General features: G+C 32.9%; 58 protein-coding genes, 2 tRNA genes and 1 riboswitch (2 of these 61 cut by a window edge). Of the genes, 13 read left to right on the top strand and 47 right to left on the bottom strand.

Translation table 11 applies throughout. The features are described 5' to 3' along the window. From CBP76_RS09175 to CBP76_RS09150, 6 genes are all read right to left on the bottom strand, one after another. A protein-coding gene (locus tag CBP76_RS09175) for a YfhO family protein (RefSeq protein WP_102196599.1) crosses the window boundary here: on the bottom strand, positions 1-235 show its start. It extends 2,321 nt beyond the left edge of the window; 235 of the gene's 2,556 nt are visible here — the first part of the coding sequence; its start codon is at positions 233-235; its stop codon lies beyond the left edge, outside the window. Positions 236-648: 413 nt separating this feature from the next. Next, positions 649-990 (bottom strand): hypothetical protein, encoded by a 342-nt coding sequence (locus CBP76_RS09170; RefSeq protein ID WP_102196598.1) that lies wholly within the window; start codon positions 988-990, stop codon positions 649-651. Positions 991-1,078: 88 nt separating this feature from the next. Continuing rightward, the gene (locus tag CBP76_RS09165; protein ID WP_102196597.1) at positions 1,079-2,431 is read right to left on the bottom strand and encodes an FAD-dependent oxidoreductase; all 1,353 of its coding nucleotides are present in this window, start codon (positions 2,429-2,431) and stop codon (positions 1,079-1,081) included. A 1,061-nt stretch (positions 2,432-3,492) separates the two neighbouring features. Continuing rightward, on the bottom strand, positions 3,493-4,710 hold the full coding sequence (locus CBP76_RS09160; RefSeq protein ID WP_102196596.1) for an NAD(P)H-dependent oxidoreductase: 1,218 nt from the start codon (positions 4,708-4,710) through the stop codon (positions 3,493-3,495). A 10-nt stretch (positions 4,711-4,720) separates the two neighbouring features. Further along, positions 4,721-5,329, bottom strand: a complete 609-nt coding sequence (locus CBP76_RS09155; RefSeq protein ID WP_102196620.1) for an NADPH-dependent FMN reductase — start codon at positions 5,327-5,329, stop codon at positions 4,721-4,723. Between the two features lie 100 nt (positions 5,330-5,429). Continuing rightward, positions 5,430-6,359, bottom strand: a complete 930-nt coding sequence (locus CBP76_RS09150; RefSeq protein WP_102196595.1) for an FAD:protein FMN transferase — start codon at positions 6,357-6,359, stop codon at positions 5,430-5,432. Between the two features lie 156 nt (positions 6,360-6,515). Between CBP76_RS09150 and CBP76_RS09145 the strand changes: the two genes are divergently transcribed. Further along, on the top strand, positions 6,516-8,336 hold the full coding sequence (locus CBP76_RS09145; RefSeq protein ID WP_102196594.1) for an FAD-binding protein: 1,821 nt from the start codon (positions 6,516-6,518) through the stop codon (positions 8,334-8,336). A 214-nt stretch (positions 8,337-8,550) separates the two neighbouring features. On the opposite strand, the gene CBP76_RS09140 is transcribed toward CBP76_RS09145, so the two are convergent. Further along, complete coding sequence (locus tag CBP76_RS09140) at positions 8,551-10,413, bottom strand: BspA family leucine-rich repeat surface protein (protein ID WP_166667246.1); 1,863 nt, start codon at positions 10,411-10,413, stop codon at positions 8,551-8,553. A 248-nt stretch (positions 10,414-10,661) separates the two neighbouring features. Beyond that, complete coding sequence (locus CBP76_RS09135) at positions 10,662-12,428, bottom strand: BspA family leucine-rich repeat surface protein (RefSeq protein WP_166667245.1); 1,767 nt, start codon at positions 12,426-12,428, stop codon at positions 10,662-10,664. Between the two features lie 809 nt (positions 12,429-13,237). Between CBP76_RS09135 and CBP76_RS09130 the strand changes: the two genes are divergently transcribed. Continuing rightward, a complete protein-coding gene (locus CBP76_RS09130) occupies positions 13,238-13,927 on the top strand; it encodes an Ltp family lipoprotein (protein WP_245865708.1) in 690 nt (229 codons plus the stop codon). Positions 13,928-14,048: 121 nt separating this feature from the next. Here the strand turns inward: CBP76_RS09130 and CBP76_RS09125 are convergent. From CBP76_RS09125 to CBP76_RS09110, 4 genes are all read right to left on the bottom strand, one after another. Beyond that, positions 14,049-14,121 (bottom strand) — tRNA-Thr (locus CBP76_RS09125). 81 nt (positions 14,122-14,202) lie between these two features. Beyond that, positions 14,203-14,275, bottom strand: a tRNA-Asn gene (locus CBP76_RS09120). 64 nt (positions 14,276-14,339) lie between these two features. Continuing rightward, positions 14,340-15,629, bottom strand: coding sequence for a serine--tRNA ligase (gene serS / locus CBP76_RS09115; protein ID WP_102196591.1), 1,290 nt, complete (start codon positions 15,627-15,629; stop codon positions 14,340-14,342). A 277-nt stretch (positions 15,630-15,906) separates the two neighbouring features. Next, positions 15,907-17,355, bottom strand: coding sequence for an amino acid permease (locus CBP76_RS09110; RefSeq protein WP_102196590.1), 1,449 nt, complete (start codon positions 17,353-17,355; stop codon positions 15,907-15,909). A 151-nt stretch (positions 17,356-17,506) separates the two neighbouring features. After that, a riboswitch (Lysine riboswitch) is annotated at positions 17,507-17,682 on the bottom strand. 93 nt (positions 17,683-17,775) lie between these two features. Between CBP76_RS09110 and CBP76_RS09105 the strand changes: the two genes are divergently transcribed. The 4 genes from CBP76_RS09105 to CBP76_RS09095 all read left to right on the top strand — a co-directional run bounded on the left by CBP76_RS09105 (position 17,776) and on the right by CBP76_RS09095 (position 20,410). Then, the gene (locus tag CBP76_RS09105) at positions 17,776-18,915 is read left to right on the top strand and encodes a helix-turn-helix domain-containing protein (protein WP_245865704.1); all 1,140 of its coding nucleotides are present in this window, start codon (positions 17,776-17,778) and stop codon (positions 18,913-18,915) included. After that, complete coding sequence (locus tag CBP76_RS13365; RefSeq protein ID WP_245865700.1) at positions 18,912-19,289, top strand: hypothetical protein; 378 nt, start codon at positions 18,912-18,914, stop codon at positions 19,287-19,289. The genes CBP76_RS09105 and CBP76_RS13365 overlap by 4 nt, the downstream gene beginning before the upstream one ends. 137 nt (positions 19,290-19,426) lie before the next feature. Further along, complete coding sequence (locus CBP76_RS09100) at positions 19,427-19,696, top strand: hypothetical protein (protein ID WP_102196589.1); 270 nt, start codon at positions 19,427-19,429, stop codon at positions 19,694-19,696. Positions 19,697-19,762: 66 nt separating this feature from the next. After that, on the top strand, positions 19,763-20,410 hold the full coding sequence (locus CBP76_RS09095; RefSeq protein WP_102196588.1) for a TetR/AcrR family transcriptional regulator: 648 nt from the start codon (positions 19,763-19,765) through the stop codon (positions 20,408-20,410). 32 nt (positions 20,411-20,442) lie between these two features. On the opposite strand, the gene CBP76_RS09090 is transcribed toward CBP76_RS09095, so the two are convergent. The 7 genes from CBP76_RS09090 to CBP76_RS09060 form a co-directional block, all read right to left on the bottom strand. Then, positions 20,443-21,558, bottom strand: coding sequence for a WxLIP family cell surface protein (locus CBP76_RS09090; protein WP_102196587.1), 1,116 nt, complete (start codon positions 21,556-21,558; stop codon positions 20,443-20,445). Positions 21,559-21,562: 4 nt separating this feature from the next. Beyond that, a complete protein-coding gene (locus CBP76_RS09085) occupies positions 21,563-22,024 on the bottom strand; it encodes a WxL protein host-binding domain-containing protein (protein ID WP_102196586.1) in 462 nt (153 codons plus the stop codon). Then, positions 22,021-22,551, bottom strand: a complete 531-nt coding sequence (locus CBP76_RS09080) for a WxL protein peptidoglycan domain-containing protein (protein WP_102196585.1) — start codon at positions 22,549-22,551, stop codon at positions 22,021-22,023. Before CBP76_RS09080 ends, CBP76_RS09085 begins: the two co-directional genes overlap by 4 nt. Before the next feature lie 88 nt (positions 22,552-22,639). Then, positions 22,640-23,722 carry a DUF3324 domain-containing protein gene (locus tag CBP76_RS09075; RefSeq protein ID WP_166667244.1) on the bottom strand — a complete coding sequence of 361 codons (1,083 nt, stop codon included), beginning with the start codon at positions 23,720-23,722 and terminating at the stop codon, positions 22,640-22,642. A gap of 127 nt (positions 23,723-23,849) precedes the next feature. Next, the gene (locus CBP76_RS09070) at positions 23,850-24,662 is read right to left on the bottom strand and encodes a WxL domain-containing protein (RefSeq protein WP_166667243.1); all 813 of its coding nucleotides are present in this window, start codon (positions 24,660-24,662) and stop codon (positions 23,850-23,852) included. Between the two features lie 126 nt (positions 24,663-24,788). Further along, on the bottom strand, positions 24,789-25,265 hold the full coding sequence (locus tag CBP76_RS09065; RefSeq protein ID WP_102196582.1) for an LPXTG cell wall anchor domain-containing protein: 477 nt from the start codon (positions 25,263-25,265) through the stop codon (positions 24,789-24,791). Positions 25,266-25,353: 88 nt separating this feature from the next. Further along, positions 25,354-25,890 (bottom strand): GNAT family N-acetyltransferase, encoded by a 537-nt coding sequence (locus CBP76_RS09060; protein WP_102196581.1) that lies wholly within the window; start codon positions 25,888-25,890, stop codon positions 25,354-25,356. A 102-nt stretch (positions 25,891-25,992) separates the two neighbouring features. Here CBP76_RS09060 and tpx point away from each other — a divergent pair, with 102 nt between their 5' ends. Continuing rightward, positions 25,993-26,490, top strand: coding sequence for a thiol peroxidase (tpx, locus tag CBP76_RS09055; RefSeq protein WP_102196580.1), 498 nt, complete (start codon positions 25,993-25,995; stop codon positions 26,488-26,490). Positions 26,491-26,536: 46 nt separating this feature from the next. On the opposite strand, the gene CBP76_RS09050 is transcribed toward tpx, so the two are convergent. Further along, a complete protein-coding gene (locus tag CBP76_RS09050) occupies positions 26,537-27,298 on the bottom strand; it encodes a flavodoxin family protein (RefSeq protein WP_102196579.1) in 762 nt (253 codons plus the stop codon). 115 nt (positions 27,299-27,413) lie between these two features. Here CBP76_RS09050 and CBP76_RS09045 point away from each other — a divergent pair, with 115 nt between their 5' ends. Together CBP76_RS09045 and CBP76_RS09040 are read left to right on the top strand one after the other, a co-directional pair. Then, on the top strand, positions 27,414-28,055 hold the full coding sequence (locus tag CBP76_RS09045) for an SDR family oxidoreductase (protein WP_102196578.1): 642 nt from the start codon (positions 27,414-27,416) through the stop codon (positions 28,053-28,055). A gap of 177 nt (positions 28,056-28,232) precedes the next feature. Further along, positions 28,233-29,573 (top strand): NCS2 family permease, encoded by a 1,341-nt coding sequence (locus CBP76_RS09040; RefSeq protein WP_102196577.1) that lies wholly within the window; start codon positions 28,233-28,235, stop codon positions 29,571-29,573. 95 nt (positions 29,574-29,668) lie between these two features. On the opposite strand, the gene CBP76_RS09035 is transcribed toward CBP76_RS09040, so the two are convergent. Beyond that, positions 29,669-31,588 (bottom strand): heavy metal translocating P-type ATPase, encoded by a 1,920-nt coding sequence (locus tag CBP76_RS09035; RefSeq protein ID WP_102196576.1) that lies wholly within the window; start codon positions 31,586-31,588, stop codon positions 29,669-29,671. Between the two features lie 123 nt (positions 31,589-31,711). Here CBP76_RS09035 and CBP76_RS09030 point away from each other — a divergent pair, with 123 nt between their 5' ends. Further along, positions 31,712-32,071 carry an ArsR/SmtB family transcription factor gene (locus CBP76_RS09030; protein WP_102196575.1) on the top strand — a complete coding sequence of 120 codons (360 nt, stop codon included), beginning with the start codon at positions 31,712-31,714 and terminating at the stop codon, positions 32,069-32,071. A gap of 45 nt (positions 32,072-32,116) precedes the next feature. Here the strand turns inward: CBP76_RS09030 and CBP76_RS09025 are convergent, their stop codons facing one another. The 22 genes from CBP76_RS09025 to CBP76_RS08920 all read right to left on the bottom strand — a co-directional run bounded on the left by CBP76_RS09025 (position 32,117) and on the right by CBP76_RS08920 (position 53,367). Then, entirely contained in the window at positions 32,117-32,872 is a 756-nt protein-coding gene (locus CBP76_RS09025; protein ID WP_102196574.1) for a helix-turn-helix transcriptional regulator, read from the bottom strand. Positions 32,873-32,974: 102 nt separating this feature from the next. Beyond that, positions 32,975-35,392 (bottom strand): fibro-slime domain-containing protein, encoded by a 2,418-nt coding sequence (locus CBP76_RS13490; protein WP_117589406.1) that lies wholly within the window; start codon positions 35,390-35,392, stop codon positions 32,975-32,977. A gap of 211 nt (positions 35,393-35,603) precedes the next feature. Further along, on the bottom strand, positions 35,604-36,692 hold the full coding sequence (locus CBP76_RS09015; protein ID WP_102196573.1) for an LCP family protein: 1,089 nt from the start codon (positions 36,690-36,692) through the stop codon (positions 35,604-35,606). Between the two features lie 20 nt (positions 36,693-36,712). Then, positions 36,713-38,128 carry an oligosaccharide flippase family protein gene (locus CBP76_RS09010; RefSeq protein WP_102196572.1) on the bottom strand — a complete coding sequence of 472 codons (1,416 nt, stop codon included), beginning with the start codon at positions 38,126-38,128 and terminating at the stop codon, positions 36,713-36,715. Beyond that, positions 38,125-39,222: an acyltransferase gene (locus CBP76_RS09005; protein ID WP_102196571.1), complete on the bottom strand. Its 1,098-nt coding sequence runs from the start codon at positions 39,220-39,222 to the stop codon at positions 38,125-38,127. The genes CBP76_RS09010 and CBP76_RS09005 overlap by 4 nt, the downstream gene beginning before the upstream one ends. Positions 39,223-39,275: 53 nt before the next feature. Further along, entirely contained in the window at positions 39,276-40,163 is an 888-nt protein-coding gene (locus CBP76_RS09000; protein ID WP_102196570.1) for a glycosyltransferase family 2 protein, read from the bottom strand. A gap of 22 nt (positions 40,164-40,185) precedes the next feature. Next, complete coding sequence (locus CBP76_RS08995) at positions 40,186-41,004, bottom strand: GT-D fold domain-containing glycosyltransferase (protein ID WP_166667242.1); 819 nt, start codon at positions 41,002-41,004, stop codon at positions 40,186-40,188. Positions 41,005-41,092: 88 nt separating this feature from the next. After that, a complete protein-coding gene (locus tag CBP76_RS08990) occupies positions 41,093-42,040 on the bottom strand; it encodes a GT-D fold domain-containing glycosyltransferase (RefSeq protein WP_166667241.1) in 948 nt (315 codons plus the stop codon). Between the two features lie 55 nt (positions 42,041-42,095). Then, positions 42,096-43,217: a UDP-galactopyranose mutase gene (glf, locus tag CBP76_RS08985; RefSeq protein ID WP_102196567.1), complete on the bottom strand. Its 1,122-nt coding sequence runs from the start codon at positions 43,215-43,217 to the stop codon at positions 42,096-42,098. A 2-nt stretch (positions 43,218-43,219) separates the two neighbouring features. Beyond that, the gene (locus CBP76_RS08980) at positions 43,220-44,536 is read right to left on the bottom strand and encodes an O-antigen polymerase (RefSeq protein WP_166667240.1); all 1,317 of its coding nucleotides are present in this window, start codon (positions 44,534-44,536) and stop codon (positions 43,220-43,222) included. Between the two features lie 45 nt (positions 44,537-44,581). Then, positions 44,582-45,559 carry a glycosyltransferase family 2 protein gene (locus CBP76_RS08975; RefSeq protein WP_102196565.1) on the bottom strand — a complete coding sequence of 326 codons (978 nt, stop codon included), beginning with the start codon at positions 45,557-45,559 and terminating at the stop codon, positions 44,582-44,584. A 32-nt stretch (positions 45,560-45,591) separates the two neighbouring features. Then, entirely contained in the window at positions 45,592-46,365 is a 774-nt protein-coding gene (locus CBP76_RS08970) for a DUF4422 domain-containing protein (RefSeq protein WP_102196564.1), read from the bottom strand. A gap of 23 nt (positions 46,366-46,388) precedes the next feature. Continuing rightward, entirely contained in the window at positions 46,389-47,060 is a 672-nt protein-coding gene (locus CBP76_RS08965; protein WP_102196563.1) for a sugar transferase, read from the bottom strand. A 30-nt stretch (positions 47,061-47,090) separates the two neighbouring features. Continuing rightward, positions 47,091-47,876: a tyrosine-protein phosphatase gene (locus CBP76_RS08960; RefSeq protein WP_102196562.1), complete on the bottom strand. Its 786-nt coding sequence runs from the start codon at positions 47,874-47,876 to the stop codon at positions 47,091-47,093. Further along, positions 47,873-48,616, bottom strand: coding sequence for a CpsD/CapB family tyrosine-protein kinase (locus tag CBP76_RS08955; RefSeq protein WP_102196561.1), 744 nt, complete (start codon positions 48,614-48,616; stop codon positions 47,873-47,875). Before CBP76_RS08955 ends, CBP76_RS08960 begins: the two co-directional genes overlap by 4 nt. An 8-nt stretch (positions 48,617-48,624) precedes the next feature. After that, positions 48,625-49,380 carry a YveK family protein gene (locus tag CBP76_RS08950; RefSeq protein WP_425430303.1) on the bottom strand — a complete coding sequence of 252 codons (756 nt, stop codon included), beginning with the start codon at positions 49,378-49,380 and terminating at the stop codon, positions 48,625-48,627. 218 nt (positions 49,381-49,598) lie between these two features. Next, positions 49,599-49,865, bottom strand: a complete 267-nt coding sequence (locus CBP76_RS08945) for a hypothetical protein (protein ID WP_102196559.1) — start codon at positions 49,863-49,865, stop codon at positions 49,599-49,601. A gap of 163 nt (positions 49,866-50,028) precedes the next feature. Further along, positions 50,029-50,538, bottom strand: coding sequence for a PadR family transcriptional regulator (locus tag CBP76_RS08940; RefSeq protein ID WP_102196558.1), 510 nt, complete (start codon positions 50,536-50,538; stop codon positions 50,029-50,031). Between the two features lie 51 nt (positions 50,539-50,589). Continuing rightward, positions 50,590-51,126 carry a phenolic acid decarboxylase gene (locus tag CBP76_RS08935; protein ID WP_102196557.1) on the bottom strand — a complete coding sequence of 179 codons (537 nt, stop codon included), beginning with the start codon at positions 51,124-51,126 and terminating at the stop codon, positions 50,590-50,592. A 114-nt stretch (positions 51,127-51,240) separates the two neighbouring features. Then, on the bottom strand, positions 51,241-52,059 hold the full coding sequence (locus CBP76_RS08930; protein WP_102196556.1) for an SPFH domain-containing protein: 819 nt from the start codon (positions 52,057-52,059) through the stop codon (positions 51,241-51,243). A gap of 10 nt (positions 52,060-52,069) precedes the next feature. After that, positions 52,070-52,402, bottom strand: coding sequence for a toxin-antitoxin system HicB family antitoxin (locus tag CBP76_RS08925; RefSeq protein ID WP_102196555.1), 333 nt, complete (start codon positions 52,400-52,402; stop codon positions 52,070-52,072). A 146-nt stretch (positions 52,403-52,548) separates the two neighbouring features. Beyond that, positions 52,549-53,367, bottom strand: coding sequence for a glycosyltransferase family 8 protein (locus CBP76_RS08920; RefSeq protein WP_102196554.1), 819 nt, complete (start codon positions 53,365-53,367; stop codon positions 52,549-52,551). Between the two features lie 73 nt (positions 53,368-53,440). Between CBP76_RS08920 and CBP76_RS08915 the strand changes: the two genes are divergently transcribed. After that, positions 53,441-53,851 carry a peptide deformylase gene (locus CBP76_RS08915; protein ID WP_102196553.1) on the top strand — a complete coding sequence of 137 codons (411 nt, stop codon included), beginning with the start codon at positions 53,441-53,443 and terminating at the stop codon, positions 53,849-53,851. A 36-nt stretch (positions 53,852-53,887) separates the two neighbouring features. Here the strand turns inward: CBP76_RS08915 and CBP76_RS08910 are convergent, their stop codons facing one another. Further along, a complete protein-coding gene (locus CBP76_RS08910; protein WP_102196552.1) occupies positions 53,888-55,546 on the bottom strand; it encodes an Nramp family divalent metal transporter in 1,659 nt (552 codons plus the stop codon). A 36-nt stretch (positions 55,547-55,582) separates the two neighbouring features. Further along, positions 55,583-56,023, bottom strand: a complete 441-nt coding sequence (locus CBP76_RS08905; RefSeq protein WP_102196551.1) for a universal stress protein — start codon at positions 56,021-56,023, stop codon at positions 55,583-55,585. Positions 56,024-56,395: 372 nt separating this feature from the next. Here CBP76_RS08905 and CBP76_RS13200 point away from each other — a divergent pair, with 372 nt between their 5' ends. Further along, the gene (locus tag CBP76_RS13200; RefSeq protein WP_166667239.1) at positions 56,396-56,557 is read left to right on the top strand and encodes a hypothetical protein; all 162 of its coding nucleotides are present in this window, start codon (positions 56,396-56,398) and stop codon (positions 56,555-56,557) included. Between the two features lie 20 nt (positions 56,558-56,577). Further along, complete coding sequence (locus CBP76_RS08900) at positions 56,578-57,258, top strand: metal-dependent transcriptional regulator (protein ID WP_102196550.1); 681 nt, start codon at positions 56,578-56,580, stop codon at positions 57,256-57,258. A gap of 28 nt (positions 57,259-57,286) precedes the next feature. Here the strand turns inward: CBP76_RS08900 and CBP76_RS08895 are convergent, their stop codons facing one another. Together CBP76_RS08895 and CBP76_RS08890 are read right to left on the bottom strand one after the other, a co-directional pair. Next, positions 57,287-57,538 carry a hypothetical protein gene (locus CBP76_RS08895; RefSeq protein WP_102196549.1) on the bottom strand — a complete coding sequence of 84 codons (252 nt, stop codon included), beginning with the start codon at positions 57,536-57,538 and terminating at the stop codon, positions 57,287-57,289. A 111-nt stretch (positions 57,539-57,649) separates the two neighbouring features. Then, positions 57,650-57,671, bottom strand: partial view of a MarR family winged helix-turn-helix transcriptional regulator gene (locus CBP76_RS08890; protein ID WP_102196548.1) — the 3' portion only. The gene runs 407 nt beyond the window's last position; only the last 22 of its 429 coding nucleotides appear in the window; its start codon lies off the right edge, out of view; the stop codon is at positions 57,650-57,652.

Here is a 57,671-nt window from a genome sequence, read left to right as displayed (position 1 = left end):
TAACAGGAAAAAAATTATCCCCTAAAGATTGACTAAAAAGATATAAATGAATATTTCCCGATACCATTTGTCTTCTTAATTCAGTTAAGAAGGCTAAATACTGAGTCCCCAAATCACTACTCAAAAAATTATTACTTCCAAAGGGAACTAATCCAGAATAAGCAAATATTATTGAAATAATAACAAGATTAATAAAAAACGCTCCGAAATAATACCAAATATGACGTTTCAACATATTAATATCTCCTTACTTATTCAAATCATATGGGATTACTGACATAAATGCAAAAAAGAAAACATCAAAAAAGGCTTGCTTACGCAAGCCCAACTTCATATTCTTTTTCATATTATTACCTCAGATTAATTAATTGTCGTTATATTTATTTTGAATGGTTTTAATTCTTATTTTTTAGTTTAAAAAATTCTTTTCATTATGAGATTTAATCATTTTAGTACACATTGTTGCTAAAACAGATACACCCGTAAGAACTAGAATAGGATGTTTTTTCATAAAATTCACCTCGTTTTTCGAATAGTCATATTTGACTATGTACACATAATAACTGGATAATATGAATTTCATTTTATTAAAACTTGAATTATTTATGAATTTTGTTTCAGAGATAAATAGTGGATTCTATTCACAAATCAATCAACTGGACCCTGATACTTCTTCATATTGATAACAAATTCACTTAGCATTTGCGAATCTACTTCAGGAATCATCGACAGTTTCTTGATCAGCCACTGGCCCAATGAATAATAAGAAGATTTATCAAGTTCAAATTTTTGAGCATATACATAATGAATGGCTTCTTCATATTTTTGATGTAATAGTAAATTATCAATATCGGTGTAAATTTTTCCGTTCTGATTCTGTTGTTGCTCATAAACTATCTCAGTTTTGTTAGCACCCTTTTTACCAACCATCATTCCAAATCCTTCTGCAAAGGACTTGATCTGTCGCATTATAAAATCATCGTCATCCATTATTGTCACCGCCCTATTTTAAATTATCCACATTATACAAAAAAAGCAGCCTTAAAGGTTGCTTTTTTCAACGATTTTCAGATTGTATTTATTCAGATACCTTAGAATCAGCCTTTTCTACTGCTGCTCCGGCTAAGGCACTGACATAGTTAACTGGTTTATCAAAGTTTGGTTGGAACAAGAAATCAACCATCGATAATTCATCAATTGTGACTTTCTTTTGGATTGCTAATGACAAAAGGTTAGCTGATTGTGATACATCATACTTACTTGTCAAGGCACCACCCAAAACAACTCTTGTTTCTGGATCCCAAACTAAGTTCATTAAAACAGGTGTAGTAGTTAACATAAATTCAGGACGGTAGTTATCTTCTAACGAGACCGTTTCGACTTTCTTGCCCAATACTTCAGCATGTACTTTAGTTAAACCACTGGCCGCATATGTACGTCCAAACAATTCAACCGCTGAACTTGCTTGAGTTCCCATATATGCCAAAGTATCTTTTTCAATATTCTTACCAACTAAGATCCCTTGACGAACTGAGTTAGTTGCCAATGGAATATATTGATCATCATTTGTTGGATTGTAATGTACTGAAGCTGCATCACCAGCTGAGAAGACATCTTTTTTACTTGTATGCATGTACTTATCAACAATCAAAGCACCATTTGGCAAAGTTTCAAATTCATCGGCAAACATCTTAGTATTAGGACGGAAGCCAACACACATCACAGCAATATCAGCTTCGTAAACATTTTTATTCGTCTTAACAATTACACTATGATCCGTTTCTTCGAATGACTCAACTTTCTCATTCATACCTAACTTAACGCCATTATCAATGTAATCTTTTTCAGCAACTTCGGACATATTAACGTCCAAATTCTTTGATAATACATGTGGCAATGCATCAATCAAGGTTGTCTCTTTACCAAGAGTTGCATATCCTTCGGCTAATTCAGCACCAATGTATCCAGCACCAATAACAATGGCACTCTTAATATCACTAGCATTTTCTTTTAATTCATTGGCATTAGTCCAGTTCTTGCAAAGCATTACACGACTTGAATCGATTCCTGGAATTGGTGGAACGACTGGAGCAGAACCAGTAGTAATAACTAGTTTGTCATAATCTTGTTCGAATGTTTCACCGTTAACAAGATTCTTAACTACAAGTTTCTTATTATCAAAATCAATATTTGTCACATCATGTTGCATGTACATGTGAGCACCTAAACTTGTTAAAGCTTCAGGATTTGCATAGAACATCTTATTTGGATCAGATACTCGATCACTTACCCACAAAGCGATACCACATGATAGAAAAGAAAGGTTATCATTTCTTTCAAAAACAGAAACTTCCCAATCCGGATGTTCTTTCAAAATATTCATTGCAGAAAAAGTTCCAGCATGAGTACAACCGACAATACTTACTTTCATAATAACTACCACCCTTTTTTGTTTATATCTTATATTATAGTTAACTTCGTTTAATAATTAAAGCGCTTACATAATATTAAAATAAATATATCAGAATTATAAATTATTGGAATTTTAACTATAATATGCTCGACTTACGCCCCATCAATTATCAAATTGTGAATTATCTCTAGTAATAACCGAAAAACAGGACTAATATTATAGTCGCATAGAACCATGAGTTTGTGATATTAAAAACAAATAAATATTTTTTCCAAAAATGAATTTAACTGTTTAAACATATGTGCTATATTATAATCGTGAAAGAGATAGAGATATGAAATGCGATTCCTTCCTTTTTTAACTCGTTAATGAAGGTTATGGTACACATCCTCATACCGTAACCTAAAAAAGCTTACTCGCATTCCGAGATCAAGTTGCCCCCCTCAATCAATTTGGTCTCCCCCCTCAAATGCGTAATCCCATTACAATAATTTACTTTGAATGCTTTCATTAATTAACAGAAATCCCTCTCTATTTGACAAATATGGAAACCTCATAAGCATTCATACCTTGTCTCCGACACTACTGGTAATGCCGCTACACATATATGTAGCAAAAAAACAAGCCCGTCCCCAAAGATAGGCTGTTTTTTTTTGACCTTTTTTATTGTGAATTTATTATTAAATAATTTTTTTCAAAATTAAATAAATAATTTTTTCAATATTGATAGTTTTTGTTTAAACATATATGATAGATTATAACTGTGAAAGGGGATAAGATACGATCAATGTAAATCCTTCCGTTTTAGCACTCAGTAATAAATTCCGTAATACCTCCTCATATTACGGCAGATCATAGTTACTGAAATAAGAAATCAAATTGCACCCCCTCAACCAATTTGATTTTTCCTCCTCCAATAAATATCGTGACAATAATTTCATTGATTAATAAATCCCTCTATGTTTAAAGATATGGAAATAAAATTCATATCTCCTCCCCTAACACTACTGGTAATGCTGCTGCACACATGATGCAAAGGCAGAAAAACAAGCCTATCGTTAAATGATAGGCTTGTTTTTTTAGTGTTTAGAAGCACTTGAGGTTGCATCTACTTCAACTTCTGGTTTTTCTTCAGTAGTTTTTTTAGAGGCACCTGACATAGCATCCATCTTTGCATTTGGATCTTTAACTAACTTTTGACCAGTTGCTTTAAGATATTCATCAACTATCGGTTTCAAATCAACTGCCCACTCATTAACACCTTTGTAATTATTCTCATCATCATGCATTGCTTTGTAATAATGCATTACATGATGTTTTTGAGGATCTCCACCAGGTATAGGCATTGAAACTAAATCAGTTTCTCCATTGCGTAGAGCACTAATAACTTGTTTAACGTGTTTAAAAACTCGACCGATATTAGGATGTACTTTGTCCAAAGCATCACCGACTTGAGCTGGAGTCCTTTTAGCTAACATTTTTTCAGTTGGCAGTGAGTGATTGTAGTAAAGAAATTGATTATTTTCATCAACATAGGTTAATTCAATTGGAATAGTCTTTAGGAAATAATCCAACTGATTAACGGTCAACAAACCACTATCTAGTTTAACGTAATCATTTCCCTCTGCTGCACTGACCTTATTAGCAGCCCGATCCAACCAATCATCGGCATTCATATCAATACCCTTAATAGTTGTATCGGTTCCATTTTGGGCGCTTAAATCTTCTTCTTCATAATTGTTTGTTTCACCAATCATATTAATTACCTTAGCAAATTTAATAAAGTTTTGTATCGTCGTTTGAAGAAAATCAACTGTTCGCTGATCTTTCAAATCGCCTTTATCATCAAAAGCTGTCTTAACATCACCTAAAAGAAACTCATTACCAGGTAAAACGATGGCATTGACTCCAGGTGCCTCAAGAATCTGTCTCAAATGTAATTGAGCACGAGATGAACCTTGAATGTGATAAGACGCACCAACAATCATGATTGGTTTGCCATCCAAGGGATGAACTTCATAAGACAACCATTCAATTACATTCTTCAACGCTGCAGGTACCGAATGATTATGTTCAGGTGTGGCAATAATCACGCCATCAGCTGAATTTATTTTTTTGCACAAATTCTGAATAATAGCACCATCCGTTTGATCATCATCTTGATTAAACATAGGTACGTCATTAATATCCAACACTTCCACATCAACTAAACCCGAAAAATGTTTAGCAATAAACTGCAAAAGTGTTCGATTATAAGATTGATCAGCAATTGAACCCGCGATACCAATTAATTTCATATTACCTCTCCTAATCCTTATCCCAAGAAAACTCCTCGGCTTTTTGTTTATTTACAGTATTGGCATTATTTAGTTGTTTAGAAATATCAACAAATTGTAAAAAGTCCTTAAATAATCCGTCTAATTGTTGAATGATCTGTTCATCTTTCAAATTATCATTCTCATCAAAAGCTTCTAAAGAATGACCTAACAAAAATTCTGAACTTGGCATAATACGGGCCTTCAATTCCGGCGAATCCAAAATTTGACGCAATTGAGCTTGGGCACGAGATGAACCTAATGATCCATAAGATGCCCCAGTTATCATGACTGGTTTATCTACGAATGGATGAATACCATATGATAACCAGGCCAGAGCACTTGATAAAACCGCTGGAATCGAATGATCATATTCAGGAGTAGCAATGATCACACCATCCGAATTTTCAATTCTTTCAGCAATATCTCTAGCGACTTGCGGTACATACTTATCAATACTCTTCTTAAAAATGGACAAACCGGTAATCTCAACCAATTCAATTTCAGCTTGTTCTTGAAAATGTTTTTTCATATATTGCAACAATTCACGGTTAGTTGACTTGTTAGAATTAGATCCAACAATAGCAATAAATTTATTCATACCATCAATCATCCCATTCATTTGTATTTATCACTTTAATTGTAATTTTTTTCACAGAATAAAGCAACACAATAATGTAATCGTTTTTATATGAAAAAAGTTATATTAAATTGAATTTTTTATCCAATCCACTAGTTACAAAGGTCTTTAGATTTTTAGTAATAAAAATTGCTTCGATACCTGGCTGCCTTTCAATCATTTCCATTCCCTGTTCGATTCCTTGATAAAAACCAATCGTAGACCAGACCTCGCCATCAATTGACTTATCGCTAACGATCGTAACACTAGCCAAATTATTTTTTATTGGATAACCAGTTTGAGAATCAAACATATGATGATATTCATGACCGTCAATTATTAATTTTCTTTCATAAATGCCTGACGTTCCAATCGATTTCTCATTAGTATGGATTACTCCTAACGATATATCTCTTGGTTTAATTGGATTCTGGACGCCAATATTCCATATTCCATCTTCATGTAAACTAGCACCTAATAATAATACATTGCCTCCCAAATCAATGATGCCTGTCTCTACGCCTCTTTTTTTCCAAAGCTCTTTTATCTGGTCAGCAATATATCCTTTGGCAATCCCGCCTAAATCTATTTCCATATCCTTCTCTTGTAAAAAGACCGATGATTCAGTATCATTCAAAATAATTTTCTCTGGATCAATAATGTTCAAACGTTGCTTAATATCATTGTCACTGGGTCTATTAGCTCCTTTAAAACCAATCTTCCACAATTTTACTAATGGTCCAATTGCCACATTAAATCCTAAATGTTTTTTACTTACTAAGACCGCCCGTTTGATCAAACTATATGTATCGCTTGGAACAACCACTGGTGATATACCCGCTTGATGATTTATCGACATTACCTCAGATTCATTACGATTGACGGTTAATTTATCCTCGAATTTTTGGATTAAACGATAACCTGCCTCTAAATCATTTTCAGTTGCTGGATCATTAACTGATAAATTAATTTCCGTTCCCAAAGCATAGTAACTTTTGTTTATTAATCCCATACTCAATTCCTCAATCCGTTAGATAATTAACTCAAATTCATGATTACGATCTTCATCATGGATTTTGGTGTCGTTTTCGACAAAAGGAACTTGTTCACAATATCCATAATTAGAGTTATATTAATCCTAACATGTTGATGAAATGGAGTGAATGAAATGTTTGATAGTTCAAAGTTAAAATGGAACGCAACTTATGACGTTATTGTTTTAGGATTTGGAGGCGCTGGTGCTACTGCCGCCAGATTTGCAGCCGACAACAATGCCAAAGTTTTAATTACTGATTCTGCACCTGAAGGACACGAAGGCGGTAATACTCGCTATGCCGGACAAGTCATTTCTTCCGGTGATGATCTAGATGACTTGAGAAAATATTATCAAGATTTAGCTTTTCCATTATCATACGATAAAGAATTGATGGAAACCTTCATCGAAGGACTCTATCAAATACCTGAGTATCTAGAAAAATATCTAGAAGTTAAACCATTCGTAATGGGACAACATCCCGAGTCACAAGTTTCTAAGGCTCTATACTTCATGGCTCACGAATACCCTGAATTCCGAGGACAAGAAACACATGAACTAGTTACTGTACATGAAGGCGTTGCCGATTCTGCCCTATGGAAAAATCTCCGTCAACAAGTTCTTAAACGAGCCGATAAAATCGATGTTTTATATAACACTCCTGCTGAACATTTGATTCAAGATCCTAATACCAAAACTATTGTTGGAGTTCAAATAAAACGTAATAATGAACTACTTAACGTACGCGCTAAAAATGGTGTCGTTATGGCAACTGGTGGTTTTGAAAATAATCCAGAAATGGTAGAAGACTATCTAGGAGAAACAAGTCTAAGACCTATTGGTTCGCTCTATAATAAGGGGATCGGGGTCAAAATGGCCTCTGAGGTTGGTGCCAAACTTTATAATATGAGTAACTATGAATCATATGGTATTTTCCATGGCCTAACCCCCAAACCCAAAGCCGGTCAACGTTCACAATTTCTACCATTTGATTGGCCTGCTTTCCATCAAGGTAGTCTAATCGTAGTTGGGGATGACGGCACACGTTATTTTGATGAAAATGAAATTCATCGCCACGGGCACATTCAGGATCACGGTAACTGGAGAGTTCCACATGCACAACGTCATCCCTATGTTATCTTCGACCAAAAGAAATACAAAGAACTTATCAACGACCAAAATGCTCCATATCCAGAATTTATGAAACAAGTTATTAAAGCTAACAACCTTGCCAGTTTGGCTGATACTATAGATGTTGATCTGGAAAATCTAACTACTACAATTAAAAATTTCAATCATTTTGCCGAAATTAAACACGACTATTCCTTTGATCGTGATGCTAAAACTTTGACTGCTTTTGATGATGGCCCTTACTATGCTTTAGCGATGGTTCAGGGATTATTGAATACCCAAGGTGGGCCCGTTCATAATTCAAAAGCAGAAATAGTTGATAATGATAATGTGGTTATTCCTCATCTCTACGCTGCCGGCGAACTAGGCAGTTTAATGGGACGTCAATATAACGGTGGCAGTAATCTAGCCGAGAATTTAATCTTTGGTAAAATTGCTGGTGAGAACGCTGCTAGTGAAAAATCCGAGATCAATCCTGAAAATATCGATGCTCAAACATCAGCCAGTGTTCACGAATCGGGATTAGGTTCTGATGTTGTTGAAGAGCACTTTGAAACCAAGGATAATCAGTATATTGGTAAATCCACTGCCGGTATGGGAAATGAAATAGTTGTTAGAGTCACTGCTGACAATAAAGATGATATTAAAAATATTGAAATCCTAAAACAAAGTGAATCCGACGATTATGGTCTTAAAGCCGTGAAAGAATTGCCTAAAGAAATCATAGCTAAAAATTCTGTAAATGTTGATACAGTTTCTGGTGCCTCTGCTTCAAGCAAAGCTATTAAGGAAGCTGTGGCAAACGCCTTGGAACAAATAAAATAAATTGATTTATAAATAAAAAAACGATCTAGTAACTATTAAATAGTCGCTAGATCGTTTTGCGTATATAAAAAGGGAAGCAATCAATGCTTCCCCGCGGGAGTTATATCATAATAATATTATTATTATCGAGAATGCCGTTCATAGACATCAGCAAAGTAATTGTAACAAATTCTAAAGACAATTTGTATAAATTTGCTTAAAGAAACTGAGCTATCTATTTAACAGTCCAATAGTCTGATTTATCAAAGACTCCTTCTTGAACTAACTTGTTATATTTTGCTCGTACTGACGCAAATGAATCTAATTGTTTATTGATTCCATCTATATCATTATCTTGACTATAGTCATAGGGGACGGAATCTTTAACTAAATCCGCTTTTAGTTGATCTACGTTTAGACCTAACTCTTGCGCCTTTGCCTCATTTACTTGTAATGAACCAATTGATTCGTGTGTTTTCTTAATTGAATCATGCATTACTTTGATTGATTCATCATAGTTATTAGAGTTATATGCGTAATCTAATGTGCCAAACATTGATCTTCCATTGAACTCATCTTTGTATTTCATGGAGTCTCCAGGTTGAGAGTTGAACATACTGCCTGAATAACTGATTGATAGTTTCACTTTATTGTAAAGGTCTTTTATGTCAGATGTACTTTTTTTAGCCCAAGTATATGTACCAGCTTTTTCTGGCGTATAATTTGTCATTAAATCTTCTGATGTATAGAGACTGCCATTATTTATATTATTGCCGTTGGAGTCTTTAATGTTTTGCCATTTACCTGAATAACCATCTGTTGTTGGAACCTCAGGTAAATTTACATCTCTTTCAAATTTATTCTTTGATCCCACAACTATAGTATTTATATTACTATTATTGCCGAACATATCCCTCATTAGATAAACTTTTGACATATCGAAACTACTAATATCCAAATATTTTAATTTAACATTATAAAACATAATATTCATGTTATTTACATTTGATGTATTAAAATTGCTTAAATTCAACCTATTCAATGTTGTATTAGCAAACATGGTATTCATATCTGTTACTTTCGAGGTATTAAAGTTACTTAAATCTAAGTATTTTAGGTCATCTTCAGAAAACATTGCTTTCATACTAGTTACTTTTGATGTGTCAAAATTATTCAAGTCCAAGTCAGTAAATTTCGTATTCCTAAACATACCAATCATTTCCGTTACCTTGGAGGTATTAAAACCATTTAGATTGATACTATCCATTGTAGTATTAGCAAACATTTCGTTCATGCTCTTCACGTTCGATGTATCAAAACTACTTAAATTTAGATTTTTTATACCATCACCATTAAACATACTGTGCATATAAACTACTTTTGACGTGTCAAAGTTATTCACATTTAAATTTGATAGATTGGTCATATTTTCAAACATACTATACATAGAAGTCACTCTTGAGGTATTAAAATTGCTCAAGTCTAAACTCTTTAAGCTACTCATACCAGCAAACATGCCACTCATGTCGGTTACTTTGGATGTATTAAAAACATCTAAGTTTAAACTCTTAAGAGATCTATCTCCATTAAACATATCCTCCATACCAGTAGCACTTGAAGTATCAAAGTTATCCAGATTCAAATTTGATAAATTGCTCATATCAGCAAACATGCCTCGCATATTTGCAACTTTTGAAGTATCAAGATTATTCATTCCATCTATAGACGTGACCTCTTCCAAACCGTTAAAGAGACCTAAACAATCATATGGCAGTATTATCTCACCAGTAAATGTTATTTTTTTTATATTGCGAAGCTTATCTCTCCAAGGAACGTTAACCGCATACCCAGCTTCACCTCCACCCACAGTCATCTCTCCAGTAGTTTTGTTCCAAGTCCAAGGTGCTGTCCCCCATGTTCCTGTTACAATATTATCGTTGGTCTGTGTTTGATCATTGGAGTTTGTTACTGCACTATCACTAACTTCATCTGCGTGAACAGTAGACACATTATCAAGTACAGTTGTTACTCCCATCATTGCTGCTGAGGCAAGAGCAATAGTTAAAATACGGCTTATCTTAAAATTATATTTTTTCAAGACCAATCCTCCCGATATACGCATATATTAATCACGATTAAATGATAGCACTTACATTATTTTTCCGCATACAAAAAACATTCATAATTCAACACAAAACAAAAAAGGATTAAAACCAATATAATCAATGGTTTCAATCCTTTTAAAATTGTTTGTAGGCATTTAAGCAGTTGCTAAATCAGCATTTATAACAATTCTATGCAAAACACTGAAATTTTATATTTTAACATCTAAGCCGAAACGACCACTTATTTATTCATAGTCCAATAGTCCGATTTATCAAAGACTCCCTCTTGAACAAGTTTATTATATTTTGCTCGTACTGATGCAAATGAATCTAATTGTTTATTGATTCCATCTATATCATTATCTTGACTATAATCATAAGGAACAGAGTCTTTAACTAAATCTGCTTTTAGTTGATCAATGTTTAGACCTAATTCTTTTGCTTTAGCTTCATTTACTTGTAGTGAGCAAATTGATTCATGCGTTTTCTTAATTGAATCATGCATTACTTTGATTAACTCATCATAGTTATTAGAATTATATGCGTAATCTAATGCGCCAAACATTGATCTTCCATTGAATTCATCTTTGTATTTCATAGAGTCTCCAGGTTGAGAGTTGAACATACTGCCTGAATAACTGATTGATAACTTCACTTTATTGTAGAGATCTTTCAAATCAGACACATCGTTACTCTTCTTAGACCAAGTGTATGTTCCTGCTCTATCTGAAGTATAGTCTGTCAAAAGATCATCAGAAGTATAAGTATTTCCATTATTTATATTATTTCCAGCAGGACCTTTAGTATTCTGCCACTTACCTTGATATCCGTCTGTAGTTGGAACACTAGGCAAATTTGTATTCTCTACAAATTTATTCTTTTTTCCTAGAATTAAAGTATTTAAATTGGAGTCTTTACTAAACATAGCTGATGAGTTTGTTACGTTTGACATATCAAAGTTACTCAAATTCAATTTCTCAAGCTTATTTGTAAACTTAGGATCAGGAGAAGAAGGGTAGCTCGCAAACATATAACTCATATCAGTTACTTTCGACGTATCAAAACTACTTAGATTCAAATCGGTAAGATTCATAGTAGAATTAAACATATAACTCATATCAGTTACTTTCGATGTATCAAAATTACGTAGGTCTAAGCTTTTCAGACCAGAAGCACTGTAAAACATATGATTCATATCAGTTACTTTCGATGTATCAAAATTACTTAGATTCAGACTATTAAAATAAGTAATTGCAAACATACGACTCATATTTGTAACCTTTGACGTATTAAAGTTACTTACATCAAGTTCCTTAATATTCTCATCGTTATCAAACATGCCACTCATATCAGTTACTTTCGATGTATCAAAATTGCTTACATCCAAATCACTTAATTTGGAATTATAACCAAGCATAAGACGCATATCGGTTACTTTTGATGTATCAAAATTACTTATATTTAAGTAAGTAAGTGATTTACAATTATAAATCATACTGTTCATATCGATTACGTTTGATGTATTAAAATTACTTAGATTTAAACTTTTAAGTGATAAATCATCTGAGAACATTCCACTCATATTAGTCACTTTTGATGTATCAAGATTATCAATTCCATCTATAGAAGTAAGATCATATAACTTAGGAAATAAATACGAACAATTAGCTGGTAATTGTAATTTGCCATTGAAAATGATTTTTTTAATATAAATCTGATCATGCCCTGTATGGTCATTCCCCCATCCTGACTTCCAAGGACGATCAGCTACAGGTCCAGCTATTCCACCACCCACGGTTATTTCATTAGTCAATTTATTCCAAGTCCACGGTGCAGTTCCCCATGTTCCTGTAACTATATTGTCATTACTTTTTGTTTGAACACTACTATCACTTATAGTGTCCGCATGTACTAGCACACTACTAAAAATAACTGTTACTAACATCATTGAGACAGAAACAACAATTATAGTCAAAATACGATGTATTTTTAACCTACAATTTTTCAAGACCAATCCCTCCATATCCATATATTTTAATCACGATTAAATGATAGCACTTACATTTTTTTCGTGCACAAAAAAGGATTAAAACATAATAAATATGATTTAATCTCTTTTGAATCTATATATTATAATCAAGCCAAGTATATCTTTTAATTTAGAAAAATCATTTCATAGTCCAATAGTCCGATTTATCAAAGGCTCCCTCTTGAACAAGTTTATTATATTTTGCTCTAATTGACGCGAATGAATCTAATTGCTTATTGATTCCATCTATATCATTATCTTGACTATAGTCATAGGGGACAGAATCTTTAGCTAAGTCTGCTTTTAGTTGATCAATATTTAGACCTAATTCTATTATTTTATTTTTTGTCTTAATTATCGCTTATTTGTGATATCTTTTTATTTAAGAGAAATAATACTAAAACAGCAAAGAATTTTTGCTAAACTAAACTCATCTCATCTCTGCCCTTGATCGAGGATATGGAAATCTTGAACCATTTGTACAATCTGAGGGACTTAATTTAGAATTTTGATTAACAAGAGATGTATCGAGAGTCATTGACAAATGATAGTTTGTTTTCTCATTGATTAGCAATACAAAAACTTCAAATCCTATTTTATTATAGTTTATGAGGGAGAGCGTATTTTAGAATTCAAAGAACTGGAAACACATTGCATTACTGTTGTAGTGATTTACCATCCCTTGATAAAAAACACAATCAATTGTCTAATTGTGCTTACTACAGACTTAAGATACAATTATGTATTACTATTTTTAGGAGATTAATATATAACGGAGGATTCGATTCATGAGAAGCGAAAGAAATATGCGTAGAAGAAAAAGAAGAAAGCCATTTTATAAAAAATGGTGGTTTTGGTTGTTAATTATAGTTTTAATTTTCATAGCGATTCCTAAAGGAAACGATTCAAATAAAAGTTCTGACAAAGCCAATAACCCCACTACTGCTAAACAAGTAAAGAAGCCCAAAACAAATAAAGTGGAAAAAGATGAATCAAACAAGGGTAAGGAAACTAATACAACTGTTCCTAAAGAAGATCAAAATGCATTATACAAGGCTGAAACATATTCTAATTCAATGCATATGTCTAAAGCCGGTATATATGATCAACTAACCTCTGAGGCCGGGGAAAAATTTAGTACTGAAGCAGCGCAATATGCTGTCAATAATTTAAAAGCTGATTATGATAAGAATGCCTTAATCAAGGCAAAGTCTTATTCAGATACACAATTCATGTCAAAACAAGGTATTTTAGAACAATTGAGTTCCGATTCTGGAGAAAAGTTTACTCAAGAAGAAGCTCAATACGCTGTTGATAACTTAAAAGCCAATTACAACAAGAATGCCTTGGAAAAGGCCAAAAGTTACTATAACGACCAACACATGTCTAAAGATGAAGTAAAAGAACAATTAACATCTAGTTCAGGTGAAGGTTTTACTCAAGAGGAAGCTCAATATGCTGTTGATAATTTAAAATAAATTAGTATCGATCTAAAAAAAGTGTTCATTAATCGTGAGCACTTCTTATTGTATATTCGTATAAAAAAGGATTAAAACCAATATAATCAATGGTTTTAATCCTTTTAAAATTGTTATAAAATGCCGTGTGCAGGAGTCGAACCTGTGACCGCCGGTTTACGATACCGATGCTCTACCAACTGAGCTAACACGGCTTAATAAAAAAATTACATCTAATTCTTCTATGAACTAGATGTAATTTATTGGACACCTAGGTAAATCCTAAGTATTTATAACTCCGGTTGTCAGACTCGAACTGACGACAACCTGATTAACAGTCAGGTGCTCTACCAACTGAGCTAAACCGGAATAATTCAATAGCTCTTTAACAGAACTATTAAATTTTATCAATTTATAGACATAAGGTCAATATCTATTTGGCATTTTCTTTAGTAATTTTTGTTACGCCACCCATGTAAGGAACCAAAACATCTGGAATAGTTACAGAACCATCTTCATTTTGATAATTTTCAAGAATTGCGGCAACTGTACGACCAGCGGCAAGACCTGAACCATTCAATGTATGAGCAAGTTTTGTCTTACCATTTTCGTCACGGTAACGAATGTGAGCACGACGAGCTTGGAAATCAAGACAGTTAGAACAACTTGAAACTTCACGATACTTATCTTGAGCGGGCATCCAAACTTCCAAATCATAAGTCTTTGCTGAAGAAAAACTAGCATCCCCACTTGATAAAACAATAACGTGATATGGAAGACCTAATTTTTGCAAAATATTTTCTGCATTAGCAGTTAATTTTTCTAGTTCATTGTATGATTCCTCTGGTTTTGAAACTTTAACCATTTCAACCTTATTGAATTGGTGCATACGAATCAATCCACGAGTATCACGACCAGCTGAACCTGCTTCAGAACGGAAACAAGGTGTCAAAGCTGTAACGTATTTAGGAAGATCTTTTTCATCCAAAATCTTGTCAGCAAAGTAGTTTGTCAAAGGAACTTCGGCTGTAGGGATCAGTGTTAATGGATTTTCATCAACTGTGACAGTATAAACATCTTCAGTAAACTTAGGAAATTGACTAGTACCAAACATGGCAGTGTTATTTACCAAATATGGAGGAATGACTTCTGTATAACCTTCTTGTTGATGTTGATCCAACATAAAGTTATAAACGGCACGCTCCAAACGAGCACCCATACCAATGTAATAAACAAAACGTGAACCAGCCACCTTAGTTGCTTGTTCAAAATCTAGGATTCCTAATTCTTCACCAATATCCCAATGATGACGAGGTTTAAAGCCCTCCTTAGGGATAGCACCAACTTTTCTAATTTCAACATTTGTACTGTCATCTGGACCAACAGGAACAGAATCATCAGGAATATTAGGTAGACGAACTAAAATATAGTTCATTTTTCCTTCAGCTTCTTCAAGTTCAGCATCAATCTTCTTGATATCAGCACCAACTTGTTTCATTGCTGCAATTTCTTCACTAGCATCTTCTTTATTACGTTTCTTAGTAGCGATACCTTGAGAAACAGTATTTCTCTTTTCTTTCAAAGTTTCTGTTTGTACCAAAAGTTCACGGCGCTTAGCATCATATGAAAGTAATTCATCGATTTCTTCGCTTGTAACGCCACGTGAAGCTAGTTTGTTCTTAATATATTCTGGATCTTTTCTGATCAACTTAATATCTAACATAACTTTTCCTCCATAAAATAAAAATATGGTCGACTCATCCCAATAAAGGGACGAATCGACCATATTCGCGGTACCACCCAGTTTCAGCGTATAAAAATACTCTGCACTTTCAGATTTTATCGGATCAACCCGAACGGAATTACCCGTTACTAGAATGCTGGAATAGAAATCTTAACGATTCACACCGACCATCGCTTCTCTGAAAGATTTATGAGTGGGCACTCTTTTAGTTTTTATATTCTTTGTTAATCATAATTTAATTTGTGGCAAATTTCAACTAGTAGTGACCACCATTTTTAGTCTTTTCAACATCAACATCTTCTAGTTTCAAAAATTTAGTCTTATATCTGATCTTATAATAAGCCCAACAGAAGAAGAGAATGATCAAACCACTATAACTAATCAACAAGCGACCAAAATTGAAATTGACCATTGAACGAACGTCTTGTCCCAAGATGATAATAATTCCCAAGACAATTGCCAAAAGTGGTCCAAATGGGAACCATTTTGCTTTATATTTTAGATCATCTAGACTATAACCCTTATATAAATAGGCTTTTCTAAATCTGTAGTGTGAGAAAGCAATTCCTAACCAGGCAATGAAACCTGTCAAACCACTAGCAGATACTAACAACTCATAGAACGAATTACCATAAAGACTAGTGAACAAGGCAACTGCTCCAACTAAGGCCGTTAATAATAGTGAAAAGACTGGTACACCACGTCCATTAGTTCTTTGGAATGCTTTAGGAGCCATATTATTCTTGCTCATAGACCAAAGCATACGGCTGGCAGCATAAAGACCTGAATTGGCTGCAGAAATAACTGAAGTTAAAATAACCGCATTCATAACGCCGGCAGCTAATGGAATACCAACCTTTTTAAAGACAATTGTGAAAGGACTGATAGCAATATCCTTAGCACCTGAACCCAACAAGTTAGGACTTGTATAAGGGATCAAGGCACCAATAACAGCAATTGACAAAATGTAAAATAGAAGAATTCTCCAGAAAACCTGTTTAATAGCCTTAGGAATACTCTTTTCAGGTGTTGCTGATTCACCAGCTGTAATACCAATTAATTCCGTCCCTTGAAACGAGAATCCAGCAACAACGAAAACACTTAGGATAGCTGGTATTCCTCCGACGAAAGGTGCCTTTTTATAAGTATAATTTGATAGTCCAACTTCACCATGACCGCCTAAAATACCCATGATAGTTAAAATACCAACGATCAAAAAGATAATAACAGCAGTAACTTTAATAGATGATAACCAATACTCAGTTTCACCAAATGATCCTACAGAAATAAAATTAATAACTAGGAGAATCACCATAAATGTCAAACTGATTTTCCATGAGGTCCAGCTTGGGAACCAATACTTAACAACCAAAGAAATTGTTGATAGATCAACTGCTAAAGTAATGGCCCAATTAAACCAATAATTCCAACCTAATGCAAAACCAAAAGCTGGATCAATAAATTTTGTAGCATATGTTGAAAAAGATCCAGAGACCGGCATATACGTTGCCATCTCTCCTAAACTAGTCATCAAAAAGTAAACCATAATACCGATAGCAACATACGCTATCAAAGCTCCTCCAGGACCAGCTGTTGAAATTGAAGAACCACTTGCAACAAACAAACCAGTTCCGATTGACCCACCAAGTGCAATCATTGACAAATGGCGAGTCTTCAACGACCTATTCACATCATTATTTTCCATCTCTAATTCCCCTTTTTGGACATAAAAAAAGTCCTTATTATCAGAGGAACTACCGACAATAAGGATTATAATTATCCCATTAATCAATAGCTCAACGTCACAAAGAATGATCGACACAACCGTTTTAATAAAACTAGAAAGCCTACTAAATACAAGTTGTATGTCTCCACTCTAAAAAACGACAGTCTACTGCCTATTAAGCAATAGCCCAATCAAATTACCAAGTAGGGATAATTGATTTCGGCAAGCTTTCCTTTCATATTTTTTCAAAGTACCCTATCCGTACTCCAAAATACTAATAATAAAGATTGCACCTCTATCTGATTACAAAACATTATAAATAAATGTTAAGATAGTAGCAAGTGGTGTTTCGTATTATTATTAAATTTTTTTAATTTAAATGTTACCGGGGGAAGACAAATGTTGGAGCAAATTTTTTTAGTTAAGCAAGACGTAGAAAAATATCGCATGCTTACTGTAATAAAATCATTACCTCCTCGTGAAGTAAACTTAAGTAATATTAGTAATCGGCTACAATTTACATACCAGAAAACCTACAATATTTTTCAAGCACTATTAGAAGATCTTGCTGATGTCGCTCCCGATATTGATCCTAGTGATACTAAAATAGAGTCAATTGATTTCAGTAAAATCCCTATTGATACTTATCGACTATATTTAGTTAAAAATTCAGTAGTTTTTCAAGCCTTTAATTATGGCTTAACCAGTACTAACCCTTCATTTGAGAGTTTTAGTAATGACCACTTCACTAGTAAATCAACACTTAACCGTCGAATGTCAAAGTTCAGAGCTTTCTTAAAAAACTTCGGCCTTAAAATATCTAATTCGACCCTTGAAATAAAGGGAAACGAAAATAATATTCGTTGGATGGCTTACTATGTCTATTGGTACATCTACCATGGTCAAGAATGGCCTTTTGCTTTAATTCAAGAGAATTCAATTGATCAAATCATGGGACGAGCTGGAATTACTTTTGATAATCCCATTGTTCATTTTCAATTGAAGTATTTCTTGGCTATTTCTAGAATACGTTTGATTAAACGTAATTACATCGATGAATTGCCATTCTATAAAGACGTCTTTGGTGATCAAAATCTTGGTGAAGAAATTTTAACCCATGATGATTATCCAATTGTTCCTGCCAATGCTCTGGATAACGAAAATAAGTTGATTAATCTATTCAGAAAAACTGCATTTCAACCTAGTGATACAGCTTTCGAGCAGCCCATCAATGCTAACGCCAGAATTAATCCCAAGTTCTATGCCCTCGTTTATCACTTTATAGACTTTTTGAAGGAACACTATCACGATGATATGACAGTCTATCATGATCAAAAAACGCTGAAACATATCATGACTTATGTAACTAGAGATATTGTTTTTTATTACATCATGGCACCCTACTCAATAATGCATCTAGATACAATGTTTAATGATGATGACGAAAGAACTTATACTGATCTGTACAAAGATATCTATACCTTCTTTTCTAATATTGATCAAAATGAGTTCCGGGAATCTACAATGCGGCGGAATTGATCTCTAAAAACTTGTATCAAGTATTGCCTAGTTATATTTCTACAATTAGAGCTGAAGATATTATCAAAGTTAAGGTTTTAATCGATCCTGGTAATCAAGCAGCTGAGGTTGTCTTGAGAAATATTAGAACCTTGGAATTCGTAGAAGTCGTTCCAAGTGATGTTTATCAAGACGTTGACATTCTAATTACCTCTCTTGACGTCTTGCCACTAGATATCGAAAAGAAAAAGTATCCAGAAAACCTTAAAGTAATTTCTTGGGATATTTCCTCAACTAGACCTGATTATATTTGGCTATTGATTCAGTTGAACCAAATATATGTTAAAAAACTCAAGGAAAAAATCGAAAATAATAAAAAAAAGAAGGCTCTCTAAGGCCTGCTAATAAAGCGATTTAAAATTAAAAATAATTTTAAATCGTTTTTTTGTTTGCAATTTAAAAATCGAGAACTATAATCGTATTTGTAAATTGATAGTGAGTACTCACTATCATAAAAAGGAGAGTGGATATTATGTTTACAACGATTTTTTGGATTTTAGCAATTTGGTTCATTATTAATATAATTTGGATGTGGTTTGCAACCGATAATCAAAGTCTTCAAAAAACTTTTGCCTGGATCAATGTGGCAGCAGTAATTGTCGGCTTTTGGGTTTACTTTGGCGTTACCAAAGTTAGTGGCATTGACACATGGTTCAATATCTTAAATTACGTCAACATTGTAGTCGCCATTATTCAATTCTACTTTGGCTATAGAAATAATAATTCTATGAAACATGCCTAATAAGTTTTCCCTCTTGAGCTCCTTTTAGGATAGAATGGAGCTAAGAATAAACATAGAGGTAAAAATATGGCTAACCAATTTGACATTTATCATGAAGCAGAAAAAACAGAAAAGCTAACTCCCAAGCAGAAATTAGTTTTTCAATCCGCAATCGACTTATTTTCTAGTCAAGGTTATTCCAATACCTCTACTAAAGAGATCTCTGAACACGCCGGGGTTTCTGAAGGCAGTATCTTTCGAAAGTTCAAGAATAAAGAAGAATTACTGATGTCCATTCTGACACCATTAACTCATAAGATTCTACCTCTGGATTTAAACCGATTTTCTCAAACGGCCTCTAAAAATGGCAAACTCAATTTAAGTTATTTTTTAACCAATTTAATCAATGATCGTATCAAACTTTTTAAATATAATCACAAAATAATGAAGATCTTTCTGAATGAATTTATTTACGACCAACATATTCATGATCGATTAATTGAAAGTATTCCTAAAAAATCTTTTAAACAGTTCAACGAGGTTCTTGACGATTTGAAGAAGAAGCAACTTTTAATCGATTGGGATAACTTAGAAATATTCCGATTTCTAGCCTCAAATATTTTAGGATACTTGATTCAACATTATTTTATTGAAGATGATAAAAAGTGGGATGAATCATTAGAAATTGAGCATACTACAAATTTTATCGTTAGGGGCTTAACTCCGACAAAATAAAAAGACGTCCTTATCGGACGTCTTTTTATTTTCTACTTCTTATGACGTGAAGATCTAGTACCACCTGACCTTGAATTCTTTGGTGAATCAGACTTCTTAGGTAATCTAAAGCTCATCTTACCACGTCCACCCTTTGGACCATCACCTTTATTACGTTGTGAATAATAGAGATACATCCAAACGACAACGGCAATCAAAACAATAATTCCAACAATAATACCGATCCATTGTTTATTATTAGATTGTTGTTTTGGCTTCGTGGCATCATTTACACTATCTGCTTGAGCCTTTTTAATAGTAATGTTGTAATTAAATGATTTCTCAAAACCACTATCATTCTTCAGAGTAATATGTGCTTTGTAATCTCCAGCTGTTAATTTCTTAATTGGGACAAAATAGTTAAATTGCGAATTAGGAGCGAACTGGAGGCTATCTGCTTTATAATTGATAACTTTACTACCATTAGTTATTTTAGCCTTCAGAGACACCTTATTGACGTTTATCGGTGCTGTGTTGTCCATTCTATATGCAATTCCGGTTGCTCCGGCGACAGCTTTTGGTGCAGCTGAGGTCAAATGCATATCAGGCATTACTCCGTCCTCTTTGGAACGTAGAACAACCCCTTTGACATATCTAACCTGATTCTTAATATTAATATTCTTAGATTTAGTTGGACTCACTGAGGCTGTGGTTGTAACACCGCCCAAGATAATTCCAGAATATTCAGAATCAGGTGATTTGACCTTAAACGAGACTGTCTTATTCTGACCAGCACCTAATTTAACAATTTGCTTACGTTTTCCCTCAACTAAGGATGTTAACGAAGGCAATTTAGACTTGTACAACTTGGTATTATATTTATCGTACCCAATTACACCTGAATCAGAGGTATATGCATTATTGACCATTGCAGTAACAGTAATGGCTTTACTACCCGTATTAGCAATTAAAATCTTTAAAGTTTGACTCTTCTTAGGTTCAACCTTTAAATCAAAATAAGATTCATCCTTACTAATTTGATTATTAGGCAAAATTGCTTGAATGGCATATGACTTGTCTGGTGCGGCCTTAACAGTTGTAGCAAACGGCAGAAAAGTTGCTATTAAAAGTAATAATGTTGAAAAAAATACAATTATTCGTTTCTTCATAATTTTAACTCCTACCTGAGCGCCAAATGGCCCAGAATATTAGGAAAATCAACGATACTAAAACACAGACAATTAGAATATACGTTGTCGTTTTATCATATATTAACCCTTTACAACGTTTATTGATATTATTTGCTTGATCTTGCGTTATTGTATATGTTTTATGGAATGTCCAAGTTGCCTTGCCACTTCTGGCAGCACCTTTAACTACATATTCTCCGGCCTTTACTGGGGTTGTGTTTTGGTCGAAGTCTACTGGGATTTTAGAATTTGGGGCTACTTTGGGGTAGGTAAGATCTGCATTCATTTGTTTATCACCTAAATTGAACCTATCTAACCAACTCTTCCTTTTGACAGTAGCATGGACAATTACGTTCTTCATCATGCCTGGTTCTTTGTTTTGGAGGTTAACAAATATGTGTGGCTTTTTTCTGATAACATCTAATGACAGATTATGAAGACTCAATACCCCCCAACGGGTTTGTTGTCATCAGTAATCCAAACTGGAACATTAGAATTACCAGGAGCGACTTTACTGACATCATAAATATTAAATCCGCCAAGAATTAATCCCTTTATTTTTTCATTTGGTAATTTAACTTTAAAAACAAGGTCTTTAGTTCTGTTAGGCCTCAATAAAATTGTTTGTGGCTTAGTCATATCTGCAAAAGCATATTTTAAACCATACTGTCCCACCTTCACGTTATCAGTATAAACTATTTTTCCATCCATTGATGTCGTAGCATTGGTTGGAACAACTCTTAATCGAAGTTTTCTTGTCCCAAAATTTCCTATTGATAATTTTAACGTTCTAACTTTGTCATTATCACCAAGTATTTGAAAACGATCAGTTATATCAGAATTTCCATCTTCAATCAGTGGCGTAACTGTCACTCCGTTAATATCAGCCTTAACATAATTAAAATCAAATAAAGTAAACATTATGAATATAAAAAAAACTGCAGATATTAAGTACATACCTTTTCTTTTCATTAGCTACCTCTAATAAACATCCCTATTATAATTCTATAATACTAAAAAAGCCGTCCCAAGTCTTGGAACAGCTTCATTTATTTTTTTATTAACGACGACGTTTTCTGCTTGAATTATCAGAGTTATTATTTCCCTTATTATTCTTTTTACCCAAGTAAATACCTAGACCAAGAATAATTGCTAATGCCAAAATTCCTAACAGGATGTACAGCCATAGATAATTTGGCTTTACACCTGCCAACTTATTATACTTAGCCGCATCATTATTAGTAATAGTAAAGTCTTTATTAAGAACCCAGCTCTTTAAACCGCCTCTAGTTTTATATGTTACTTTCAAATGATAATTTCCCGCTTGAAGAGTCTTCTTTCCCCAAGGAATAGCCATATTATAATTGGTTGTTGGAGCAATATCTGCAGATCCATCTTTTACAATTTTAAAACTCTTATCACTCTTTTTTGTAACAACAGCATGTGCACTAAGTGTACCTGCATAAGAGTTAGTTGAGTTATGAATATTAGCCTGAACACCTTGTTTTCTACCATCTGCTGTATTAGTTAAGCCTGGTTTTACAGTCCTTATAGAATAGCTTGGTTGAACCGTTTCATTGCCACTTTGACGAATTTGAATAGGAATAGAATAACTAAATTTATTCTTAATTAAAGTACCATTATTTGAAACAGTTCCTTTTGCCTTCTCTTTATACGGAGCAACTGTTACACCACCCATTAAAATCCCGTTAAATTTTTGTTCTGGTACTTTCATACTAAATGTTAATGTCGCTGTTTTATTACCAGGAACAGAAAAAACAGCATCTTTAGGGCTAGCTAATCCACGTGTCTGAATCTTCAGAGACGGATCGCTTACTTTTAATTTATTATACGAGAGTGCACCATTATCATCAGTAAAAGCAGTAGTTACACTAAATTTGAAGCGCCTTGTATTACTTGCACTATTAATGACTAATAGTTTTAGATCAACGGATTGACCGGCATTTCCCGTTATAAAGTAATTTCCATTATCTATATTCAAATTATCGGTATTTGAACCTCCAACTTTAAGGGAATAGTCCCCTGAAGTAGCTGCCTTTACGTTAAGACTTCCAGCACTTAATAAAAAAAAGGCTAAAATAAATGATAACGTTAATAGGACGCTAATTCTTTTTTTACGCATTATACACACATCCTCCATATCCATATATAAATATTCTACTTAACCTTTTATATTATAAAATAAAAACCACTACTAATGTAGTAGTGGTCTTAATTTATAATATATTTCTTTGATATAACAAAAGTTATTAGGCTACAGTAGTTGGTTTTGCAGTTAATGTCCATGTAATTGTTGAATTATATGATTTAACAGATGCCTTTGAAGGATCTCCACCATTTGATGCTGGATTAGTTACCAAATTCAATTTTGCTGATGTTGCTTTTGAATAATCCGCACTAATTGTACCATTCTTATATGAACCCTTTGCTAAATCAGCAATTGTTGTATCAGATGTAGTACCAGCTGTAATTTGTGCTTCGTCTGTCTTTAAACTTGTTCCTGTTACTGTTGACACATTATCACCATTATCATCAACTAAATCTGTTGGATTCAATGTCATAACAAATGCTTGTGAGTCAGAGCCAGATTTGAAGGCTGTCATTTGTGCGCCTAATGTAAATCCTGGTTGATTTTGACGTGATTCAATAACTTTAACGGCCGAAGCATTTTCTGAATCAGTTGCTTGGTCATCATACTTGTTGTTGTTCAAGTTTACAGTTGAACCTAAAGCAGCTGTACCAAATCCGAAATCAGGAACTTGATCAAGAACCAATAATCCATTAATTACTTTAACATTGGCATTTGATTCGGCTGTTGCTGAACCAACATCGGTTGTTTTACCATTATCATAAGCAATTGCCAAACCACCATTTGGTAATGACTTGTCAGTTGATGACAATGCATACTTACCATCAGCCACTGTATTACCTGTAACTGTACCATCTGTACCTACTGTTGCTGATGTTTGTGCAGCTTGTGCTGTCAATGCTGGTGCTACCAAACTTAGAACCATTCCTGCTGAAGCTAATGAACCTGCTAAAACCTTACTTGATAATTTCATGATATATCCTCCCTGATATAGAAAATTATTTTTTTGTTTTTTGTCTTTCTTGATTACAATTAGATAATACCAAATTTTACGATCTGTACATCTCATTATTCGTAAAAGTTATTTATCATAATTGAATCACTTTGTAACCGATAAAACATGTAAGAACTTCAAGCTTTTACGGAGCTTGTAACCATAAAAAGCGAATAGACCAATCAAAATACTAAAGCCTGTAATGATCAATCCGGTATCACGTGCATCACCCGTTTGAGGATATGACGACAAGTTATTGACGTTAACAGAAGGAGTAGTATCGGTATTCTTAATATTATTTTGATTACCAGTACTAGAACCAGTATTATCACTGTTCAACACCACGTTTGCGTTTGACTGACCACCACTACCTAAATTACTAGAATCCTCAGAGCTAGCGGCGACGACTGCAACTGGTGCCGATCTATCGGCGCCACCTCCTGTCGTACTATTGGATTCAGCAATTACATGTGTAAAGCTAAATCCTCCAATCACACCCAACAATATAACGGCAATTGCGAAGAAACCGACTACTCGCTTTTTGATTGTGAGACTTTTTCTAGTTCTCATTCTCTTCTTCATATAAAAAACCTCTCATCAAAAGTCTGTCTGTTTTCTCCTTACGCTTTGTATAATACCATCTGTCTACCTCCTAACAAGTCCGAAATAATTAAGAATTTCTTACAAGATGTGAATCATTTCTTAAAAGGTAATACTTAACGGGGTTATGTTGCCCCGTATATGGAAGCGTTTGATCTGCCTCATAAACATATTCAAAATCTAGCGTTTCCAAAAGTTTTTGGGGCGCCAAGTTATTAACCTCAGTGGATGCCCAAACTTCTGTTAATTTAAGGTTATCAAATCCATGTTTTATCAACAACTTAATTGCTTCCTTAGCATAGCCTTTTTTCCTGAACCTATGATCAATGACAAATCCAATTTCTCGGGTAGCCAACAATTCTTCTGATTCTCCACGCTTGTTCAATTCAATTATTCCTATCATAGTATCGTCATCCTTCAAAGCGACAGCATAAGCACTGTCCCTTCTTTCGTACATATCAAGGAGATCACGACCAAAGTCTACATCCTGCGTATACTCTAGTCCAGCTAAATCGTGATTATTTTTATCCTGTACCAATTCTAAAAACTGATTGATGTCAGTCGTTTTAAAATTTCTTATTTGAATGTTTCTTCCTATTAATAACATTTAATTGCCTCATATTAACTTATTATTCAATCTAATTTCTGGGTTTTTAATTAATGGTACTTTATAATAGACTTAATTTGAAAACGAAAGGGTGATTCTTGTATGGATTTAGAATTTAAGGGAAATACTGTTTCAACAATTGGCAACCCGCTTACTGTAGGTGAAACTTTTCCAGATTTTGTAGTTCTTAATAAGGACAACAACGAAATCAAGTTGAGTAGTCTATTAGATAAGCCATTACTAATTAGCGTAGTTCCAAACATCAATACCAGTGTTTGCAGTATCCAAACTAAACACTTTAATGAAGAAATTGATGGACACTCAGAAATCAACTTTGTTACTATCTCTACTAACACGCCAGAAGAACAATCTGACTGGTGTGCCGCTGAAAATGTTAAGAATATGAAGATGTTATCTGATATCGATCATGATTTTGGTAAAAAATCTAACATCTGGATCAGAGATCTTAATATTCTAGCTCGTTCAGTTTGGGTAATTGATAAGAACGGTGAGATTATCTATTCAGAAATCGTCCCTGTACAAACTAATGAACCTAGTTACGACAAGGTTCTTGGTCAATTAAATGAACTAGTTAAATAATTATAAAAAACGTAGGACAAGAATCAATATGATTCCTGTCCTTTTTTTACCTTCTACGATGTTTTACAAAAGTTACAAAATGCAATATACAAGCTAATAATACAAAGAAGATGATCGTAAAGCTTAAATAGTTCAACCAAAAATTATTGGTTATAACTGATTGCAGCGGTATCTGAATCCCCATTGTTATCAAAGCCATTAAGGCTATCATAAAGAATAATTGAATATATCTTTTCAAAGTTGAATCATCCTTTCTCTTTCTAATAGAAATCTTCTTTGCATACTTCTGGCACAGTTTCTTCTTACTATTAGGTAAACTTTTCATCCCAAAAGTTCCAGGCAATACAATTTCACCTACTTTAATAACTCCTGCAGCCGTCATAACTCGATCAATTGTCTTGAATGATTCATCGGTAACACCTGTTAAAAAATTTTCCAACGGTGACACGTAACAAGATGTAATGCTTAAATAATGCTTATCTTTAAATTGTCCGGGAATAGTATCGCCATTTTCTTTAAAATAAACTAATTTTGGACGCATGCAATCAAAGAAATTCTTCATGACGCCAGATAGTTCTCTAAAATAAGTTGGGGCAGCTAGAACCCACACATCACTCTCAGTCATCTTTTGTACAAGTTCATCTAAGACAGCATTCTTTTCATGATATTTATGTGGAGTAATATCATAATTTTCTAAATAAATTGTTTCGGTTTCTACATCAGGATCAACATTCTCTAATACCTCAGCCAACATTTGGGCATTCAAACCATGTTCCTGATGGGAACCCAATATCCCTAATATCTTCATAAATAATGTCCCCTTTGTCTATCAATTCTAATATACAAGTTATTTAGATTCAAAACACTAGCATTATCAAAAAAATGTTGATACAGTATGTTTAACTAAGGAGGTTTTGTATTTTATGAAAGTTCTTATAATTGGTGCCCATGGTAAAGTTGGTCACTTACTTATTGGTGAATTACAATCAAGAAACATCGATTTTGTTGCTGGATTGCGTAGTCAAGAACAGATCAAGGCCTACAACGAAAACAACATTGAAACTCAATTTATCGATTTGACAGCATCCCTAGATAGTATCAAGAATTCTATTGAAGCTTCTGGAGCGGATGTAATTGCCTTCTCTGCTGGTGCAGGTGGGGCTGGATCTGATTTAACTCTACAGATCGACCTTGATGGTGCAATTAAAACTATGATGGTTGCTGAAGCTATCGGTATCAAACGCTACATCATGGTTAGTTCTATTTTCAGCGATAATCGTAGTAAATGGGACGCTTCAGGTATTAAACCATACATGATTGCCAAGCATTACGCTGACGATCATTTGCGCGGTACTAACTTGGATTACACCATTATCCATCCTGGTGCCCTCACAAATGACGATGGTACTGGCAAGGTAAAATTACTAGATAATAATGAAACTGGTAGTATTCCAAGAGTTGATGTTGCTAAAGCAATTGCCTTAATTATTCAGAATCCAACTACAATTGGTAAAGAATTTACTTTTGCCAGTGGTGATCAACCCGCTGAAGACGTTTTTAGATAAAACTTGTACCTTGAAAAAGGCATATCACAAATATTTCTTGTGATATGCCTTTTTATTTATAATAAATACGAACTATCTATCTTTGCAAAGAATAATCGATCGTGTTTTGCTGTACTTTTTTAATAATTCCTGCAATACTTACCGCGTAATCAATAATAGTCCTGGAGGTATCCACTCATGCAGCCAGATACAAATGACCTCAGTCTTATTGAAAAACTATTTCATTTAAAAGAAGCTAACACCACGATTAGACGTGAAATATTAGCCGGTTTAACGACTTTCGTTTCAATGGCATATATCTTATTCGTTAATCCTCAAGTTTTAGGAACCGCTGGTATGAATAAGGGTGCGGTCTTCACAGCCACTGCTCTATCGGCCATTTTAGGTTCTGTTCTGATGGCTATATTAGCCAATTATCCTATTGCGATTGCTCCTGGTCTTGGTGACAATGCTTTCTTCACCTATTCTGTGGTTCTAGCCATGGGAATCCCTTGGCAAACAGCTATGGCAGGCGTGTTCATGTCGAGCATTCTTTTCTTATTGATCTCTGTCTTAAAGCTACGCGAATTGGTAATTGATTCTATCCCTCATGATTTGAAATTAGCTATGGCCTCAGGAATCGGGCTATTTATCGCCTTTGTTGGTTTACAAGGTGGTGGTTTGATTACAGCCAGTAAATCAACACTAGTTGAAATGGGACCATTAACCGTTCCCACAACTTGGTTAACAATATTTGGATTAGTTACAACTGGATTATTAATGGCAAAAAAAGTTCCTGGTTCCATTTTTATTGGTATGGTTCTGACAACTATTTTGGGACTTGTAACTAAACTAATTCCATTACCTAAACAAATTATTTCTACTATACCTAGTATGAAACCAACCTTTGGCGTTGGAATCGCTCACTTACCTGATTTGATTAATCCTCAATTGTGGTCAGTCGTACTCGTCTTTTTGTTAGTTGCTTTCTTCGATACGGCGGGTACATTAATTGGTTTAGCCGAACAAGCAGGATTTATGAAGAATAACAAGATGCCTCGCATTGGTAAAGCCTTAATGGCAGATTCGATCTCTATGCTTGGCGGTGCAGTTATGGGCACTACTCCAACGGCCGCTTATGTAGAATCATCTGCTGGAATCGCGGTTGGTGGTAGAACCGGATTAACCTCTCTAGTTGTCAGTATTCTATTCGCTATTGCGATGTTTTTCTCACCACTATTAACTGTTGTAACCTCTAATGTCACAGCACCCGTATTGATTATTGTTGGCATTTTAATGGCACAATCAATGAAACAAATTGATTGGCATAAGTTTGAAATTGCTATGCCGGCATTCTTAACTATTGTTGGTATGCCTCTAACATACAATATTTCTTACGGATTTGCTTTTGGTATTCTCTTCTATCCTCTGACAATGTGGGCTGCTGGCAGAAGAAAAGAAGTTACTCCTATTATGTATGTATTATTTTTTGTTTTTATTTTATTAATGTATACGATCAATGTTTTGCCTACGAAGTAAATTCAACTATAGAAAAATAGTCTGTATTGACATCAATTTTGTTCTTTCAAACACGATTGACGATCAATACAGACTATTTGTTTTAAAATTATAATTTATTTTTCAAAATTTATAAATTGTAATCTAACAGCATTCAAAACTGCAATTATTGTCACACCGACATCAGCAAAGACGGCCTGCCACATATCTACCATACCTAAAGCACCTAACAATAAGAAGATTATTTTAATAATCAAGGCGAATGAAATATTTTGCAATACGATCTTTCGAGTTTTTTTAGCTATTTTCATAGCCCTAGCGACTTTGGAAGGTTCATCTCCCATAATTACAATATCGGCAGCTTCAACTGCTGCATCAGAACCTAAGCCACCCATGGCAAAACCAATATCTGCCGTTGTTAGAACTGGTGTATCGTTGATACCATCGCCTACAAAGGCAACTTTTTTATTCTTCTGGTGCGATGTCTGCAATAAATCATTAACTATTTCAACTTTATTTTCTGGTAATAAATTTGTATAAACTGAACTCATTTTAAGTTTCTTAGCAATTGCTGAACCAACTTTTTCATTATCACCAGTTAGCATAACAGTCTGATTAATTCCTCGATTATTTAGTAACTTAATAGCTTTTGAGGCATCTTTTTTTGGTTCATCAGCAATAACAATGCTGCCCCAGAATTTACTATTAACCGCAACATAGACAATTGTTCCCAAGGCATTCGATTCAATAAAATCTATGTTCTCATTTTGCATAGCCTTAGCATTACCAACTATTACCGTTTGACCATCTACCTTAGCACTTAACCCATGACCAGCTTTTTCAGTGGAAGCCTCTGTTGATAAAATTTTACCTGTATAGGATTTTAATATAGAGACGGCAATCGGATGAGTTGAATTGTTTTCAACACTAGCAGCCATTTGTAATAACGATTCCTTAGTAATTCCCTTTTTGGGAATAACATCAACTACTGAAAATTGTCCTTTAGTCAAAGTACCAGTTTTATCAAAGGCAACTGTATCAACATCGTTTAGAGCTTCTAGATAATTGCTACCTTTTACCAAGATGCCTTGCTTAGATGCTGCTCCGATTCCACCAAAGAAACTCAACGGAACTGAGATAACAAGTGCACATGGACATGAGATCACTAAGAATATTAAAGCTCGATAAATCCAAGTATTCCAACTACCATTGACCAATAATGGTGGCACTACTGCCAAAATAACTGCTAAAACAACCACAATCGGTGTATAAATCTTAGCAAACTTGGTAATGAATTTTTCGGCATCTGCCTTCTTATCATTGGCATTCTCAACTAAGTCCAAAATCCTAGCAACGGTTGAATCATTGTATAATTTGCTTACTTTGATCTGTAATGTTCCAGTCTGATTGATCGAACCACTTAGGGCTTGATCGCCCACCTTAATACTTTGGGGCATTGACTCACCAGTTAAAGCTGAAGTATCAACGGATGATTGTCCGAGAACTACCGTCCCATCCAAGGGAATCTTCTCACCGGGTTTAACCAGAATAATTTGATCTATCTTGACTTCACTGGGATCAACAACCTTAGTTCGATTACCTAACTTCAATGTGGCAAAAGCCGGTTTAACTTCCAATAATGCAGAAATTGATTTCTTGGAATTATTCACCGCGGCATCTTCAAAAACATTTCCTAATTCATAAAACAACATCACTGCAATTGCTTCGGGATATTCACCTAAAATAATTGCTCCAATTGTAGCAATACTCATCAGAAAATTTTCATCAAATATCTCACCATGAAAGATATTACGAACTGCTCGAAAAACTATCCGAGCCCCAATAATTAGATAGGCTGCTATAAAAGCTACCACTGCGATAGATTTAGGTAATATTGTACTCGAACCCAACACCAATAGGATGAATGAAACTAATAGTCTAATAATGGTAGTTTTAGTTTCATTATTTAATTCATACTTAATTTTTTTAGATTTTTTTATTTCTTTGTAATCAGTTTGGATATTGTATGATTTCATTGTAACATCCTCCTTGAAAAGGTTTACATGTTCATTTGAATATATGAGCAATCATTCATATATAAATTATAATATAATAGGTCGTAATAGAATTCAACCTATTTCCATCACAAGAGGATAATTATGCCAGAACAAAATTTTGAGCTTGAACATCAAAAAGCTCTACACAACTTAAAACAAAATCTACCTGATAATAATGATCTTGATGCTATGGTCAATATTTTTAAAGCCTTTGGAGACATGACACGAGTTAAAATAATTCTTGCATTGGCCGAAACACCTTTAAGTGTCGGAGAAATTGCTGATACTCTGGATATGAGTCAATCATCTATTTCACATCAGTTAAGTATCTTAAAACAGCTTAATCTTGTCTCAAATGCCAGAAAGGGTCGTAATATTCATTATCGTTTGAGCGACCAGCATATTATTACTATTTTTAAACAAACTCAGGAACATATCATTGAAGATGAAAATGATTTTTAATAATTCTACAAAAAGACCCCCAATTAAATTAATTGGAGGTTTTTTTTATAAATTATTCACTTGGCATGTCTTTCGATAAGTTAGTGGTGACATCCCTATTTTTCTTTTAAACTGTTTAGAAAAATCATTGAGATCATAAAATTTTAATTTCTTTGCAATATCTTGAATCGGCTGATCTGTCGTTTCCAATAAAGAACGTGCCGTACGCATTTTTTGAACACTAATAAATTCGCCAATTGACATGTGGGTTTCATCACTAAAATTTCTTTGTGCTTTACTAGGATTACAATATTGATTGGCATGTATCAATACATCTTTAACCGTTAATTTGTGATAAATATTAGCATTTATATAATAAATAATATCCAAAGTTGATTCCAAACGACAGCTAAAGGATAAATTGTCTATGACCATTAACGAGCCAAATTCATAAATGATTTTTTTGATCCATTGGGCATAATCTTCAACAGGTTCTTTTTGCAATAAGCGATGATATTTTTGTTGAAGCTCTAAAAAGGGATAAATCTCAACATGATTTTGAATCCCCTCATGAGCCAAATCATCAACAAAACTATGCATTTGAGATGTTATTTGTGCAGGGGTCAATATTTTAACTAAATCAATATTTCTTTCAATATTGGATTTGATATATTCAAATCCCAAACTTAATTCACCTTTACGATAAAAACGGATAAAATCCCGCTGAATATATCCCAATAAAATTATTGCCTTTTTATCAGGGCGTTCATGCATGTATACCTTTAGGTTATCAAGATAGCGTGTATAAAATAAGTCCTCCACTACCTAGCCCCCTTTTATATTTTTATTACGGATCTCTCAAGAGATGAGCATATTCTATCAGAACAAAGTAAACCTAACACCTTTTAAGCCTATCTCTCGAAATTAAAATCTACGTTTAAAAAATGTTCCAATACCTGTGACCAGCAATAATATAAATCCAATAACTGATAAATCATTTTTATCATTTGATGTTTGTGGAAGACTGTTTAATTCCCTTTTGTTTTCGATTGGAGCAACTTTGAATAGACTAACTGTTCCTTTATTTAAACTTGAAGCTAGTGGTGTAATTGAATTATTGGATTTATTTAGTTCATTCGGTTTACTTGGTTCGTTTGGCTTTGTTGGTTCATTTGGTTTACTTGGTTCGTTTGGCTTTGTTGGTTCATTTGGTTTACTTGGTTCGTTTGGCTTTGTTGGTTCATTTGGTTTACTTGGTTCATTTGGTTTACTTGGTTCGTTTGGCTTTGTTGGTTCATTTGGCTTCAAGGCAAACGATTGATTAATTGCATAAAAAACATCAACTGGCTTATCAGCGTAAGCATAACTATTTTCTACTCGAGTGTCTTCATGATTTAGCCTTTGAGCATAATAATAATCCGGAATATTTAAATAAAAGCCTACCTTTAAGTTAGATTCCCAATTGCCTCGTTCCAAATAGAACATCTTAATCTGATGCTCGGCATTAACCCTATTCCAATTTTGCCCTAAGATATCTTTTAAACTTTTAACGATCTTACCATTTTCAGTAATATCTCCAGTATGAAAATTAATTTGTCCTGATTGTGAAGGATGTATTCCTCCCAAATCAAGCACCAATTTATTATCAATATAAAGCCAAAAATCATCATCGCCACTAAATTCGGTAATCATATCTTTACCATCAATCTGACCACTATCTCCTCCATTACCATCAGCTCTACCAGATTGAACATAACTTGTACTCATAGTAACGCCAAAATAATGATTAACTTTTGATGGTGCAATATCATATTTTTTAGGATTCCCTTTAACATCAAAAAAAGTTTGCATTCCATTCAATGGGAAAAATTGTCCTTTATTATGATTGGAAACATCTGGTTGATTGTATACATCTATTTGATCAGTTTCAGAATTGTAGGCAGCATGATTGTTTAAACTATTAAACGAATACTTTCCCTTACCATCAGTAGTAAACAAATTCAAAAGCTTATTAGAATTAATGTTTTTTTTACCATCGACAGACACTTCCGAATCAAATAAATAATTTAAAGATTGTCCCGAGCTCAGTTGTGGATATCCGTTAACTAATTCATCTGTCACAATCCCTTTAGTAGCACTAGAATGGTTCATATTCATATAAACATTCTTATAACCGCCACCAGTGGAAAACTTTAAATCATGATCTTTATTAATACCTTCATCTATTTTGCTATTCTCAGAATTAGGATCAATCCAATAATCAGAAAGTGATACATCAATCCCTGGATTAGTCGTATTAATTTTTTGTAGAGGTTCATCTATCATTGTATTTGTTGCTACAGGATCAGTAGGATGATACTTTACATAATATGCCAAATTATCTTTATCAATCTTTGTAGATTTAATAATTTTATAAACAATACCGTTCTCAATAATATAGTTCTTATTATTCTCAACTGCATCTGCTATTGGTGCATTTCGACTATCTCCATTAAGATACTCAGTATTATAACTTTCATTTTTATAATCTGAATATAATTGATCATCTTTTGTCACATCACTAAAATCTTGTTTACTGTCATCCCACTTTTGAAGAGTTCCATTTTTATCAGCATAAAAATAGATAGTTTGGTCATTTATCTTTTTAGATATGGTTTGATAATAATCAGTATCATTATTTATCGAAGCTGGCACCTTAGATAATTGATCAACGATATGTAAAATATAGCCATTCCCCAAATCATCTCCAGCCTTCAATTCTCCTGATTGTAATTTATTAACTAAATTTGTGTTATCAGACCAATTCAAATAATTGTTTTTACTTTCATCAGAATGAAGTGCAATATCACCATTATTTTTATCATAACCATCGTCATGTTTGATTTGATAATCATCAACAGTATTTTGTTTTTCATTAACTGCATTATCTAATTCATTCTGGCGATCAACAGGTAAATAATTGTTTTGAATACTGTTTGTATTCTTGGCATTATTAATGTCTTGTATTTGGCTAGGCGTTGCCAATATGAAATTCTTGCTTTCGTTATTATAAATATAATACTGATTATCCTTTTCAATAAAAGTTATATTCTGATTCTGTGTAGTAACACTCTTAGTCAATGTAGTATTATTATTGATTGAATAATTACTATTATTTGATTTTCCTTGATCACTTTGTATACCACTTTGATCTGTATCAGAATTAGATATTTGGCTTAAGGTTACTTTATCAGATGTATTAATAGTATCAGCTAATATAATTTGCGAATTCCATAAGAAGAATCCCCCTAAAACAGCATTACTAAACAAAAAAAATTTAGTTATTTTATGATCTTTACTCATTTTATATTCCCCATAAATATTTTGTTTTATTGCCTAACAGAGGAATTATACTTAGTCAATTTCAAATTGGGGACATTTTAGGATAAATTCGAAAAATTATACATATCATTTTACTAAAAATATCTGGTTAATATTAGAAACAAAAAAAGTCACAAAACTTCAGCTTAATTGCCGTTGCCTTGTAACTTTTTTATTATTTAGCTTTCAAATTCTAATAACCAGTACTTGAATAACCATATGTCGAACTATTTGAATTTGTTCTAGAGGTTGTCGAACGCTGTGAACCTATATTATTAATTTCCTCATCAGTTTTTGTTGTAGAAGAACTTTGAGTTGCAGGGTCATATTGTATATCACCTGTCTTAGCCTTTGACAAATCTAAGTTTTTACGAATAAAATCAGTTACTCGTTGTAATTCGGATTTCTTCATAACTTCCATACTTTGGTCAGCTACTTGTGCACTAGTACCTTGTAAATGAGTTTCGGAAGTATTCTTTCTAACCGAATTATAATCCTTAGCAAGTTTTGTTAAATCATTAAAGGTCATATCCGTTTGTGTTTGATTGGCAATTGAGTTAATGAAGTATTGATTCAATAACGTCTTAACCGAACTACTCTTCTTCAATAGTGCTGTTAGAACAGCTCTTTGACGTGTCTGACGACCATAATCTCCTTGAGGATCATCATAACGCATTCTCGAATATGCCAGAGCTTTTTTACCATTCATATGAGTTTTCTCACCATTAGTAAAAGTATAGCCTTGATATGTAAAAGTTAAAGTTGGAGTCACATCAACTCCCCCAGCTCGGTCAATTACTTTTTCCATACCGCCCATATTAATAAGTGCATAATAATCAATTGGAACATTCAATAACTTTTGAACAGTTGTGATGGCGGTCTTAGCTTGACCATAAGAATAAGCTGCATTTATTTTAGCAGGTGAATCCTTCTGATAACCTGGAATATTAACGGCCGTATCACGAGGAATACTTGTAATAGTAGTTTTATTAGTTGATGGATTCAACGTTATAACCATCATACTATCGGTTCTACCTTTATAATCTCTTCCCAATGCACCGGTATCTGTTCCCATTAAGAGAATAGATATCGGTTTTTTTTCTTGTAACTCTTTACTTACATTTCGTTGTTTAGTCACACCAGATGGTGTAAATGAGCTGTTTACAGCATTTTTTACATTACGATATTTGGTCATACCGTATGCTGATCCCCCCAAAACTATTAACAAAATTAATACTAGAAATACATTTCTTAATGTATGTTTCTTTTTTTTGTTGTGCATTTTTTCCCCCAAAAGGATTACTAAGATTTAAAAATAATCCCTATTTTTTTTAATATTCTGGCTCTCAACAATATCAATATAATTATGTAGACAAAAATTCCTAGTAACACCTCAAGAATTAGCGAAATCCAATCTTTTCCCAATGCCCCATTTAAATAAGAAACTAGAAATAACATCACAATTCCTGCAAAAAAATACTTCCAAAAATCTCTAAATAGTTTTTTATAAACAACTTGTCCTCTTAGAGCTATCAATTGGTATATTGTAACGGCTAGCTCAGATAATACAGTTGCTATTGCAGCACCTACAGCACCAAACATTATTATTAATGGCACATTAGCAATAAAATTAACTATCGCCCCAAGTATTACAGACAACGTATACGATTTAGTCTGTTTAGTCGGTAACAAAAACTGAGTTCCTATAGCATTACTCCAAGCTATTAAAATTATAACAACTGATTCAATCATCATTATTGGAATCACACTAGTAAATTTACTAGTAAAAAACAAAGGAACAAATTTAGACGAAATTGCCATTAGTCCAAACATCATTGGTATAGATATTGCCGATACAAAAGAAAAACTTTCATATAAGAGCTTCTTTGTCTTTTCGGACTTTCCTTTAGCAAAAGCATTAGCAACATGTGGCAACATGACAGTTCCAGTCGCCGTAGCAACGGCTAGTATCACCTTAACCAATTTATCCGATTGATCAAAATAACCTGATGCTTGGACGGACACCATCAAACCCAACATTGTTTTATTTAAAACAAGATATATTTGAGTAGCAATCTGCGGAATAAAAAGAATCAATGACGGCCACAAATGCCTCCAAATTTTTAATTCTGATAGTTTAGCCTTTCCAATGTATCTTTGTAAACTAGGAAACAGTGTAATATTTCCAAATAAAAGTGATAAAGATAAAATCAGTATATATGTTGTTAGATCATCATACGATTTAACAAATATAAATATACTAATTAAAGTAAGTACCTTTACAATAAGGTTCCTAAAGATCGTAATAGCAAAATCTTCTACTCCCATAAAAAACCACGATATATCAAAGGCCATAGCTATAATAGATATAGATTGTGCCAAGTAATAGATTTGATATTCTCTTAAAAAGAAAAAGAATATTACAAAGCAAAAATATGCGAAGATGATTGTAACTAATCTCATTAGAAATATCTCATAAAATGTATGCGTCAATTCTGTTCTATTATCTCTAATAAAGGCAACCTGACGGTTTCCATATAAATTAACCCCTATGCTACCAAATAATATAAAGTATTGGATAATTGAATTAGTATAAGAGTTAATTCCAACACCTTTTGGTCCTAAAACACGAGCCAAATATGGCGTTGTTATTAAAGGAACTATTAAAATAAAGATTTGGTAAAAGGTGTTGTATAGATAGTTCTTAATAACCTTCATTCATCATTCTCCAAATCATTTCTTCTGTGACTAACTAAACTCGCAATCCTATCAATAAATATTTTACGTGTTTTACCAAATAAAAATTTCATAACTATATCAATTATTGAACAAAATATAAATATTAAAGAAGACACTAGCAAACCATATGCTAGAACAAAAGGGGTATTCTCATATCTATACCCTCTTATGAGATTATTCCATAGCCAATCAACTATTAATAAATTCGCATGTATTAAATAAATTGAAAATGTAGTTGATGCCACCTCATTAATAAATTTTATTGTAAATGGATTTATTCTTACTACAAATAGGAATATACATAGTGCTGATAACAATTGTAGCGGACTTAACCCACCTATTAACCACCCGTACAACCTTGGACTACTACCAATATTGTATTTTAGCTGTATATAATTAATTATGAAAACTGAAAAGCATGATAAAAATAATGAAATTGCCAATATCGACCACAAATAGATCTTTTTTATTTCTCTTTTTAATTCATTTTCAAAAATCCTTATATATGCACCAAAACAATAAACAACCAATAACCACACTATATCATCACCCGTTGTTCCAATAGCGGGATTACGGAAAAGGGTACCTAACACCGAAAAAATAAAGAAAATTGTAAGAAGAAACTTATGATACTGCAATCTACTAAAGCTTAATAAAATCTTATTCATGTATGGAACTAATAAATACATTCCTAAATATGCTGTTACAAACCAGTTCAAATAACCAGAACTGGAAAGAAATACAGTTTTAACAATATTTTTTAAATCGAATTCATTTATTTTAAAAACAACAGAAAGGATCAAAATTAATATCGAATAAAAATAGGAGGTAATCCAAATACTAATAAATGATTTTTTTTTGAAGCCCGACGAAATTATGAAATAACCAGATATTAAAACAAACAGGTTTACCCCCAGTTTTCCACCTATCCATAACGAATTAATAATTGACTTTAAAACATACTCATTGCTTTGAAACTTCCAGTCAGTCTGCCATGAAAAATGGCCTAAAATTATAAAGAACATACTGAGTATTCTTAAACATTCAATTGCAGAGTTTCTTTTATTAACCAATTTATCCTCCAAAGAAATATAATCATCTAATTCTCACAAACAAGAGATTTTTCCTACGAGACGTACTTCACTTTAGGGTTGAAAACCATTCCCTGAAAAATCCCCTTTAGGACGGCTACAATTCTATAAAATCTATGATCTTTTCCATATCTAATTATAGAAGGAACCATAAGTACTTCACTAATAATCCTACGAATAGCTTTTCTTTTCGATTTATATTTTCTATCAATATAAATCAAATTTCTAAACATAAAAGTATATCTTTTTATTCTGTCAAATGAATCATTCACTATTGTCATATTACTTAAATTGTTTTCAGTATAATGCAGCACCTTACTTTTAGTGACAAAATAACTTGAATATTTTGAAGATATACGCGTTGTATATTCAGTATCATCCCCCCATATGAATAGTTCTGCCGTCGGTATACCTAGTTCCTTAATTATTCGTCGAGGCACTAATATTGACACAAATGTCGCTGTATTAACGCTAACAAGACCATCGTCTATCTTTTCTCCCCAATTATTAGAAACTTCAGGAATATTAGTACTGGAATTGTCTTTCCATCTAGCATTACTACACAAGAAGCCATAACTATTTTTTAACTTATTATCTCCCTTTAACAATTCTTCCAAACAATCTTCATTAGGAAAAGTGTCATCATCCATTATCCAAACAAAATCATCATCCGTTCTTTCATAAGCAAGTCTAACACCCTCGCTAAAACCTTTGGCTCCACCAAAATTTCTCATCATGTTTTTTACAATCAAATTTTTGTTTGTTAATCCGTTCAAATACTCTTCTGTACCATCAGTACTTTTATTATTTATAACAAGAACGTGCCTAACCCTGATAGTTTGCTTAAATAGACTTTCAAGACATTTTTTTAACAATTCCAACCTGTTGTATGTAACAACGACAGCACAAACCTTTTTTTCCAAAAGTTACTCACCCTTAATCAAATTATTTAACAACTGCATCTATTTCGCCCAAGTACTCCTTATTAATTTCTCCCTGGATATACTTTTCTCTGGTAGATTCATTTACATACTTTCCTTCAATTGGAATCTTAGAATCAGCCCGTCTCAAGAACCATTCATACTCAATATCTAAATGTCCTATATCTATAGCCTGCACATGTAATTCTACCGATATCCTAGGAGTTAAAACCGTTGCAGTTGGCCCTAATGATATTAATAATAATGGCCTATGATGGGGATTACTTAATACTTCATCCTTTATCACATTATAGATATCATCAATTTTTTCAAATGCATTTGTTGATGGAGCAATTATTCTCCTAACAGACTTTGCATACTTAAAAAGGTTATTTCCAACTCCAAAGCGAGTAAATTCTCCCTCAACCATGATGACATCCCTGTTTTCCCACATCTTTTTTATGCAATTAAATCTCCGTTCAACTTCTCTATGACTAAAAAGATATCCCTGATAAGGTCTAGTAAAAAAGGCATCACCATATAAATAATTACTATTCAAATATTTATAATACTTTTTCAAATAAATACTTACTTCTCTCTCCCAAAACACTTTATTCGATAACTTCATATTTGATAAATTTAGATAAACACTTGGTACACAAATTAAAAGTTTTTTGTCATTATATTCTAAAACCCTATTTAACTGATTTGACAGTCTAACTGAATTTATTTCAAAGGTATTTCCCAAATCCATCGATAAAAGAAATCTAAATTCCCCATCTCCAAATCTGGTCACAGAAAGATCCTCATCAATAATCTTTTTAATAGTTGTATCAAAATCCAACGTATTTACTCTAAACTTGGAAATACTTCTTTTATAAGGAATATACCAAAAAATATACTTAACCAATCTGTATATCCTTTTGATAAAATTAATTACACTCATCTTTGCCTTCTATTCGTTCGATTATTTGCAATTCATAATTTTTCTTTGAAAGATCGTCGGTAATCTCATTAACTTTATATCCTTTTGTAACAACTTCATTAACATACTTTCCTTCAACGGCTTGTTTTGTTGTGGATCCCATTAAATACCAATTGTATTCAATATCCAAATGTCCTATATCTATCGTTTGAACTCCATACTTTATTAAATTAGCAGCCAATATTGTTGCAGTTGGTCCTAAGGAAACTAGCACTAAAACATTATCCTTCAAATTAACATAATCTAAAATGGACTGATATATTTCATCATATTTTTCAAAGGCATTCTCACTCGGTGCAAGAATTCTGTTAATTTTACCTGCGTTATCCAATAAATCATCAGCAACTCCAAATCTACTTTTTTCTCCTTCAACAATTAAAATGTCTCTTTTTTCCCATATTTTTTTTAATAATTCAAACTTCTTTTTTGCATTCTCCTTATTGTTGTAATCCATATATGGTCTGGTAAATTGGGTATCATAATATTGTTTATTCTTGTTTAAAATACTGATCCAGGACCTTCCATACAATCCCAAAAAAAGTCCCCAGTACTCTCTTGCTTCTATGTTATATTGATCCAAGCCGTTGAAAATATCTGGAATACATATCATTAGTCTTTTATCATTCACTTTTAATGACTTTAACAATTCTTCAGATAATATTGGCGAATTTTTTTCAAAATTTCTTTCAGATCGATTTTGAAAAATCCACTGAAATTCACCATCACCAAATCTACTAACAGATACCCCATTATTAATAATATAATTAACAGTTTCCTCAAATCCTTTAACATGTGGCTCTTTTCCCTTTATTCTTAATTTAAAATATTTATATAAAATAATAGATAAAAAATATTTTATTTTAAAAGGGATAATCCTATTTATTATTCTTCTCATTTGACTAGTAGTCTCTCTCATAATCACCTAATTATATTCAAAAGAATTTTTCGAGTTATTTTTCAAACTCATTTTTTACTGCCTGTTGTGCGGCCATAATAGTTTGATCCATATTATAATAACGATATTGCCCAAGTCTCCCTCCAAAAACAACATTTGGGAATCTCTCACGAGCTAGCTTAACGTATTCTGAATATAGCTTCTTATTTCTTTTATTATTAATTGGATAATAAGGTTCATCTCCACGATGCCAAGATTGTGGATATTCATGAGTAATAACCGTTTTGCCTTTATTACCCTTACCAAATTCAAAATGCTTATGTTCAATAATTCTTGTAAATGGTGTGTCAAAATCCGTATAATTCACTACGGCATTTCCCTGATAGTTATCCTCATTAAGTATCTCCGTATCAAATCTTAGACTACGATATTCTAGCTCTCCCAACTCATAATCAAAAAACTCATCAATCATTCCTGTAAAAATAATCTTAGAATCCGATGATAAATATTTGCTTCTTTTTTTGAAAAAGTCAGTATCAGTTTTAACATTAATTAATTTATTGCTTAACATCTTTTCAATAATTTGTGTATATCCCCCGATGGGAATTCCCTGATATGGGTCATCAAAATAATTATTATCATATGTAAATCTCACTGGTAACCTACGAATTATAAAGGCAGGTAATTCCTTAGCTGACTGTCCCCATTGTTTTTCCGTATAGCCTTTAATAAGTTTGTTATAAATGTCTAGTCCTATTAACGATATTGCCTGATCTTCTAAGTTTTTTGGGTGCCCCTTCAAACCAAAACTTTTTTTTTGATGTTCAATTTTTTGCTTAGCATCATTAGGAGTAACAACTCCCCAAAGTTTATTAAAGGTATTCATATTAAAGGGTAAATTGTAAATTTCTCCCTTATAATTAGCAATAGGACTATTAATGTAGTTATTAAAATTCGCAAATTGATTTATATATTCCCATATATCTTTCATTTTCGTATGAAAAATATGTGCTCCATATTCATGTACTTGAATTCCTTCTATTTTTTTTGTATAGATATTCCCTCCTATGTGTCTTCGCTTTTCTATTACTGTTATTTTTTTTCCTCTTTTGGCCATTTCGTTGGCAAACACTGCACCAAACAATCCTGAACCAACTACCAAATAATTATTCTGCATTTTCAAACCTCATTATAATTTATAATTTTTCCTTTTTTTGGAAGTACAGTTATAAGGACTATCCATACCAAGATCATTTCTATAAAATTTACACTAAATATATTCTCGTAAAACTTATTAGAAAAAAAGGATAGTAATAGGCAAGCTGAGATCCTTCCATAAATCAAAACATAAACGGGTAGATCTTTTCCTAAAACAATCTCCCTTTTAGACCTGATATAAATAATCTGACTTGTAAACGCCATAAACCCCACTAAAATGGGTACTCCAACATATCCAAAATCATATATATATGGATAAAATGTAGTATAGACATTTCCTAAACTATAACCATTTACATTTAAAAACGGCAAAATAAATCTAATATTGTTGCCATTTCCAATAATACGATCAATTGCCTGATGAAGATAAATGAAAGTTTGTTCACCAAAGAAACTAGTTTTCACTGGAAAACTTCCACCCGTCAGAAAAGTATCTAAGTTTTTTATTTCAGCTCCAAAATATATAGATAAATAATCACTCATAGAATAATTTGAAATTTCTCTCCCCAAGAAGGAAGCACTTACCTGAAAAGTTAATACGAGTAACACAAAAGAAATAGAAATAACAACTAAAGTTTTCGTATTTATTGTGAAGATATTTGATTTTTTTTGAAAATATGAAAAATAAATATACACAAGTAATCCAACAATTAAAAGGACAGTTGATCCACGTGATCCTAACAAATATCCTGAACAAGCACTTACTAAGAAAATCATAATATCGATATAGCTTATCTTTTTTAAAAGAATAATATTTCTGGATACAATATAAGAGAAAAAAATTCCGGAGGCGTCCGTAAACGTTCTAAGCCAAGACAGATATCTATCCATAGATGGTAAATCGATATTATCACTCGTTTTCCATCTATAAAGGTCAATGGACTCACTCAGACTTCCTGATGGAGCAACATTTTTAATATACTTTATTGTTAAAACAACAGTTATTAATTCTAAAACTAATACAATTATCGACTTCATCTTTGAAATTTCTTTAAAATTACTATGGTTAACCTCCATATTTATCCTTGGCTCGATAAGAATGGAGACTCTATCAACCACAAGAGAAACAATCATAAATGTGACGACTCCTCCTAAAATAACCATAAATGTATTGCTACTAATATCTAGACTCCACTTCTTTTTATATAACAAAGCCCATGGAACAGAGATAAAGAAAGAAACTGAAAAAAGAAAAGCGGGAGCGATTAACTCCCGATTAAAAAGAAAGTAATTAATTACTACTGAAAATAATAAAAATATTAATAACAAAGCTAACATTGAAATTACACTCCCATATTGGTACATCTCCATATTACTAGATATTCATTTTCTAAAATAGAATTTTAAAAGAGCACTATAAGTTGGAATTCCCATGGAAAGAAAAATAGCAGCAATTTTTAATCTAAAGTCCTTATTTAAGTTAGATAAAACTATATTTCTATTTTTAAGTACACTTCTTTTCAAATCCTTGATTAAATAAACATAATCTTTCAACCTTTTACTAAATAAGATTGAATTTATAACGCTCACTGAAGCCCAACAAATTCTCAATCTGGAAACATTATATAAATCTGGATATATTTTAAGAACTTCATTAACCATTTCATAAGTTGCTTCTAAAAGATCCAGTTTCTTTTTATTAAAGGATTCAGTTGTAATCGAGTTATCTCTAATAATGTAATTATATTTGGACAAAGAACCAACTGCTACTCCTCCCGACTTTAATACAACTTTATACGTTGTAAATGTATCTTCAAAAACTTTTCCCTCGGGATAAAGGATGTTTTTGAACAATTCTTTTTTATAAAGTTTCCCCCATACCGACAAGTCAACCTTGTCTCTTGCCAAAATTCCTTCAATCCAATCATGACTATTCCATATTCTGGAATTTTTGTTCAGTTTATTATCTACAATGTTATTACTATAAACAACCTTATGCTGACAACTGGAAATATTTACATTAAATTTCATTATTAAATACACTAAATAACTAAGATAATCACTTTCCACAGTATCATCCGAATCAATGAAGGTTATATAATCACCATTAGACATCTCTATACCATAATTCCTTACTTTCGAAAGTCCACTATGATCAATTGAATAGATTCTGATATAGGGCACATTTTGAGCTAGTTTTTTCGCAATTTTTAAAGTCTTATCTTTAGACTTATCATCAATTATTATAATTTCTTTATTTTTATAATCTTGTTTAATAACTGAATTAACACAATCTTCTATAGTAGATTCCACGTTATATGCAGGAATTATTACTGAAATAAGCGGTTTTTTATTATTCATTTATCATCCCATATTGGTAACGTAACAAAAAGTTAAAAATGGGTATGTGTATATCCCACTCCAAACTTTCTACACAAGAAAAAGAATATTTTTTTTAAAATATGTTTATCTCCCGTTTGATACCAATTAATTTCTTTATATTTAATTTTATTTTTTTCAAGCCATACATCCATTAATAATTCAGACAAGTACCCATATACCCTTGATTCTTGAATAGAATAATTACTAATATCTATTCGATGCTCTAGCTTACTTAAAACATTAAAAATAAACTTTGAATATGATTCAAAGTACTTCTTTTTCATAATAAACATATTAAACATATGCGCACTTCTTCGATTCATTACGTTATCAAAATATTGCAGATATTCTGAGTATTCATTTTTAATTATTTTTCTCAATTCATCAAGTGGCAACTCATTATGTGCATGAATATAATGAGAACGATTTGTTTCAATATAGTATTTTCTCTTTTTAGGAAGGATAACATCATTATCTAATAACAATTCTTCAATATCTTTTCGGCAAATAGGAATATCATTTTTATCAATAGAAAATAATCGTCTGTAATGTACTAAACCCACAACATCTGTATCCTTCAAATTCTTCCAAGCCCAGTAAATTGCGGTCAACTCGTTATAATTGGGATTCTTATATGAAATGTTTTCACCATCATCATCCCGTTGAAAATCGATTCCTTTTTTATAATTACTACCTGCTCCAACAAGTACAGGCAAATATACGTTTCTATCTTCTGGCATTGAAACGTACTTATGTGATGCAACTAAAATCTTTATATTAGACATAAAATGCCCCTTCAATATAATTATTAATACGCTCCATTGGGTCTTACAAAAACAACAATAGTTTTTAATATCATATACAAATCAAATAATATTCCACGATGATTGATGTATTTCAAATCTAACTCAACCATCTCGGGAAAACCAACATCATTACGCCCACTAATTTGCCATAACCCAGTACAACCAGGTTTTACAACTAATCGCTGTTTATCATAATCTGTATAGTCTTTAACTTCACGTGGCAATGGCGGCCTTGGACCTACTAAACTCATATTCCCCAACAAGACATTAAGTAATTGTGGAAGCTCATCAATGCTATATTTACGAATAAATCGTCCGACTTTAGTAACTCTAGGATCGTCTTTCATTTTAAACATGGCACCTTCAACTTCATTCTCAGAAAGTAACTCTTTCAAATGTTCATCAGCATGTACTTCCATCGATCTAAACTTATACATCTTAAACGGTTCTTGTCTTTTTCCTAAACGAACCTGTGAATAAAATACCGAACCCTTCGAATCTTCAAGTTTTATGGCAATTGCCACAATTAAGAATAATGGTGACAATAATATTAGCCCTAAAAAACTAGCGACAAAATCAAATATCCTTTTAATCGCTTTATAAACATATCGTCTATTTTGGTAAGCAGGATCAATTGATAAATTATTATTATTACTACCATCAAAATACTCCATATCCTTATTCCCCTTTATCAATCGAATTATCTAAAACAACCAGAATCTCTTTCTCTTCTTAGTTAATTCAGAAATACGAACATAATCTGTATCCCCCACATCATCGCCATTGATGATGTTTTTTGCATTTATATTAAATTGTTGGGCTTTATTTCTTCCTTCTTCGCGTTCTAACTTATCAAAGGCCTCTTTCATCAAGTATCTTCGCCCCTTAAAATTATGTGCATCCGAAGCAAAAACAAATCCCAAATTTGCTTTGATAATTTGCTCAGTTAATTCTTGAACATGTTTCCCAAACACACCCAAGTAACTACTACTAGTCAGTTGAGTCAAACAACCCATTTTTACAAATTCATACAATTTATCTGGTGTTTCTTGAAAGCCCAAATTTCTCTCCGGATGGGCGATCACTGGTACTATTCCCCTAGTGGTCAAATCAAAAATCATATCGGCCGTATATTCAGGAATCCCATTATGTGGCAATTCCAGTAACAAATATCGATTAGTTTCATCCATAAATAAAACATCATCTTTACCTATGTTCGAAATCAACTCTCCTGTTAAATGAACTTCCTGTCCTGCAAAAACAGTCAACGATATCTGATTGCTATCTAGTTTCTTTTGAAACTCATTAGTCTTTTCTATTACATCTTGCTTATGGTTAACATATTCACCATCCATATGATGTGGTGTCAAAAGTGCATGACTAATACCTTGATCTACAGCCACCCTAGCCAAATCCAGCGACATCTGTAAATCCTTAGATCCATCATCAACTCCTGGCAAAATATGGCAATGCAAATCAATTAATTTCATTTTTTCTTCTCAGCTCCATAATAACCACCGTAATATCCACCATAATATCCGGAAGATTTTTCTTTAGTTACTCGATTCATGATTACGCCTAAAATATTGGCATGAACTGTTTCTAAAGCCTGTTTAGCATGTGCTACACCTGCTTTTTCAGCAATACCTTGTGGAACAACCATAATTACGCCATCAACTTGGGCAGCTAGAACTTGAGCATCAGTTACGGAATTAGCTGGTGGAGCATCCAATATCAACAAGTCCGATTTATCTTCAAGCCTTGTCAATAGATCTTTTGTACGCATACTTCCCAACAATTCAGAAGGATTAGGAGGAATTGGTCCACTTGTAATGACAAATAAATTATTAACCATTGTAGGTTGAATAATTTCTTCAAATGAAGCATTACCCAATAAATAACTGGATAATCCTACTCTATTACTGACATTAAAAGTTTTATGAACTGTAGGTCTTCTTAGATCAGCATCCATTAGAATGACCTTTTCACCTTGCTTGGCCCAAGTTACGGCCACATTATTACTGACAGTCGATTTACCCTCTGATGGTGCAGAAGATGTAAATAAAATCGACTTTAATTTTTTATCAACTGATGAAAACTGAATATTTGTTCTAATAGTATTAAATTGCTCAGACGTAGCACTGGTCGGATCATCATAAGTAATTAATCCAACACCATGCTTCAAGCTATAGTTATCTAATTTTTTAGTCTTACTTTTAAATAATGGCATTAGTTTACCTAGACCCTTCTGTGATTTCTAGATGAAAATTCACCGTTGTTCATTGGTACTTGTAAATCCTTATGTTCAACGGTACGTTCAATATCTTTTTGGTCAATCTCACTAACAATTCCTAAACTGGTTAAGCCTAAATCGTCAGTTAAGAAACTTTCATCACTCACTGTTCGATCTGTTAATTCACGAATAAAGGCTAATGCTATCCCCAATATCAATCCTAAAATGATTCCCGCCAAAATATTTAACGTCTTACGAGGGCTTACTGGTTTAGTATTCGTCTCAGCCTCAGAAACAATTGAAACATTATTGACACTCATGATCTTAACGACCTTTTTCTTAAAAACCTTTGCCGTTTCATTAGCAATTGCAGCTGCTGTTCCTGCATCGGTTGACTTCGCCGTTACTGAAAATACTTGAGAGTTTTGAGAATTACTAATTGATAGCGAATCTTTCAATGCATTCATTGATCCAGGATATCCAGGGTAATCTCTAATCTGCTTATTCACATCCCTTAAAACAGTTGGGCTAGTAATAATGTCCTTATATGTACTGATCATTTGCACGTCAGCTTGCACTTGTTGAAACTGTGCCGCCTGCATGTCTGATGATAACTTACGATTAACCAAAATCTCTGTTGTGGCGCTATACTTAGGCGTCATAACAAAAAAAGTCACAAAAATTGCGGCCAGCGTTACAACTAATGTTGTCCCGGCTATAGCCCTTATATGTTTACGTAGTATGCCAAATATTTGAATCATACTGATAGTTTGTTCTGATCCCACTTCGTCCTCCGAATAAATCCCAAAATATATATAAATTAATCCTAATACATATAAGAAAGTATAGACCTGTTGACATATTGCGACAATATATCAAATTAAATTAGCATTAAAGAAACGTTTCCAATATTTTGAATATACATATTCGTAGTCTTCTTACTAAAAAATCATTATAAAAGATAATTTTTTATCAGAACTTACTTATCTCCCTTCGAAATTGCATTTTTAATCCATCTCTGTGAAAAGCCATAAGTATGCGATAATTTTTTGACATCTATATTTTTTCTAGTATTTCTTTTCAAATGTTTCTCAAGCTCTTGTCTATCATAAAGTTTCATAGGCAATTGTAATTGTGAACCACGAAATTCATTATAAATTTTCAACATATTATCTTCACCGACCAAGTCAACTAGTGCCTTATAGGTGGAATTTAATACATCATACCGAATTTTTTCCTTTACCATGACTGTTTTCCCCCTTTATTTATCGTTACTATTAAAATACCAAACATGCTCAGTCTCTAAAAATACGTGGTGCATTAAAAACAACATGTCACAGGTATTAGAAAAAGTGCAAAACAAAACCCCTTGATTGAATTATTCCAATACAAGGGGTTTTCATTTATAATCAAGAGTTTTTTTCTAACCATAGAATATGATTTTTCTCACGTTCAATTGCTCTGGTTAAAATCAAATAATGTCCATAATTATCTTGAATTTTATTATCATCTTCAAAGACTTCTGCCAATCTTTTCTTTAGGTAATCGTATTTCTTTTTGTTTATATCTAATTCTTGATTGATTAACGATTTTAATAAAGGATCTGATTTATCTTTAATAAAATACAGCTTTAATGAAAACAATTCTTCATTGTCTTCCAATGGTTCTTCTAACCACGTTCGCATTACTTTTGATCCTTCATCGGTAATCTTATAATAGGTGGATTTTCCATCATTATTATCTTCTACCCAACCATCATCTTTCATTCTAGCTAATTCTGGATATATCTGACTATGTGAGGCATGCCAAAAATCCCCTACCTCATGTTTAAACTCTTGACTAATCTGATAACCAGACAAGCTACCTTTATTATTGATCAAACCGAGTAATACATATGGCAATATACGTTTCTTAGGCATAATTTTCTCCCAAAAAAAATGATATACATCTTCGTATATCATTTTAACATGCTATTTATTGATACGATGGTAGTTTTCATCAAAGTACTTACCATTTCTGATATCATTTGGCATTTCCTTGTAAGGTGCTTCACTGATAACATCTTCATTATTTTGTCCAGCATCACCCATATAAGTTATATTGGCAAATTCAGGAACTACTAACTTGGGATAGGTTTCATATTTTTCACGAGATTCTTCCATTAAGTCAATATGTTCATTTTGATAGGTTACAGTAATTTCAGGATGTTCTTCAACCCACTTAGGGAAGAAAATCGTACCATGTAATTTCTTTTCATTAGGTATAAAATCCAACGCCACATCTGTACCTGTTGGTTCGGTCCATGAAATTTTATAAATTCCTTCTGTCAGCATTACAATATTGGCTTCTTGATCTGTTACCCAACGTCCCGCAACCATACCACCGTGAATTCGGTAATCTACAGTATGATCGTTCTTTGCATACCATTCATATTCCCAGCCATTATCATAGGTATAAATAAAATGCGTTCCTAAAAAATCGTCTAAAGTTTTAAATGTTTTTGTCATAATTAATTGTCTCCTTATGTCGTTATCGACAATAATTAGTATATGTCGATAACGACATAAAGTCAACCTAAAAAAATTCTAAGTAAAGAATCTACTCTACTTAGAATTTTCAATTCACTTTTTAGTCATTTGATTCATAACCTGTGCTGTTACCGGAATCTCTGAATATTTGCCAATTGAAGCTTGATCCATCACAACTGTGTTGGTATTAGACCCAGCCAAAGCAGCGAAGGCTTGGATTTGTTGAGCAGTGAAATATTTATTATCAGCTGATGACAACATTTCATTCAACTTCTTAATTTCATAAGCCTTTGCATCAGCTCTGGCAATTGTTGCGGCTGCTTCAGCTTTAGCAGTTGAAACTGTAGCCTCATTCTTAGCTTTAGTTTCAATTTCAATACTGCGCGCATCACCATTAGCCTTAGAAATTGCAGCAGTTTTTTCACGATCAGCTCTAATCTGTTTCTCCATTGACTCTGTAATTGAAGCAGATGGTTTCAACTCATCAATATTAACTCGATCAACTTTGATTCCATACGTATCGGTCAAATCTCCAATGGCAGTTGCCAAATCAGCATTGATCTTAGATGTTGACCCCAAAGCTTCATTCAAATCCAATTTACCAATAATATCTCGCAAATGGCCTCGAACTAACTGAATCATTGACTCAACCGAATTACTATTTTCATACTCGAATTTTCTAGCATTCGTTACATGATAATTCAAAGTAACAGTTGTTTGCACTTCAGCATTATCTTTAGTAATAACTGAATACCCTTGTAGTGAGAGAGGAATCATTGCTAAATCAACTATTCTTATTTTTTGAAAAACAGGAATATAAAAATTCAATCCTGCACTAACTTGACGACTATACTTCCCCAATGTTTCTACCAAACCAACATGATTTTGACGTACCACTTTTAACCCAAACATATTTATCCGCCTACTTTTCTGATTTTAATTCCTGAATTGTCAGAATATTACCATTAGCCTTAATTACCTGATAATTCCCCATTTTATTAACTGCATCATTTGCCAATAAATCATAGCGATAATAGATACCTTTAACCTCAATCAAGTCATTTGCCATATTGATCTTGTCCCCTTTAACCACAGATCCTACTATTTGGCGCTGTTCAAGGTTATTGGTTGGTACCGTATCACTTAATTTAGTGACAATATAATTGTTAACGCTGCGATTTTCACGACTGGCATCTTCTGCTATTCGGTCGTACAAATCTTTGTCTAATCTTAATGCTATTGTTTTATCTGCCATGGCTTTATTATATCACTATCATATCAAAGTGATATCATAATAATATTGACAAATTGTAAAAAAATAGAACAAAACATGCTCGAAGGCTATGTTCTGTTCCACGTTTAGACTGTTCTAGGGTTATGCCCTAACTTCTTTTCCTGTATTTATTCAAATCTTAGTTTTTTTGCTCGGTGTTGATAATGCTTATATAATCCTGAATAACGCTCTTTATATTCCGAGCGCCATGGTTTATCTCGACCACAGAAATGTAAAACAACTGTATTATCAATTACCCAATCAATGTCCCGTTCACCATTGCTTTTAGCAAAGTACAGAGGATTCATACGTGCATCATAATTATAGAGTTCATCAGGAATCTTCATTATATGTTGTCCATATAGTCCATTTAAAATATCTTGATCTGGCAAAAAAAGTGCCTTACCCATTTTTTCAATATAATTAAAAATATCATTGGCTTTAACATGTTCTCTAATTGCTTCTAGGTCCATCAACATCACGCCTGAATTATAGTAACTTTCAGTTTCATAATTACCTAATCGTAATTTATTCAAATTATCAGTTACATCTAATGATGTATGACTTGCTGCGGCATACCAGTAATCTTTCAAATCCAATTCATATAAAGACATTAAATCGTTAATAACCAAAATATCAACGTCCAAATAGAGAATTCGTTTCAAATTCTTTGGTAAATATTTATAAGCCAATAAGCGATAATAAATTGTTTTAGGGTAACGGTCTGTCGTCGGTGCATCATTAAATTGATTATCATCAATTATCACTGGATGATAATGCATTCCTAATTTTTGGCAAAAATTATTTAATGTTTCCGACAATTTCAACTTGGGACTTTGAATCACGTAAACCGCATATTGATCTACTGAGGTATTTTGCTTAATTGAATATAGGGTCGTCATTAATTGCTGTGTTACATTATCATCAATTGCAAATAATAAATTCATCCTTTAATCTCCCTCAAAATTATTTACTTCAATTATAGTATAATTAAAACAATTTCAATATCAGGAGCGTAAAATGATAAAACCAATCAATCATGATACTAATTTTCTTTCTCAAAAGGCCGAACTAGCAACAAAATCAGACCACGATGTCGTCGTTGATCTTTTGGACACTCTCAAAGCAAATTCAAAGGATTGTGTTGGCATGGCCGCCAATATGATTGGAATTAATAAGCGAATAATTGTTTTCTCAATGGGAATTATGGACGTTGCTATGATAAATCCTACTATTATAAAGAAATCTGGTGAGTATTCTACCACTGAAGGTTGCCTTTCGTTAATTGGTCAACGTCAAACTAAGCGTTATCAAAATATTACTGTTAAATATCTTGATAGTAATTTCCAAGAACATACTCAAATGTTTGCTGACTTCATTGCACAAATTATTCAACATGAAATTGATCATTGTGAAGGAATCTTAATATAACAAAAAAACGACCTGAAAGGGTCGTTTTTTGTTATATTAAACTCTTTGTTCTGCATTTCTTTCAGCAGTAGCTTCTCTATCAAATTCTTCATCAGAACCAGCTTCAGCCGACATCTTAGCCAAATGCTCATAAGTTGATGAAACATTCTCTTTTGCCAAAGCCTTCTTGAGTCTTTCATTACCCTTATGCATATCAACAACTGTCCAAATTAATAAGGCAAGCACCGCTGCAATTAGGACATAAGCAATAATATTAGCTTGGGTTGTTTGTGCCGCCGTTATATTGTCTCCATAAAATGCCTGGATTTGACTAGGCATATTGTAAAGATTCAAGAACGTCAATGCAATAACTGACAACCAACCGAAGCCTTTGACCCAAGGAGCATTCTTGAACTTATTACCCATTTCAGTACTGCTATCAGTCATCAACAATAATGGCAACATTGAAAATGGCAATGCAAAGGCTAGAAATACTTGGGAATTATTCATCAAATTATTCAAAGCCACATGCTCATCAATCATACTCTTATTACTTGTTAACATAACACAGATCAAAACAGGAATAACTGAGATCAAACGTGTTACCAAACGACGTAACCATAAAGGCATTCTCATATGAACAAAGCCTTCCATAATAACTTGTCCGGTTAGAGTACCAGTAATTGTTGAATTTTGACCTGAAGCAAGCAAGGCTACAGCAAATAATGTTGATAAAATACCAGATTTGGCAACAGCAATCAATACACCATTACTCAAAGTTGATGTATCTGATAGAGCTGTATATAACCCGAAGAATGATGGATCTTTAACAGCACCACTCTTAAATACAGCAACACCCATAATCAATAGCAAAGCATTAACGAAGAATGCAGCTGTAAGTTGAATATTTGAATCCCAAGCTGAGAAACGAACATTTTGAGCAACTGACTTTTCATCAGCATGATCAACCTTTCTCGTTTGAGAAATGGCTGAATGAAGATACAAATTGTGAGGCATAACTGTGGCACCGATAATTCCTAATGCACCAATCAATGGTGTCTGTCCACCAATTGAAGGGCTCTTTGCAAATGTTTTACCAGTTGGAACTAATCCTGCAAAAGCAGCGCTCCAGTTAGGATTAGATAATGCTACTTGATAAACGAATACGAATAAAATAACTAAAATTAAACATACAACAATTGCTTCAATTTTTCTAAAACCAATCTTTGTTAATAACAATAATACCAAAACATCACCAACCGTAATGAATACGGCAATTACTAATGGAATATGGAACAATAGGTACAAAGCAATGGCACCACCGATAACCTCGGCAATATCAGTTGCCATAATGGCTAACTCAGTTAATATCCAAAGTATAATACCTAATGATCTGCTGGTTCTAGCACGAATGGCTTGGGCTAGATCCATCTTACTCACAATGCCTAGTTTAGCAGCCATATATTGTAATAACATGGCTATTAAACTAGACAAAAGAATAACTGACATCAATAAATACTGGAAATTTTGTCCACCAGTAATCGATGTTGACCAATTACCGGGGTCCATATAACCAACGGCAACCAATGCCCCTGGACCTGAATATGCGAATAATGTCTTTAAAAAACCTTTATCTCTTGGTACATCAACAGTCCCATTGATCTCCTGTAAAGAAGGACCATTAGCGTACTCGATTAACTTATGCTTTTCTGCCATAGTATTAATCTCCTCTTTATAATTTCCAAATAAACTCTAGCGAATAATCATTATTGAAATAGGTGAATATTTCGCCATATAAGCTGCTTGAGAACCAAAGTATTTTCTGATTCCCTTTTTTGAAAGTGAACCAATTACTAATAAATCAGCGTTTGATGCTGGTATGACGTCTTTTACAATCGTCTCACCAGGATCTCCTTCAGCAACTACCAGTTCTACCCTTTTTACACCGGCTTCAATCGCAACTTTACGATACGATTTCAAATGCTCTTCAAGTTCTTTACGTTCACCGTGAACATAATCATTGCTCAATGCCTGGTAAACGTTCATCTCATTACTTTCCAAAATAGATGTAATGATCAATGTTGAATTATCTTTGATGCAACGATGCATGGCATATCTAAACGCTAACTGCGCATCTGCCGAATCATCAACCCCAACTAAAACACGTTCAAATGTGTTATTTTGTTTTGACATTGGTCAGTCCTCCAATTCATTTTTATCAAACGGAATTTAACTACTCGTCTTTCCAAAATCCATTCTACCCCAATTTAATACTATGTAAACTATTTTTTAAGGTCACCTAATAAAAATATTCAAATTGTATTTATTTGTGGTAATTTTAAGTAATCGGTTACTTCCATGTTATAAAGGGAATATCAGCAATTTTATAACATTAAAAATCGAGTTATTACCCCTATCTTAACTATTACATTTAAAAAAATTATGATATATTGAAAATGCCATATGTAAAAGAGTAAGCTCTTTTTGTTATAAAAGGGCATTTTGCCATCTTTTATTAGGTAGGGCTAACTAAAAAAATATATATTTTATTTAAGAGGAATAATCATGAAAAATAAAACACATTCAACGATTAATAATTACAACAGCCAAAGCTATTCATCAGATAGCTGGATAACCTCCGAGATACTAGTTGGTATGTATTCAAAAATTTTTACTAACTTATTGTTAATAGATAATCAAATCTTTAAAAAGAATGTATCCAAATAAAATAAAAGCGGTGAATAACCTTGAATGATTTAAATTTTTTGAGATTAATATTTGAATTAGGCGGAAGTTTCCAAAATGTCAATAATATTGATTTAGCTATCAAAGCTAATGTTAGCAAAGCTTCCATTTCCGATAGAACTCAGCATTTGTCAAAACTAGGTTTAGTTAAATATACAAAATACTATGGTACCAAATTAACCAAACGTGGACTAAATTCAGTTATTCCCTTAATTCAACAACAACGTCTAATTGAAATTTGGCTTTACGAGAAACTTAATATTCCAATAAATGATATCTATGAAAAGTCTTGTAGCTTATCGGAGCATCCCGATTTATTACTAATAGACAGATTAAATACTTATCTTGATTATCCAACTGTTTGTCCACATGGAAACGTTGTTCCTATTAATTGTGAGATACCAAAATTCTCCAAGGGTTCATTACTGTCTGGTCAAAATACTCCCCACACCAAACTACAAATAATCAACTTTACAGAAGATAATTATCTTTTTAAAACGCTTGAAAATATCGACATCAAATTAAACGATACGATAGAAATCATTAATCTTAATAACTATGATCATTCAATGGTTGTTTTGAATTTAAGAACTGGTCTAAAACAAATTTTACCTAAGAACATTACTAAAATGATTCGCATCAAAAATATTCCTGACGAAATAAAAAATCGTAAAATAAATTAGAAATCAAACTAATTTATTTTACGATTTTTTATTTACCATATTGTTTAAACCAACGTGGTGATAAGCCATATTTAATTGAGAGTTCCCTAACCTCTTTGGCAGTGAGATTTTTATCTTTGATTTTTATTTTTATTGCTTGTGGATCATATAATCTCATGGGCAATTGCAGTTGTATACCGCCAAAGTTATCTCTAATCTTTAACATATTTTCCATACCAACGATATCAACCAGTTCTTTGTATGATTTATTCAATAAATCATAATCTACTTCATTCTTCATTATCCTATAACCTCAAAAATAATATATTATTGTAAATCAATTCCTCAATTAAATAATATAACGATATGTGGTCACATTGTGTCTAATGATAATAATATAAGTATTTTTATTTTATTCCTGAACCGGACCAACA

This window comes from Companilactobacillus nuruki (assembly GCF_002872255.1).
GTDB lineage: Bacteria > Bacillota > Bacilli > Lactobacillales > Lactobacillaceae > Companilactobacillus > Companilactobacillus nuruki.
This window is presented reverse-complemented; position numbering and strand designations above follow the sequence as displayed.

Bases quoted from the DNA above. Each gene is read 5' to 3' on its own strand.
- CBP76_RS09155 (WP_102196620.1), bottom strand. From the start codon at position 5,329: ATGAATAAATTTATTGCTATTGTTGGATCTAATTCTAACAAGTCAACT.
- CBP76_RS08925 (WP_102196555.1), bottom strand. From the start codon at position 52,402: ATGGCAGATAAAACAATAGCATTAAGATTAGACAAAGATTTGTACGAC.
- CBP76_RS09010 (WP_102196572.1), bottom strand. From the start codon at position 38,128: ATGAAGGTTATTAAGAACTATCTATACAACACCTTTTACCAAATCTTT.
- CBP76_RS08930 (WP_102196556.1), bottom strand. From the start codon at position 52,059: ATGTTTGGGTTAAAAGTGGTACGTCAAAATCATGTTGGTTTGGTAGAA.
- CBP76_RS09110 (WP_102196590.1), bottom strand. From the start codon at position 17,355: ATGGAAAATAATGATGTGAATAGGTCGTTGAAGACTCGCCATTTGTCA.
- CBP76_RS08970 (WP_102196564.1), bottom strand. From the start codon at position 46,365: ATGTCTAATATAAAGATTTTAGTTGCATCACATAAGTACGTTTCAATG.
- CBP76_RS09100 (WP_102196589.1), top strand. From the start codon at position 19,427: ATGTTTACAACGATTTTTTGGATTTTAGCAATTTGGTTCATTATTAAT.
- CBP76_RS09095 (WP_102196588.1), top strand. From the start codon at position 19,763: ATGGCTAACCAATTTGACATTTATCATGAAGCAGAAAAAACAGAAAAG.
- CBP76_RS08975 (WP_102196565.1), bottom strand. From the start codon at position 45,559: ATGAATAATAAAAAACCGCTTATTTCAGTAATAATTCCTGCATATAAC.
- CBP76_RS09165 (WP_102196597.1), bottom strand. From the start codon at position 2,431: ATGAAAGTAAGTATTGTCGGTTGTACTCATGCTGGAACTTTTTCTGCA.
- CBP76_RS08920 (WP_102196554.1), bottom strand. From the start codon at position 53,367: ATGAATTTATTATTTGCAATTGATGATAATGTAACACAGCAATTAATG.
- CBP76_RS09150 (WP_102196595.1), bottom strand. From the start codon at position 6,359: ATGGGATTAATAAACAAAAGTTACTATGCTTTGGGAACGGAAATTAAT.
- CBP76_RS09065 (WP_102196582.1), bottom strand. From the start codon at position 25,265: ATGAAGAAGAGAATGAGAACTAGAAAAAGTCTCACAATCAAAAAGCGA.
- CBP76_RS08945 (WP_102196559.1), bottom strand. From the start codon at position 49,865: ATGGTAAAGGAAAAAATTCGGTATGATGTATTAAATTCCACCTATAAG.
- CBP76_RS08935 (WP_102196557.1), bottom strand. From the start codon at position 51,126: ATGACAAAAACATTTAAAACTTTAGACGATTTTTTAGGAACGCATTTT.
- CBP76_RS09090 (WP_102196587.1), bottom strand. From the start codon at position 21,558: ATGAAGAAACGAATAATTGTATTTTTTTCAACATTATTACTTTTAATA.
- CBP76_RS09035 (WP_102196576.1), bottom strand. From the start codon at position 31,588: ATGAAATCATACAATATCCAAACTGATTACAAAGAAATAAAAAAATCT.
- CBP76_RS09105 (WP_245865704.1), top strand. From the start codon at position 17,776: ATGTTGGAGCAAATTTTTTTAGTTAAGCAAGACGTAGAAAAATATCGC.
- glf (WP_102196567.1), bottom strand. From the start codon at position 43,217: ATGCAGAATAATTATTTGGTAGTTGGTTCAGGATTGTTTGGTGCAGTG.
- CBP76_RS13200 (WP_166667239.1), top strand. From the start codon at position 56,396: ATGAAAAATAAAACACATTCAACGATTAATAATTACAACAGCCAAAGC.
- CBP76_RS08910 (WP_102196552.1), bottom strand. From the start codon at position 55,546: ATGGCAGAAAAGCATAAGTTAATCGAGTACGCTAATGGTCCTTCTTTA.
- CBP76_RS09075 (WP_166667244.1), bottom strand. From the start codon at position 23,722: ATGCGTAAAAAAAGAATTAGCGTCCTATTAACGTTATCATTTATTTTA.
- CBP76_RS08965 (WP_102196563.1), bottom strand. From the start codon at position 47,060: ATGGAGTATTTTGATGGTAGTAATAATAATAATTTATCAATTGATCCT.
- tpx (WP_102196580.1), top strand. From the start codon at position 25,993: ATGGATTTAGAATTTAAGGGAAATACTGTTTCAACAATTGGCAACCCG.
- CBP76_RS09130 (WP_245865708.1), top strand. From the start codon at position 13,238: ATGAGAAGCGAAAGAAATATGCGTAGAAGAAAAAGAAGAAAGCCATTT.
- CBP76_RS08905 (WP_102196551.1), bottom strand. From the start codon at position 56,023: ATGTCAAAACAAAATAACACATTTGAACGTGTTTTAGTTGGGGTTGAT.
- CBP76_RS08960 (WP_102196562.1), bottom strand. From the start codon at position 47,876: ATGAAATTAATTGATTTGCATTGCCATATTTTGCCAGGAGTTGATGAT.
- CBP76_RS09145 (WP_102196594.1), top strand. From the start codon at position 6,516: ATGTTTGATAGTTCAAAGTTAAAATGGAACGCAACTTATGACGTTATT.
- CBP76_RS08990 (WP_166667241.1), bottom strand. From the start codon at position 42,040: ATGAGAAGAATAATAAATAGGATTATCCCTTTTAAAATAAAATATTTT.
- CBP76_RS08940 (WP_102196558.1), bottom strand. From the start codon at position 50,538: ATGCCTAAGAAACGTATATTGCCATATGTATTACTCGGTTTGATCAAT.
- CBP76_RS08980 (WP_166667240.1), bottom strand. From the start codon at position 44,536: ATGTTAGCTTTGTTATTAATATTTTTATTATTTTCAGTAGTAATTAAT.
- CBP76_RS09040 (WP_102196577.1), top strand. From the start codon at position 28,233: ATGCAGCCAGATACAAATGACCTCAGTCTTATTGAAAAACTATTTCAT.
- CBP76_RS09060 (WP_102196581.1), bottom strand. From the start codon at position 25,890: ATGTTATTAATAGGAAGAAACATTCAAATAAGAAATTTTAAAACGACT.
- CBP76_RS08950 (WP_425430303.1), bottom strand. From the start codon at position 49,380: ATGATTCAAATATTTGGCATACTACGTAAACATATAAGGGCTATAGCC.
- CBP76_RS13490 (WP_117589406.1), bottom strand. From the start codon at position 35,392: ATGAGTAAAGATCATAAAATAACTAAATTTTTTTTGTTTAGTAATGCT.
- CBP76_RS09080 (WP_102196585.1), bottom strand. From the start codon at position 22,551: ATGAAAAGAAAAGGTATGTACTTAATATCTGCAGTTTTTTTTATATTC.
- CBP76_RS09030 (WP_102196575.1), top strand. From the start codon at position 31,712: ATGCCAGAACAAAATTTTGAGCTTGAACATCAAAAAGCTCTACACAAC.
- CBP76_RS09050 (WP_102196579.1), bottom strand. From the start codon at position 27,298: ATGAAGATATTAGGGATATTGGGTTCCCATCAGGAACATGGTTTGAAT.
- CBP76_RS09045 (WP_102196578.1), top strand. From the start codon at position 27,414: ATGAAAGTTCTTATAATTGGTGCCCATGGTAAAGTTGGTCACTTACTT.
- CBP76_RS08955 (WP_102196561.1), bottom strand. From the start codon at position 48,616: ATGCCATTATTTAAAAGTAAGACTAAAAAATTAGATAACTATAGCTTG.
- serS (WP_102196591.1), bottom strand. From the start codon at position 15,629: ATGTTAGATATTAAGTTGATCAGAAAAGATCCAGAATATATTAAGAAC.
- CBP76_RS09160 (WP_102196596.1), bottom strand. From the start codon at position 4,710: ATGAAATTAATTGGTATCGCGGGTTCAATTGCTGATCAATCTTATAAT.
- CBP76_RS09015 (WP_102196573.1), bottom strand. From the start codon at position 36,692: ATGCACAACAAAAAAAAGAAACATACATTAAGAAATGTATTTCTAGTA.
- CBP76_RS08895 (WP_102196549.1), bottom strand. From the start codon at position 57,538: ATGAAGAATGAAGTAGATTATGATTTATTGAATAAATCATACAAAGAA.
- CBP76_RS09070 (WP_166667243.1), bottom strand. From the start codon at position 24,662: ATGAAATTATCAAGTAAGGTTTTAGCAGGTTCATTAGCTTCAGCAGGA.
- CBP76_RS09170 (WP_102196598.1), bottom strand. From the start codon at position 990: ATGGATGACGATGATTTTATAATGCGACAGATCAAGTCCTTTGCAGAA.
- CBP76_RS08915 (WP_102196553.1), top strand. From the start codon at position 53,441: ATGATAAAACCAATCAATCATGATACTAATTTTCTTTCTCAAAAGGCC.